Origin of the sequence: Pseudomonas sp. PDM30 (assembly GCF_019218985.1) — a bacterium.
Classification (GTDB): Bacteria; Pseudomonadota; Gammaproteobacteria; order Pseudomonadales; family Pseudomonadaceae; genus Aquipseudomonas; species Aquipseudomonas jessenii.
In genome coordinates this window covers 228341-286011 of record NZ_JAHUWM010000005.1, presented here as the reverse complement: position 1 = coordinate 286011, position 57671 = coordinate 228341, and the positions used below count along the sequence as shown (strand labels likewise).

Here is a 57671-nt window from a genome sequence, read left to right as displayed (position 1 = left end):
CGCAGCGCAGACGAAGTCGAGGTGAACCTTGGATCTCTGGATGCCCCTGACCAGCTGACGCCAACCTACGAGAGCTGGACTGTGCGGCGCGAGGCCTGGTTGCCGGCGTTTGCACTCACCCGACACTACGAGCGCGATCGAGACGGCACGGGGCGATTTGAGGATTAGCGGGCACGTATTCATATGCCATAACAAGCGGCTATGACAATGAGCGCGAGAAAACACACCAACTGAACGCTAAAGAAAGCAAACCGAACTGCCACGAACGCATTGGTTTGCTCATGGGAGACGTGAACCAATGACTGGCACACGCGAGCGATCAGGACGAGTGTGGACAAGTAGTTCACTGCGGCGCCGTTGACATCAAGGGCTGTAATCACGAACACGATGACGCCAAACACAGGCAGGTTTTCCACACAGTTGGCGTGGGCCCTTGTCCCGCGGCGATACCAATCTTCGCCTTCGAGCCGATCGCTTCGGAAAGAGGCGATCGGAACACTCGAGAACAGGATTGCGACCCAGCGATAAACCCCGACGGTTGCCATCAATAGCAGCAAGGTCCAGGTCGCAAACCCAAGCAGCATCCACATCGGTATCGTCATGGCCGCCATCCTCGATGGTTCATTGTCAGCACGTCGTCCCGCAGCGCGACCGACGAGCAGTCAGTCGCGCGCTGTCGGTCAATTGCTCATGAGGGGGGCCAGAGCGGTCTGAATCCTGGACATCTGTGCCGGCGTTGTCATCTGCGTCAGCAGTCGACCGAAGTGTGGATGCCGTACGCCCGAGATAATGTATTGCCAGCGGTAGGCGCTCAGTACGCAGGCCTTGATTTGCGCGGTCTCATCGACACTGAACGATCGTGAAGCATGACTGATGAAGTAGTCGGCATCGGCTGCCGATTGTGCCTGCAGGATCGCGTCGACGGCCGCTACCAGCGCAATCAGGTCATTCACTGCCTGGTCGTGCTCGGCCGACGAGAGTTTCGCGTGCTCGTCCTGCCATTCCAGCTCATCGAGTACGACGTGCCGGCTTTCATCCTTCCAGTGGAATTTGAAGACATCCTTGAACAACGGGCACAGTTCCTCGCGCGGGGCGATGCTTTGCACGTAGTGCGCCTGAACAAACAGCTCGATGTGACAGGTCAGCGCCAGCACCGACCAGGTACTGGCCGCCAGTACCGCGCGCGCCACCTCGTTTGGATCGGCAACCTGACGATATCCCGCTGGCAATTTCGAACTCATCATCGTCTCCATGCGCCGAAACAACTCCTGGTGCTTGATCTCGTCGTTGGAAAAACGCACCAGCGCTTCAAGGGCCAGTTGATTGTCAAATACATGGGCCCGACCCTGATCGAGCATCTTGGCACTGATAAAACGCTCGACCAGGCCAAAGATGTACGCATAGGTCCGGCCCTGGATCTGACTGAGCAGGCGCGCCTGGGTCGCATCGAGAAAGGTCAGGCGGTCGACCTGCGACAGTCCGTCGGGGAGGAATTTGCGCGAGAAGTCGAAACTGCGGTCCTGGAGCAGATCGCGATCGATCTGCCATTCGGACTTTTTCGATGACCTGACCATTTGCGCATAACGGGCGGTGTTGCCTGACGCTGAGCCGGGTAGGGTAACGACGCTGTTCATATGGATCTCCTGCTGCCCTGGTGGCGTTGGAATGGGGCAATTTCGGTTGACGTCGGAGCCAATGACCCTGGGTGAAGCCTCTGGGGACAGTTTCGATCGCTGATTCCGCGTTGGTGCTAATCTAGGCGTCGCAGTTCAGGCGGTGAATGACCGGTGCGCCTGAAAACCTGCCCCGGACTCCGGAAAGGAGGGCGGTCAAGTGTTGGATGCGCTTTCTGATGTGTTGCGTGTGATTCGGCTGTCTGGAGGGGTCTTCCTCGAGGCGGAGCTCACTGCGCCCTGGTGCATCAACGGCAGAATCTCGGCGGATGATTGCAAGCCGTTCCTGGTGGCACCTCGACACATCATTGCGTCGCACTTTGTCGCCGCGGGGCAAATGCAAATTCAAATCGACGGTGGTGCCGCCATCGAGGTAGGGGCAGGCGAGCTCGTTTTGCTTCCTCGCAACGACGCACATTCTTTTGGCAGCGACCTGAGCATTGCGCCCATGCCGGCCAGAGAAGTCATCCAGCCGCCAGAAGTCGGCGGCATATCACGGATCAAGTACGGCGGGGGCGGTGAGTCCACGCAGTTGCTGTGCGGGTTCCTCGGTTCAGAAACACCCTTCAGTCCGTTGCTTTCGTCGTTGCCTTCCTTATTGAAACTGGATTTGCGCGCGACGGCTTCGGGCACCTGGATCGAAAGCTCCTTTCGTTTTGCGGTCAGTGAAATCGCGGCGGGCCGCGTCGGTTCGACAACGGTCATCGCCAAGCTATCGGAGCTGCTATTCGTCGAAGCCGTCGGCCAGTATGTCGCCAGCCTTCCCGCTGAGCGGCGCGGGTGGCTGGCGGGGTTGCGGGATCCGCATATCGGGCGCGCACTGGCGCTATTGCATGCGCGTCCAACCGAAGGCTGGACGGCAGAAGCCCTGGCGCTTGAGGTGGGCATGTCGCGCTCGGTGTTCGCCGAGCGCTTCACGGCATTGGTCGGACAGCCACCGATGCAATACCTGACGCTGTGGCGCATGCACGTGGCGGCTCAACAGTTGCGCGAAGGTCGCGGCAATGTGGCGCAAATCGGCTTTGCCGTTGGCTACGACTCCGAAGCGGCGTTCAGTCGCGCATTCAAACGCCAATTCGGCACATCCCCCGGCACCTGGCGCAGACAATCCGCATGAGAAGGGGCGGTGCCACCTCTTCATGGTTACCTGACCAGGCTTGATCCTTGCTCAAGGATATCGAGGCGATTCTGCCCGAGCCTGGCTGGTTCGTAGCGCTCTGGCGACCTGGGCTTGAATCTCGTAGGCAGGCGCCTCGACGGCTTCGTAATCACGGGTATAACGAGTGGCGAACTCGCGATCGCCCCATTGCTGGTACTGCTGCACGTGCTTCAACTCATGCGCCCACAGCGCGACATCGTTAAGTGCATCTTCGGGATTTCGAAAGACGATAATGTCGATAAGGGTGACCGCACGTACATCAGGATTCTGCAGCATGGTGTGTGCGGCGTTCAGCTCCACATCATCGCCTACCTTGTAGCGAACCGAATCGAGCACTTGAATGTCATAGTAGGGTTCGAGCTGGGCCCGGATATTCAGCGGGATTGGCCGGATATCGCCGGTTGCCGCGGTGTTGCGCGATTGCACAATCCAGTTCTGCAATCCAGAGGCCGCCATCTGGTTCATGTCGTCGAAGATCGTTCCAGCTTCCTCTTCGGAACCTGGAGCACAAAAACAAGCGACCATGCAGACCTGATACTGCCCGGCCGGGCAGGCGAAAACCGAGGACGAGGTGCCAGCACAAAAGAGCACGATCGCTAACCGGAAAACTTGACGCAAAAAAATAGCTGGCAATGGGTCCTCCCATGGGCAAAGGCGGTCGGCAGGCAATACGTTGGGCGTCTCGCGCCCATTGTGCTGCCGCGTGTTGGACCGCTGCGACACCGTTCGATTCCCTGGGTTCCTCAGTTTCTTTTGGCCACGCCGAGCAGGTCAGCTTTGGCGTGGGATTCGCTTTCAATCTGCTCTAACCCCAAAGACTGACGCAACTGCGCCGGACTCACTCCAAGGCGTTGCTTGAAGGTGGTCGCCATGTGCGCCTGGGAATTGAAACCGCAGGCGTAGGCGATTTCCGTCAGGGTGGCAGTCGAATCGCGCATCAGGGCACGGGCCTTGGCGAGGCGTCGGTCGATCAGGTAGCTGTGCGGGCTTTTGCCGGTGGCGTTTTTGAAGGCCCGCATGAAATACCCTTCGGACAATCCAAGCAGGCCCGCCATCGCCGGTACGCTCAACGGGTCTTCGAGGCCTGCATCAATGAACTCATCGAGCAAGCGCATCCGGCTGCCGGTTATCGAGCCATGGGGTGTTGTCGACACCGCTTCGCTACCCGTCGCCCGTTCGGACAATGCCAGTGCCCAGGCCTCCCAATCGTCCTCCACAGAGGACAGCAACAGCGCGGCACGCATACGCCACGCGAGAGCGGTGGCCTGCCGGTCGATGCGATTGTTGAAGGCACGATCCCCCATCAACGCCATGCCATCGGTGCGAATCACCCGCAAGTATTCACCGCCCTGGGGGGATTCGGACAACACGTCACACCCGGCGGGGACGAACGCCAGGCCGTTGGGCACGGCATCGAAGGGGCGTATTCGGTCGCTGCCGATGGCGTGCAGGCCTCGCTGGCTGTCGAAGGCGAAGCCGATTCCCGCCTGGGTCGCGACATAGCGGGTCGCGTAGGCGCAGCCGGGGAGCAATTCTATCGCCCAAGGGCCGGCCTCGATACGACGGACCGGTTCGGACAAGCGTGGTGGCGGCGGGCGATTTCGATGACTCATGGACACCATAGTAGTGAAGAGGAGGGACAAAAGTCAGGTCGGTTTTTTGAAAGCCGCAATACGGCACCCGTGTTCAGACTGGGCAAAACCTCAGGGGGACCTCTCATGCACACACTGACTCGCGACGATATCGAACAAGCCGCTCGCCACGTTTACCAGGTCATGCCCGCCACAGCCCAGTACCCTTGGCCCTTGCTGGCTCAGCGGTTGGGTTGCACGGTGTGGGTCAAGCACGAAAATCACACGCCTACCGGTGCCTTCAAAGTGCGCGGCGGTATCACGTTCATGCACTGGCTCAAGCGCGAGCACCCGGGCGCGAAGGGCATTGTCAGCGCTACCCGCGGCAACCATGGCCAGAGCCTGGCACTGGCGGCTCGCACACTGGGTTTGCAGGCGTTGATCGTCGTGCCGGAAGGTAACTCGGTAGAAAAGAACAACGCCATGCGCGGCTTTGGCGCTGAAGTGGTCGAGTATGGCCGCGATTTCGATGATGCCCGTGAAGAGGCGGCCCGTCTGGCGCACGCGCATGACCTGTTCCTGGTTCCGCCGTTTCACACCGAGCTGGTCAAAGGCGTCGCCACTTATGCGCTGGAGCTGTTCAACGCAGCGCCGGACCTGGATACCGTTTATGTACCGATTGGCTGTGGATCGGGGATTTGCGGAGTGATCGCCGCCCGCGATGCGCTGGGTCTGGAAACAGAAGTGGTTGGCGTGGTTTCCACGGAGGCGGCGGCTGCACAGTTATCGTTTGACGCTGGCGCAATTCGCGAAACCGCCTCGGCCAACACCTTTGCCGACGGCCTTGCCGTGCGCAAGCCGATTCCTGAAGCCTTTGCCGTCTACGCGGCAGGTGCTGCGCGGATCGTATCGGTCAGCGATGACCAGATCGCCGAAGCCATGCGCGTGTATTACACCGATACCCATAACCTTGCCGAAGGGGCCGGTGCGTCGGCGTTGGCAGCGCTCATCTCGGAGCGTGAAGTCATGTCGGGAAGAAGGGTGGGGGTGATTCTATCCGGTGGCAACGTCGACAGATCGGTGTATGCGCAAGTGATTGCGTGAAAAGGGCCATGACCCTGGTCACATAAATTTGAAATGCACGGCATTGCTCGACAGAATCACGCCCCGATCCGGCCCAAGTCGCCGGACGTTAGTGGTGAAAAGGGGCCGCAGTTGAACGAACAGACATTGTCCATGCGCCTGGAGCGCGTTGCCGCCTATGTGCCAGCCGGTGCGCGCCTGGCCGATATCGGCTCGGATCACGGCTACCTGCCGGTGGCCTTGATGCGCCGTGGCGCCATCGCGGCGGCAGTGGCCGGCGAGGTGGCCTTGACGCCGTTCCACGCGGCCAACCGCACCGTGCGCGAGAACGGCCTGGACTCGCAAGTCACCGTGCGCCTGGCCAACGGCCTGGCGGCGATCGAGCCGGGAGACGGAATTACAGCGGTCAGCATCTGCGGCATGGGCGGCGAAACCATCCGTGACATCCTCGACAGTGGCAAGGCGTACCTGAGCGGTCAGGAGCGCCTGATCCTGCAGCCCAATGGCGGCGAGCAGCCACTGCGCCAATGGCTGATGGACAATGGCTATCGCATCCTCTGCGAGGAAGTGCTGCGGGAAAATCGTTTCGACTACGAAATCATCGTCGCCGAACGCGCAGGGCCGGTGATCTACACCGCCCAGGAGCTGTACTTCGGCCCGTTGCAGATGCAGACCCGCAGCCCGGCGTTCCTGGTCAAGTGGCAGCGCAAGTTGCGCCAGAAACAGAAGACCCTGAGCCACTTTGCCCAGGCGCAGCAGGCCGTGCCCGAGGAGACGGTGCAGGACATCGCTCGGCAGGCCCGGTGGATCACCCAATTGCTGGCTTGAGCAAGCCTGGGGCACCGCTCAAAAAGAACCTCGATTCAGCGTGGGTGTGGCTGAGTCGAACGAGACGCGTCGACGGCCCCTTCAGGCGACTCGAATTTGCCGGTGACCAGTAGGCAATTTTCGCCATTGGTCGGGTCTGGCGACGAAAGTTCAGCGCAATAGCGGGTTTTTTTTCGGTATGCATGGTGAAGCGATTCAGCAGCGTAGCTATGCAGGTTTCAGCCAGGAAAACAGGTACCTCCAGGTGTTGGATTTAGTACCGTTTGTCGAGCGTGCTGCTCAAAAAGTGAACGATTTTGATATGCTTCGCTCTGATTTACCGGCAGGCGGATCCTTTGACAGTTCGCGCTGCACTCACTAATAAAATGGACGTATACCTCATCTGCATTGAATGGAATGCGCATGGGGATTTTTTTTACCTGAGACCTGGAGTGATAGTATGTCGTCATCACTGACTTGCTGGGCGAGTCGCTCTCTCTTGTAATACCAAATTATTTAGTCGATTCAATCAATGCGAACTTGATCGTGCAGGCGCAATTAATTAATTAATTAATTCGCATGCCTGGGGCATGGTCAATTTGCACTGCCGCAATAAGTGGAGATGTAATCTTGGATATTAGTACAATTATCGGCCTGATCGGCCAGAAAGAATCCATGGAGTTTTTGCGTTTAGGCGTTGTGTACGTTCACCTGTTGGCTTGCTGCGTAGCTATTGGCCTGGTGTTTGCCAGCGACGCGGCAATGGTAAAGGACTTATTGAAAGGTCGCGTGTCGTCGGGGCACGATAATGAACATATGGCCAGTCTCCAGAAGTCTGTTTCCAATGCGTTGATATTCTTGTGGGTCACCGGAGCTGCGGTAATAGGCATTGATTACCTTGAAAAAGGCATGACCTATTTTGCCAATCCAAAACTTCAAGCAAAAGTTATTATTGTATTGTTGCTGACGTTCAACGGCATGTTGTTGCACCGCTATGTATTGCCTGCAATGTTGAAGGCCGGTTCGCTGCTTGATCTTCAGGTCAATGTACGAATGTTTGCTCTGTTCTCTGGTGCACTGTCGGGCGTGTCCTGGTTGTATGCCGCCATGCTCGGTGTCGGTCGACCGCTGGCCTGGAAGTATTCGCTCACCGAGTTGCTGATGGCCTATCCGGTGTTGATCGTGCTCGGCTTCGCGATGATGGTGGCGCTGACTCAGTGGGCGCGTAAACGCAACGCAGCAACGCCGGTTCAGGAATCTACCTGGATGTTTGCGGGAATTCCTGCGCTGCGTTGAACTGACGAGACTCCAGGAAAAGACGGGTGAACCTGTCTGAACCTTTCAAACATCAGACCCCCTCCTTGTGAGGGGGTTTTTTGCGTGTGGGGCTCAGGAAATCAAAGAACCGGCTCGAATGGCCGGTTTTTTTTCGAGTGAAAAACGTCCATTTCACTTCAGCGCCAAAGCGTTGATCGTCATGGGTGAAAGCGATCCGATGCGCGTAACCGGGGGCTCCGGAGGGCCGGACGGTGAGAAGCCCATCATCCTTTCCGCAAGGGAGAGGGTAGCGAGGTTGATCTCGCGTCTACCGCTCATCGGCAAGGCACAAAATAAACTTTGACATCATTGGGGCTTTGGTTGAATATTCATCCATCGCATACGATCTAATCGATAGCGATTAAATGTAATGACAACCCCTGCCGTTTGGAGACTCAGCCATGAACACCGGAAGCCGCCGCACAATGTTTATCTCAACCGCTCACGCTTCCCATGGCCAAAACGGCAACAACTGGATCATTGCACACGCCAATTGATGAACGTTGTCTTTTTAAATGTCATAAGTATCGCATGCGATATAATCGCACGAAATATCAAGTCCTGAGGAAGTCCCCATGAGCAAGATCGAAAAAGTACTGGCAACCGGCAAAACCCACACCACCCACAGCGGTGTCGGCGGTCACAACGGCAACCTCGATATCGAACTGTCGTCACCGGGTTCCGCCCAGCCGGCCCACGTCTTTACCGCTACACAGCCGCACCCGAAAGCCGAGCAACTGTTTGCCGGTGCCTGGTCTGCCTGCTACACCGCGGCAGTGGGGCTGGTGGCCCAGGAGCGCAATATCGTGTTGCCGACGGATATGGCCGTCGACATCGAAGTGGACCTGGGCCAGACTGGTCTGGCCTATTTCCTTCAGGCCCGACTGACCCTGCGAGTGCCAGGGCTGGCACAGGATGTCGCGACCGAACTGGCGCACATTGCCGACTCCATCTGCCCTTACTCCAAAGCCACACGCGGCAATATCGACGTTGCCCTGAACGTGATTACGGCGTGATGCCTGGATGCATCACTAATATCGCATGCGATAAAATCGCGCACGAACATAACTCACTGTAATCCTGAGGGAATCATCATGAGCAAGATCGAAAAAGTACTGGCCAGCGGCAAAACCCACACCACTCATAACAGCGCGGGCAACACCTCGCGCGGTCATAACGGCAACCTCGATATCGTGCTGTCGTCCCCCGGCAGCGATACACCGGCACACGTGCTCACCGCCGTCCAGCCGCACCCGAAAGCCGAGCAACTGTTCGCCGGAGCGTGGTCGGCCTGTTACATCGCAGCGGTGGGGCTGGCCGCTCAACAGATGAAGGTGACACTGCCGACCGACACCGCCGTCGACATTGAAGTGGACCTGGGCCAGACCGGCGCGGCTTACTTCCTCCAGGCCCGACTGACCTTGCGGGTGCCGGGGCTGGACCAGGGAGTGGCAACCGAGTTGGCCCACAACGCCGATGCAATCTGCCCTTACTCCAAGGCCACACGCGGCAACATTGATGTCGACATCAACGTCCTGACGGCATAACCCACTACACGGCCAGCTCACTGGGGATTTCCCCGGTGAGCTGGCCGTCGGCGTTTATACGCACTTCCGATACCATCGCGTACGACGTATAGTTTCGGTCTCGCAAGATTGAACCAGGAGAACGCCCATGAAAAACACCGACAAGACATCCGCCCTGGATCTCAAACTCACCGACTTCCTGTGTTTTGCGGTCTATTCCACCAACCTGGCCTTCGGCAAGGCCTATAAGCCGATGCTCGAACGGCTCGGCCTGACCTATACGCAATACATCACCCTCGTTGCGCTGTGGGAGGAAGACAACCAGACCGTTGGCAGCCTCGGCGAAAAGCTGTTTCTCGAATCCAATACCCTCACGCCGATCCTGAAGAAGTTGGAGGCGATGGGTTATTTAATGCGCCAGCGCGACCCGGAAGACGAACGCCAGGTGCGGATCAGTCTGACCAAAGAGGGGCGAAAACTGCGCGAAGGTCTCACCGAAGACGGCTTCCCGCAAACCGGTCTTGATCCCGACGACTTCGTGCAGATGCAGAAGGCCATTGTGAAGTTACGGGGCAATCTCATTCGGTCGACCAAGGACAGAGAGTAAGTCGTATCGAGTAAAGTGAGTGGCCCCGGATTTGCGAGGTGCACCCCGCAAAGAAACCCTGGTCCTCCCGTCTGACACCCCCCCGATTCGGAGTGAGCCCCCCACTAATGGGGGCTATTGCTCAGCGGTATTCGCATGTTCATTAACCGGTTACTTCAATCGCTGGCCAATGTTTGCGGATCTTTCAGGTCACCGCGCCTATTTTATACAACGCTGGCAGAGTAATTGCTGAGTGAGCTTGTCCCGTTCATGCAAGGTGCAGGGCCGGGATGCTGTGGAGCTGTCAGTACTCCATTGAGTGATTGCCTGTAGCCATCGGTTTGCATCACGAAGTAGCCCTGGCTTCTCAATACCGGGCTCACTCAATAGAAGTACTGCAGTCATCCTCTGCAACCGTCCAGGGGAAATGCTTATGAGCCACTCCAGACATACGTGCGCGCAGGTAGCACTGCACCGGTTGTGCTTTCTAACCTGCCTGCTGACGGTAACGCTGGTGGCGGCTGACGAACTTCAGGGCGATGACAATCAAAACAATGAGAAGTGGCTGGAGCCGGCACGCTCCAGGCTCATGCATGTGATTGGCGCGATGCCGTTCTTTCCGCATCGGGCCAATACCACCGGCAACCTGGTCTTGAATGTGAAGGACTTCGACAATGCCCAGGTCTGTGGCGCTTGCCATACGGAGATCTACAGGCAGTGGCGCTCGTCGATGATGTCCCAGGCCTGGGATGAGCCCATCTATCGGGCCTTGCTCAAGCGTGCGAGCGCGGCCACCGAGGGCAAGGTCGATAACTTCTGCACCGGCTGCCATACCCCGATCGGTCTCACCACCGGGCAGATCACTTCGCAAGTCAACCGCTCCTCGATTGAAGACAGTGCGAAGAATCATCCGATGCCCGGGGTCGATTGCGACACCTGCCACAACATCAGTGCCCGCACGGGCCTCGATAACGGCGCCTATGTTCTGAGCCCGCGAGCGCACGGCAAACCGACCAAGTTCGGCCCGCGCAAGGATGCCGTTTCGCCTTATCACGACACCGTGTATTCCGCTCTGCACACGCGCTCGGACTTTTGCGGCACCTGCCACAACGTCACGCACCCGTTCAGCAGCGTGGCGGTGGAGCGCACTTATGACGAATGGCAGGAGAGCACCTACAGCCTTAACAATGTGACCTGCCAGAGTTGCCACATGCCGGGCTTTGCGGGCAAGGCCGCGATCATGGGGCCGGACCGCAAGGAGGTCGCCTCGCATTGGTTCAGCGGAGCCAACGCGACGATGCTCAAGCATCTCGGTCAGGAGGAGGGCGCGCAACGCGCACGCGACATGCTCGCGCGCGCGGCGCAAATAACGTTCCAGCAACCGCCGGCCGCCATCATTCCCGGACAATACGCCTCGGTAGCCGTCAAAGTGACCAACGTCGGCGCCGGGCACAAGCTGCCAACCGGTTTTCCGGAGGGGCGGGAGATGTGGATCGATTTTCGGGTGCAGGATGCCAGTGGTCGCGAGCTCTATCGCCTGGGTTCGATCAAGGACGGCAAGACCGAAGTCAACACGCGAAATTTCAAAGTGCACATAGGCGACAAGAACGGCAATCCGTTGGACGTCGAGGTCTGGAATGCCACGCAGATACTCTCGGACAACCGCATTCTGCCCAAGGGCTACAATATCGGGGAGTTCTCCTTCCTGGTGCCGGCCGACGCCGTCGGACCGCTGACCCTGACAGCCGATCTGAACTACTGGCCGTTTTCCCAGAAGCTGGCCGACTATCTGCTCGGCAAGGATAAGCTGCAGGTGGAAATCACCCGGATGGCCAATGTCACGCAGATCGTACCCCTGTCGACCGGATCCGATACGGCGAAGCGGGCGGTACCCGCGAAGTTGAAACTCGACGACGCTAGCGCTTACTACAAAGAATGAACATGTCATTACCATCGTCGAACAGGTAACGCGTCTCGGACAGTCACTGCATCCAGTAACTCGCGCTATAGCAAGTGGCTCTTGTGGGGCTGGTAACTGTGCAGCAAATCAACATGCAGACTGTGCCGGCCCAGTACCCGTCGGAGTCTGCCAACCATGTCCACACCGTCGACTTTCAAGCGGGCCTGACGCAGGCACACCTTAACCAGGATGTGCCCACGCTCGGTCAACTTCACCGCATTGCTCAGATAGTTGAGCAGAGACGCCGCTAGCCTTTGCCTCCGCTAACACCGCTGCCGCTACTACCGCCACCGCTGCCACTGCTATCTTCCTGGTTATTGTCGACCTCGACCTGTGGTCCCACACCATCTCCCGTACGGAATGTCGGTAACGCAACCGAGGCCACGAATCTCACGCCGTCCCAGCTTGGCAATGGAGTGGGCATCAATTGGAACTGGCCCGGGTGCTCAGAGTCCCAGCGCAGCAGCATCGACGTGTCCTCATGCTGTGTGTTGTGGCAGTGCTCCATGTAGGTACCGGCAAACTCACGGATGCGGATGGCCATTTCGACATTGTCGAGGCTCTCAGGATGACGGCCTATATTGTAGATATCTTTGCGCGCCCCTTTTTCCCATTCGGGTGGTGTCTTGCCACCTCGAGTGAGAATGATCCCTTCCTCGAAGTGCACATGCACCGGGTGACTCCAGCCATTGCCGCCGTTCTCGATCTTCCAGATTTCCAGCGTGCCTTCACCCTTGAACCCTGCCGGTGTCGGGCCAGTGGCCAGTTGTGGTGCGGCTGAAATCCGGCGCGGGTCCATGTTGAAGCCTTCGCCGCCATCGGTCTTGATCGTCCAGGGCTTGAAATCCGTGCCGTTGGAGCGGCCAAAGATAAAGGTGCGGTGCCGCGCCTGGGCAAGCCGGGCGATATCGGCAGGGTCATCACGGTGCAAGGGCAGGGGGATCATGAACTTGCCCTCGGGCTTGCCAGGCTTGGCGGGCTCGAAGTCGACCGGATTCATGCTGACATCCTGGCCGGTGTAAGGCTTGACGTTCAGTTGCATGAACACGCCCACACCCGGGTCACCGTTGACCCACTGTGGCCCGTGGCTGGTTTGCCTGACAACGGGCAGGTACTTCCCGGAGAGTACATCCGCCAATGGAATGTCACGTTCGGGACGCTTGCCGTTTTCATGCTCCTCGATGTTGACGAAGAAAATCCTGTCGCCCGGCTTGATGCCGTTTTTCGCGAAGTCGACGACGATGTCATAGCGTTCGGCAATGCCCTGTATCGGCAAAATGGCATTGTGGTCCTGTGTGTCGCCGTCGCCATCGAGGTCCAGGCTGCCATCGAACGGCACCGCGTGCTCCATGATATTGCCGTCGTTGGCAATCATGTGGAACGGCACCCGGTTGTATGAAACCCCGGAGCTTTTCGGGCCAGGAAACTCGCCACCATTACCATTGACCTGACGCACCAACGCCAGCTTGAAGTAGCGAGAAACCGATCCGTTGAGAATGCGCAAACGGTAGCGGCGGGCACGCACGTCCAGGAAGGGCTTGTACTCCCAGTTGGTCAGGACCTGATCACCGAGAAAACCGTCGGTATTGAAGGGGTTGAACCACAACTGGCCGGCCTTGTCCCAGGCCTTGTCGGCGATCGTCAGGTTGACGTCATAGTCGCGGTTACCCCACCCCAGCCCCGAACCGCTGGGCAGGCGCAGGTTGACCCCGTCGTCGACCGACTCGTTGCCACGATCCACGGCGCTGTAGTAGTTCATCATCGTGGCGTTGCCCTTGTAGACATTCTGCGCGGTGAAATCGAGCATGTGGTCGTGGAACCAGTGGGTGCTCATGGTTTCGCGCCAGTCGCCACGGATCTTGATGGTGCCGCGGTCGCAAGTCTTGAAGCCGGGGTTGGCGTCGTTGACGAAAAGCTTTTCACCGGGGTCGCACGGGAACGCCGCACGCGGATCCTGAGCGCTGGTATTGATGCTGTCGTAACCGGCCAACTGGATCGGCCAGCGGTAGTCGTAGTACTGGCCCGGGAAGAAGAACGCGTTGGCAAAGCCATCGCTTTCCGCGGGCGAGTGGCCGTTATGCTCGTGGGTGGAGATGGTGTGCAGGCCAAAGCCCCGGTTGGCCGATGGGTCAATGGGCAAGGCATCGTAATGACGCATCAGCATCGCCTGGCCATAGCGTACTTGCAGCAGTTTGGGCGGAAAGGTGCCGTCGAATGTCCACAGCGCATTATGGTCCTGGACAGGGAAGTTGTCGTGAAATTGCACTTGTATGCCCTTGGTTGTGCCCTCGTTGGCCGGGTTGCCGCTGGTGTTGTGATAGAGCCCGCCTGGCGCAAATTCCCCCACGGCGTAGTTATGCCGTTGCATACGATCACGCAAGCCGCTGTTGACGTGCGCGCCTGCTTGCACAGTCTTGAAGGCGTTGCGCGGAAAAAACTCATTGAAACGCTGGTGCGACCAACCTTTTCCCGGTGGCCGGCCTTCTGCGGGCGAATCGACTCGGCGATTGAGGAAATCCTCGATCTGCGCCTTCCACGGGTTGCGGTCCAGTACATTGGAGAACTCTGTCGGGAAGGGCGTCAAAGCTGGCTGCCTGAGAAAGGCATCCAGCGCAGCCGGCGACGGGCCGCTACGCGCCACCTTCAAGGGATCCTGCGCCGGTGCGGGGCCCAGCGTCGGAACCGGAAACGGAACAGGTGATGGAGGGTCGGCCGCATCCAGTTTGTTCGAGCCGAACTCCTCGAAAAGCTCGAGCTTCTGTGTGAACGGTTGAACCCCGAACACCGGGCTGGCATTACCGTTAGTGGGGATATTGAAGCTGGGTTGCAGATCGGGTGGCAGCACATTGTCGACCAAGGGGGTCTGGCGGTTACCGGCCACACCATTGGGTAAGTCGAAGGCGCCGACGTTTGCGGGAGGCTGCTTGAGCAAGTCCCTCAATGCGGCATTGGGGTCGGCGGGCGGATTGGTGAACGCCGATGGGTCGGTAGGAGGCGGGGGATCGGTGTTGTCGAGGGGGACTGCCTGGGTCTGGGACAAGCCCAGCCCCAACATGATCGCGGCAGCAGAGATACTCAGCGCCAGCCTGGTTTTGGACAAAAGACTAGGATTCAACCTTCCGGTGTCCTGTTTCATCGCAAACACCTCTGACGGGTTCCTCGGAGCGTGGCAATAGATGAGCAACGAGCCACGGCTCCTGGCCCGGCTGGCGAAACGTTTGATTTCGAGCCGGGATGGGAACGATGCAAATTTCCCGCCGAAAGTGACAGGAGGTGACTAATGGCTCTACGCCACGCCCCCCCTTGTCCGCGGGCTTCAAACTGGCGTATGGGCAGCCAGGATGAATACCCCGATGACGGGGAATATCCCCCAATAAAGGGTGCGATTGTGCGGGGTGTCTGGGCAGGAGAAGTGGCTGTTTTCTGAAGGTATCGATGACCGGCTGCTTTCATTCGTCCCGACTTCATCGGTGCCCGCTGTTGGCAGAAGTGACTGCGAGCCCAAGCCGCTCAGTCGTGCAGGCCTGCCATTTCATCCAGGTGGTCAATGTGCCTGAAACGCTCAACCAAGAAATCGATCAGGCTGCGCACGCGGGCGGATAGGTGTAACCAGAGTCGACCCCGCTGCGATCGATATTGCCTTGAACAACCTGGTGACCAATGCGGCGAATTTCTCTCCCCGGCACGGAGTGATCACCGTCAGGCTCGTAGAAAAGGAAAATAGCTACGAACTGACTGTCGAAGATGAGGGGCCGGGCATCAATGAGCAGGATCGTGAACGGCTTTTCGAGCGTTTCTACAGCAGCGGAAATCATCAGGGTGCAGGGTTGGGGCTGACTATCGTCAAGGCCATTGCCGATCGCTTTGGCGGGCAGATCAAACTGGAGAATCGCAGCCCTGGAGGGTTACGCGCTACGTTAGAAATTCGTCGCTCTTGACGTTGTTCCTGGTGTTGTCTGGCGCAACCGAAAAATCACTTCGGCAAACCCCAGGCGTTGGCTCTGGCAAGGCGTTATACCGGGCGTCCGTTCAGGCCGGCCGCACCGCCAGGATTTGCTCGATCAGCCACGCCAGCGCCGGCTCATGTTGGCGTTGCGCCAGATACACCAGTTCGAGGTGGAACGAGCCGACGTCGAATGGCAGTTCGAACACCTGTAGCGGTAGCAACTGTGCGAATTGATTGGCCAATTGAGTCGGCAGGACGACGCTCAAGTCCGAATGGGCGACCAGGTGCGCCGCCTGCAGGTAGTTGGGCGTGGTGTAGACGATTTTACGCGACAGGCCTTGCTTGCCCAGCCATTGGTCGATCATGCCGCGCGACTGGCCGCCACTCACCCAGAGATGGCGCAGCCCCAGAAAGTCATCCAGTGTGAGTGTGTCGTGTGCCAGCGGATGCTGCTTGCGCACGGCCAGCCGCAGGGTTTCGCTGTGCCAGGCCCGGCGGGTGAAACGCGCCGGCACTTCTTCGAAGCGTCCCAGAACCATGTCCAGTTCACCCCGATCCAGCAGCTCGGCAGGAAGGCTGGGGGCCAGGTGAGCAACGTCGATACGCAGGTTTGGCGCCAGCTCTCCCAGGCGTGCCAGCAAGGGCGGCATGCACAGCTGCTCGACAAAGTCGGTCAGGGCGATGCGCACCTGCTGCTGGCTCAGGCGTGGGTCGAAGGTTTCCCCGGCATTGAGTGTCTGTTCGATCTGTTGCAAGGCCGCGCGAATCGGCCCTTCAAGCGCCAGCGCCCGGGAGGTGGGTTGCATGTGACGGCCAACCCGCACCAGCAAGGGGTCGTCGAACAATGAACGCAGGCGGGCGAGGGCATTGCTGACCGTGGGCTGGCTGAGGGCCAGGCGCTCGGCCGCTCGCGACACGTTCTGTTCGCGCAGCAGCATATCGAGGACGCGGAGCAAATTCAGATCGAAGCTTTTTAAATTCAAATTACAAATACCAGGCATATGAAAATGAAATTTCAAAAATAGTAGGCGCCTGCTTAGGGTGGCGGCAATCTTTTCCACTGCGCCAACCCATGAGGCCGACATGAATTATCAAGCTCCCCTGCGCGACATGCGTTTTGTGCTGCACGAACTGTTCGATGTCAGCGGCCATTGCGCGCGGTTGAACAATGGGCTGGACCGGGAAACCATCGACGGCGTCCTCGAAGAAGCCGCCCGCTTCGCCGCCGAAGTGGTCGCGCCGCTGAACCGCAACAGTGACGAGCAGGGCTGTCAGTTGATCGACGGCCACGTCACAACGCCCCAGGGATTTCGCGACGCCTACCGGCAGTACGTTGATAACGGCTGGGCGAGCATGACCGGACCGCTGGAGTTCGCCGGCCAGGGTTTCCCGCAGCTGATTTCGGCCAGCTTTCACGAAATGCTGATGGCCGCCTCGTTGTCGTTTCGCATTTATTCCGGCCTCACCGAAGGCGCGGTGCTGGCTCTGCATCGCCATGGCAGCGAGGCGCTCAAACAGGCTTACCTGGAGAAAATGGTCAGCGGTGAATGGTCCGGTACCATGTGCCTCACCGAGCCCCAGGCCGGTACCGACCTTGCCCTGCTGCGAACCCGTGCCCAACCTCAAGCCGACGGCAGCTATCAGGTCAGCGGCAGCAAGATTTTCATCAGTGGTGGCGAGCAGGACCTGACCGCCAACATCGTTCATTTGGTCCTTGCCCGTTTGCCGGATGCACCGGCCGGGGTGAAGGGCATCAGCCTGATCCTGGTTCCCAAGTTCATTGCCGCTGCCGATGGAACTCCTGGGCCGCGCAATTCGCTGAGCTGTGGCGCACTGGAACACAAGATGGGCATCAAGGGCGCGTCCACCTGCGTGATGAACTTCGACGGCGCACAAGGCTGGTTGATCGGTGAAGCGAATCAGGGGCTGGCCTGTATGTTCACCATGATGAACGATGCACGCTTCCAGGTTGGCTTGCAGGGACTGGGCATCGCCGAGGCCGCCTTCCAGGGTGGCCTCGCTTATGCCCGTGAGCGCCTGCAATCGCGGGCCATCAGCGGCCCGGTGGCGCCGGACAAGAGCGCCGACCCGATCATCGTGCACCCCGATGTTCGGCGCATGCTGCTGACGCAAAAAACCTTGAGCGAAGGCTGCCGCTTGCTCGCGGCCTACACCGCCCTGCAACTGGATCTGGAACACGGCGACCCGCAACCCGAGGCTCGCCAGAAGGCGAGTCGTCGGGCAGCGCTGCTGATTCCGATCGTCAAGGCCTTCTTTACCGACGTCGGCCAGGAAGTCGCCAGCCTGGGTGTTCAGTTGTACGGCGGCCACGGTTACATCCGCGAGTGGGGTATGGAGCAGTTGATGCGTGACAGCCGCATCACTCAGCTATACGAAGGTACCAACGGTATCCAGGCGTTGGATCTGCTGCGGCGCAAGGTGCTGGGCGACGGCGCAACGGAACTGGGCGCCTTGATCGATGAGCTGGCCGTGCATGTCGACGCGGCCGGCTCGCAAGCAGCGCTGAGGCAAATGGCCGAGGTAATGCAGCAGCGTCTCGCCGAGTGGCGTGAACTGGGTACCGAGGTGGTCGAGGCGTGTCGGCGTGATGTGCAGGAAATCGGCGCCATGTCGGTGGACTTCCTGGCGTACAGCGCTTACGTGCTGGTGGGCGGACTGTGGTTGCAGGCGGCTGTGCGTGCCCAAGCGGCACTGGATGCTGGTACCGACGAACCCGGGTTCTATCGGGCCAAGCTGCAAGCGGCGGATTTTTACTGGCGCCGGGTGCTGCCCCGTGCCAGTGGCCACCGCGAAAGCCTGCGGGGCGGAGCCCATTGTCTGATGGCCATGGACGAGGCCGATTTCGCCTTTTGATGGCAGCGCAGCGCGGCGGTAACCGAGAGACTCCGGTTATCGCCGCGCTGCATGCACCGTCTATATTCAGGCTTGCGCAGCGCTGACTTTGCCAGTGATCGTGGCGTTTTTGCGGACCGCTTGATACAGCAGGCTGGACACCATGAACCCGACAATGGCCAATACGCTCATCAACGAGAACACGTAGTTGTAGCCCTGCTGACCCGGGAAGTGATCAAGGATGGCGCCATAGATGACGTAGGCGAACATGCCCGGCGCATAGCCGATCAGGCAACCGATTCCGAAGGCTGAACCGGTGATGTGCTGGGGAATGCCGACTTCACCCATGGGTGCCCAGAACACGCCGCGCATGGAAAAGACAATCAGCGCGAAGGAGAGGGTGGCCGCCATGCCTGCGTAGATGAAATCCGGGCTTTTCGGGATGAGCATGATGACACCCATCAGCGGCAACAACGCCAGGAATGCCCACTTCAGATAGCGGCTGGAACTCTTGAACTGTTTGTCGGCAATGAAGCCACCGGCAGGGCCGCCCAGGATCTTGAGGAAGTACTGGTTGATGATGCCGTAGGCGCCCACGAGGGCCACGGGCAGCTCGTACATTTCCTTGAGGTAGGGAATGAAATAGGTCAGGCCGCAGTACACGATGTAGACCATGAACACGTTGAGGCTGACCAGCCAGATGCCCGGCACCTTGATGGCCTCGAACAGGTTCGACAACCCGTTCTTCGGCTTGACGGTCGACTGGGTTTTGCCGCTCTTGAGCAGCAGCCAGGTCAGGGTACCGGCAAGAATGTCGATGACCGAGTAGAACAGGATCGCCGATTTCAGACCGTTTTCACCGGAGCCCATGGCGACGAAGACGCCCAGCGCAGAGAAGGCGACCAGGGTATCGATGACGCCACGCCCGCCTTCGAGCAGGCCGAACAGGCGACCCTGTTCCTTATCGTCGCCAAGGTTGCGGATGGCTTTGAGCAGCGAAGGCCAAAAGAGGCAGTCGGCACACACGGCCAGCAGGCAGAACACCACCAGCAGATTGCTGAAGGGCGGGAAGGTCGCCAGGTAAAGCCCGAGGCCGCCGGTACCGATCAAGCCAAGGGGGATCAGCTTGCGCGTGTCGTACCGGTCGGCAAGCATGCCGCCCACCACGAACAGCGCGGTGGCGATGATGGCGTTGGCGCTCAGCAGCACGCCGATTTCAGTGTGGGACAGCCCCATGAATTCTTGCATGGGGATGTAGAAGGCGTCTTTGAGATTCGCCAGCTTGTAGATGGTGCCACCACCGAGGATGAGAATCAGGAATCTGAGCCATTTGGCCTTGTCTTGGGATGTCATTATTGTTCTCCAGGCGTTATTGGGTAGGCAGTGCCGGTCGGCACGTCAGGTTCAGGCGTTAGCGCAATGGGCCAGGGTCAACTCGGCCAGGGTGCGGAACTCGGCCAGCAGACCTCGTACGTAGGCGACCTGGTTGTTTGCCCAACGGTGCTCATCGGCCAGCATTCGCTCCAGCGAGAAGCCTTCCGGCAGCGCTGTTTCACTCATTTCCCGGTACGCAATGAACGGGTCGGCGGCTTCGTCGAGCTGGCGGAACGCCGGGGCGACGTAGTGGTTTTCCTGCTCCAGGATGAAGGCGATCACTTGCGGGGATGATTCGCCGAGCATCAGCAATTCGAACAACATGCGTGCGTTGGGCAGGTCGTCTTCGTCACAGCCTTGCAGCACACCGTAATGCCCGAAGCCGTTTTGTTCAGGCACGATGCGCACACCCTTGAGGTGGGTCTGGCGTATGTGCGGCGCCAGGGTGCGCAGTGCCGCCAGGGGCTGCTCGCAGGCATTGATCATGTTGCCGAAGTCGAACAGCGCGTGCAGGCGAGGGTGGTTCAGCCGGTTCAGCAGTTGCGCGATTTCGGCGCTTTTGAGTTCTTCATGCTGTTCGAAGTCGAAGAACAGGTCGTGCTCGTCTGCCTGTTGCGCGAGGTAGTGCAGGTCTGACTCGATCACGTCCATGACCCGGGACAACGCCCCTTCGTAGCGTGAGTAGACACGGATGTTGCGGGTGCCCAGCGTCTTGGCAATGGCGATCACTTGATCGACATCTTTTTTCAGCGTGCTGCTGATTTCCAGATGCACATCCAGCCCCAGCGCATTGGCCTTGGCAGCGAACGCCAGAAGCTGCGCGGTTGTCATTTGACTGAGGCTGTTTTCCTCACCGTCGAGCAGGTGCAGGCTCAGGCCCTGCAGTTCGTGGCGATAGGCAAAATCCAGCAGGTCGCCAGGGGTGACACGGCCGTGGGTCAGGTTGGTCAGCAAGGGGTACGCATGGGCAAACAGGCGCAACTGTGCCAGTCGGTCGAGCAACCGGCGGGCCAGTGCCTCAGTCAGTACGGGGGGAGTTCCGGCCTCGACAGCCTTATGGCTGAGCAAGGCGTTGAATCGTTCCTGGATCTTATTGTTCATTCGAGTCGTTCCTGGTTCAGACACCGGGTCTACCGGCGCAGCCTTTATCGCGCCAGTCAGGAACTCTCGATAGATCCATTATCAGTTAAATCATAAGACCACTTGCCTTGGGTCAAGTGGCCGGTTGCAGGTAGCCCATTTTGTCCAAGGCCTGGGCCAGTGCTTCGACGCGCGCCTGGGCCTGGTCCTCGGGGGTGCTGGCAAAACCGATCAACAGCGCCGGTGGCAAGACATGTTCGACGCAGTAGTCACTCAGGGGATAGGTATGAATGTCATGCTGGCCGAGTTCCCTGGCCAGGGCGTCGTCATCGAGATGCGCGGGTAACCAGGCGATCAGGTGCATGCCGGCTTCCACTGGCGTGATCCTGAAGAAAGAGCCCAGTCGTTTCTGCAGTTGTTCGACCAGTGCCTGCTGGCGAGCCTGGTACAGGGCGCGCATTCGACGAATATGGCCGAGAAAGTGGCCTTCGCGCATGAAGTCCGCCGTGGCGGCCTGTAGCAGCGTGGGCGGGCTGCGATCCATGACCGCCCGCAGAGTGCAGAAGGGTTCGATCAAGGCGTTCGGCAGTATCACGTAACCCAGTCGCAGCGAGGGGAAGAGCACTTTGCTGAAGGTTCCGGCGTAGATGACCCGGGCCCATTGGTCCATGGCATAGAGTGCCGGCAGGGGGCGACCGTTGTAGCGAAATTCACTGTCGCAGTCGTCCTCGATGATCCAGCTTTGATTCTGGGCGGCCCAGTCGATGAGTTCCTGGCGTCGCCCATAACTCATGGTGACGCCCAAGGGATGCTGACGGGAAGGTGTGGTAAACACCAGGCGGGCGTCAGGACACAAAGCCAGGCCTTGCCGGACATCGATCCCCTGTTCGTCGATACGCAACGGCACGACCTGACCACCTTGGGCCTGGAGCGCAATTCGCGCCGCGATATGCCCCGGATCTTCCATCCAGAAACTGTCCTGCGGATTGAGCAACAGCATGCCCAGCAGGTTGAAGGCTTGCTGGGCGCCGGACACGATGACCACCTGATCGGCAGTGCAATCGATGCCACGGGCATCGAAGACGTACTCGGCAATCGCCTCGCGCAGGGCCAGCAATCCCTGCAGTTCGCCATAACCGAGCATGGCCTTGGTCGGCTTGTGCAGGTGGCGGTTCAACAGCCGCTTCCAGACCGATTGCGGGAATGCATCGTAGGCGCTGTGGCTGGGCAGGAACGAGGTCGGGCTCCCGGTCGCCCAGTCCGCATAGGAAACGCCGCGAAAATGATCGCTGCGCAATGACAGCATGGACTGGCTCAGGTCGGACAGGCGCGGAGGCTGGCGCTTGTGTTCATCGTCTTCAATACCGCGGCTTTCCCATTCATGGCCGACATAAGTCCCGGCCCCGGTCCTCGACGTCAGAAAACCTTCGGCAATCAGTTGATCGAACGCATTGAGAATGCTGATTCGCGACAGCTGCAGTTCCTTGCTCAGGGTCCGGGTGGAGGGCAGGCGCACGCCTCCCTGAATCCTGCCACTGAGGATCTGTTTGCGAATCTGCAAGTAGAGTTGGCGGTACAAGGGGATGGAACTGGCACGGTCCAGCTCGATACCCGACAACAGCAAACCTGCGGAGGATTTCATTTTTGGTTCGTCTGGATGAAGTGTGGTTTGACCTGAATTGCCGTCAGGCACCCGGGGGCGAAAGGGTATCGAGGGGGGCTGGATAAGTCATCCACCACAGCGTCAGCGTCTCAATAATATGGCTGCCGAGTACGGCATTGCACTAACGCTTCTGTCGACCGCCCATGAAATTGAGACGATCGTTCTGAGTTGCATATAGGAATGATATGTATTTACTTACAAAAGATAATCGTTATTATTCGCGCGATAATTCAAACAAAGGTGTCCATGGTGGCTCGATCGCGCATTTACCCAGCCTCTCTGTCGTTGCTGGGTGTTCTGGTTGTACCTGAATTACAGGCAGAAACGGAGTCTGCTCTAACCCTACCGGCAACCGCTGTGAACAGTGAGTACAGCGAGCAGAGCTACATGTCGACCGAGAGCAGGAGCGCGCTGAAGATCGACGCCCCTCTACGAGATATCCCGCAAACCGTCAATGTGATTCCCCAAAGCGTCATCAAGGATCAGGGGGCGCGGTCGATGGAGGACGTGCTGAAGAACGTCCCTGGTATCGGCCTGTCCAATGGTGACGGTCAGCGCGATCAGGTTACCATCCGTGGTTTCAGTGCCATTGGCGACATGTATGTCGACGGCATTCGCGACGATGCGCTGTACTTCCGGGATCTGTCCAACGTCGAGCGGGTGGAAGTGATCAAGGGGCCGGCTGCGGTGCTCTATGGCCGAGGCTCTTCGGGGGGGCTGATCAACAGCATCAGCAAGACACCCAACTTCGCACCCAAGCAGGAGGTCGGCGTCAGTGTCGACAGCGAGGGCGAAAAACGCACTCAGTTCGATGCCGGTTGGGCCGATCAGCAGCAAGGCAATAAAGCCTTTCGTGTGACAGGCGCGCTGGAGAACAGTGACACCTACCGGGATGACGGCTACATCGACCGCAAGGCCATCGCGCCTTCGGCCTACTTCAAGCTCTCGGATGATCTGGAACTGGACCTGGGTGCTACCTATCTGTATGACAAGCGCCTGATTGACTTCGGCATCCCGGCACGAGGCGACCGCCCGGTCGATGTGGACCGCGACAAGCGCTTCGGTGCCGCCGACCCGGATGATGACTACACCCGTAGCGAAGTGTTCTCGTTCACGGCGGGTGTCGACTACCGGATCAACGACGATTTCAGCCTGAGCAATACCAGTCGTTACTACCACTACGACCTGGATCGCAACAACACACTCGCTGACTCCAGCCCGACACGTTTCGTCACTGCTCCCAATGGTGAACTGCTGGTAAAACTCAACCGCGGCAACGTGCAGCGCAAGGAGGACGGGTGGTTCAACCAGACCGAACTCAAGCAGCGCGCCGTGCTTGCCGGGATGAACCATAACCTGCTCTATGGTGTGGAGTTGGGGCGCCAGGTGAAGGACCAGTCCGTATTCAGCCAATCCAATGTGGCCCGGGTGCCGGTGTACCGCGATGCCTTGGTCGACGTGCCGTTCCAGGCCAACCGGCAAACCGCCAAGGGTACCAACACCCAGGACACCGCCGGCTTCTACGTACAGGACCTGATCGAACTGGCGCCACAGTGGAAGGCACTGCTGGGTGTGCGTTACGACGTGTTCGACCAGGAGTACGCCGATGACCTGACGCACAGCGAGCTGTCCCGCACCGATACGACCTGGAGTCCGCGAGTCGGTCTGGTCTACCAGCCTGATCAAGTGCAGTCCTATTACGTCTCGGTGAGCCGCTCCTACCAACCCTCCGCCGAGATGTTCGCCCTGAGCACGACGAACCAGGATCTTGAACCAGAGGAAACCACCAACTTCGAGATCGGCGGCAAGTGGGACCTGCTCGACAATCGCCTGGCGTTGACCGCGGCGCTGTTCCGTCTGGAACGCACCAATATGAAAACCAGCGATCCGGCGAACCCGACCAAACTGGTGCTTGCGGGTGAGCAGCGCACCGACGGTCTTGAGCTGACCGCCAGCGGGCAGTTGAGTGACAAATGGCAGGTCTATGCCGGTTACGCCTTTCTGGATGCCGAAATCACCAAGTCCAACAGCTTTACCAACGGGGTCGCCAACGAAGGGCAGGTGCCCACCCTGACGCCGCGCCACAGCGCCAACCTGTGGTTGGTGCGTTCACTGACGCAAACCTGGCGTGTGGGCATGGGGGCCAACTATGTCGATGATCGCTATACCGCGCTGGATAACAATGTGGTCATGCCGGCTTACACAACCGTGGACGCCGCGCTGCTGTACAACGAGCCGAAATGGGACATGGCCCTGCGTCTGCGCAACGTTTTCGACAAGGACTATTACGCTTCGGCGCATGGCTCAGTGGATCTGATCACACCCGGTGCCCCACGGACGCTGGAGCTGAGCACCAACTATCGCTTCTGAGTACAGACCTGAAGAACGGGCGCCCGGCATTGTCGGGCGTTTGTTTGAGGGGATTGTCTCCTGAAGCGATAGCCGGTTCCTCAGGGCGATCCGGTTAATGCGCATGAGGGCGTTCACAGGGGGGCTTTCAAAAAGCGCTGTTCATGATCAGGGTCCGGCAACAGGCATGTGTCGTATTTCCCGAAGAGCCGATAACGATTAAGCGCAATGCGGTCGTATGCCCAATCCAGAAGCGTGCGAGGAAAAATGCGCAACAGAAGCACGGGGTGCCAGCGTGCGGGCAACTGGGCAATGACTTCGAAATATGCTTGCGAACGCTCCCAGTAGTGTCGGTCGCGGATCACCGCCATGGTGTGGAACTGATCCAGGGGCAAACCTGCCCATGCGAGCAGAGCCTGCCCCTCGGGTGACTGAACCGCCGCCAACCGCACGCGCCGCTGGCGGTCATGGCGAATCAAGAATCTCACCCAGCCATTGCATAGCTTGCAGACACCGTCGAACAAAACAACCGTCTCTCCCGGTTTGAGCAACGGCGCGGGTGAGGGGCGGGTTTGCGAGACTGGCATAGGCGTGGGTCCAAGGGATCTCGGTTAAACCGGCGCTAGCAACACCTTGGGTACTGCTAGCGAGGCTTGAGGCTGCACATTTCTGTCAGCCGGGAGGACAGGCTACATCGATCAGCTGTTGGTGTGATTGGCAGCCTTGGCTTTGCTTTCAGCGACAGCGGCTTCAGCCTTCTGTTTCTGTGCAACCTGGAAGGCCTCCATCGAGACTTTCCGGGCCGACTCCATGCGATTGAACGTCTTGTCACCACCACCTGTGGCCATCGCCAGAGAAGAAGCGGTCAGAGCGGCGATTACGAAAAGGGCTTTCATGGATTTCATTTGGGTATCCTCAAGTGACATTTTACGAACTGCTAAAAATGGGTTTTTTGGCTAAAGCTGAACTTCCTTGTCTCACCATCCAGCCAGGGCGGCGTTTCCTGGTGACCAGGTGCCTTGGTCCCTACGTGCTTCGGTGTCTCTGCTTTTTGCCCAGGTGGTGAGCAGTACCATCGCTCCGAAACCACCGACGATGAGTACCGGATAGGCTGCCAGCAACTCCACCAGCGAATACTTCCAGGCCAGCGGACGACCAACACCCAGCATGGCGGCATAGAACCACGACACGCCAGAGAGGGCGCCGGAGAACAGCGCCAGCATGCGCAAGCTGAAGGAGAGTTTGAGTAACGAACCGGCTTTTTTCAGCGCCGGCAATACCGCGCTATGCAACAGGAAACCGTTAAAGGTCAACAGCACAACTATGCCGATTTTGGCTTGCAATTTTGGATTGAGGAAATATTCCATCCCCTTGCCGGCATAATCGATCCCGACAATACCAATGCCCGTAATCCAAAGCGCTACAAGTGCAAGCACTACGGTTTTTTGAAGGCTTTCCATGTGCGCGTCATCGTGGTGGCCTGACGCATCTCCCTTCAGGAGTTGCTTGACCATTGCAATGTCGCTGGTCAATACCAGCCCGATTGCTACGCAGCAGGCGATAAGATGAAAATATACAACGCCTAAACGCACATATTCCACGGTGGACGAAGAGAACATACTAAGTTCCATGGTGACCTCTTGGTTTCAATAGTGAATCAACTTGGCTCTATGCACGGCTTGATTGGAATTTACCGTTGCTGACTGCCATTTAGATCCAGCAATTGTTATCAATTAATCTTGCGACATTAAGCCACCAAGATAAAAGTGAGTTTCTCGAATGAACGTTTAGTCATTCGATCATGTCCATTTTCAGGTAACAAAAAACCTCAATCGCACTGAGTGCCTGGGAGGTTTAACTTCCGCTTCTGGGGGGGCGGTGAGGCCCGGAATCCGATCGACGAGCGGATCAGGCAATGCTGGTGGGGTTGGCAGGGCTTGCACCCCATTCGAGGAAACGGATCTTGTGAAGCTCACCCTGGCTGTCCAGGTAGACCACAGTCACTGGTACTACGCCGGTCTTGTCGGATGTATCGGTGCGCTGCAGTACCTGTTTCACATCGATGTCCATACCGTAGTGATAATCGACGGCTGAAACATGCGCGCCGGGTTCTTGCAGGTTGTTCTGGTCAAAGACACTGGGTGCGAGACTGGAAATCACGGCACTGACAATTGTGGCCATGCTCATAAGGCTATACCTCCACTGAAGTTCGCTTGACGGGGACCTAATGTGACACGTTGAGTAAGTGAAGTTCACCTTGCCGCGACGAACGCGCCTGCCTGAAAAGCCTGTAGTGGCTGCAAACTCCCGGCAATTCCCCACGCTTGACGCCTTTCGACCATTCGTCCTTTTAACCCCGTATTTGTTGACCAAAGTCCGTTTTTGAATGATGTCATAACATGTCATGATGGATTTTCATGCAGGGTGAATCAGTGATTTGTTGCCTGATGCCAAAGGCAAAAAAGCCCGCTCAATGGCGGGCTTCGTAATCGGTTTTTCCTATAGTGCGTCGCCAAAACCCTTACGGAATTCGTCTTCAAGCTTCTGACAAGTTTCTACGATTATGCTTTTCCCGACTGCAGGGCCGGAGTAGCTGTTTACTTCCTGGCGGCATAGTTCGACGGCATCTCGGGCCTGCATCATTTCCTTGTCTTGCGACCTGTTACTGACAGCAGAGCCGAAAGCCAGGTACAAGGTGATGGCGATAATGGCTCCGATGAGGACCTTGCTGACAGGGCCCATTCTCTTTACTGACGGTAGTGGCCGCCCAGGCGGGATTTGTATTTTCTGCCTGAGGTCGGATTGGCAGTGCTTGCATAGAATGGCTTCAGCCATGATGACTTCCGCGCAATATGGGCAACTCATTTTTCCAGCCTCCACAGATGAAACTCCTTTTTCAAAACAGGATTCTATCATTGGGACTGGGGGCGTTGAGGGACGCGTCGCTGTTTTCCACTGAGGCTGCCTGTTGTCCGGATGCGAGATGGTCAACAGGCACTAAAGGCTATCGGCTGAAACGTTCGGCCAGGCTGTGCAGATAATCGGCCATGACTTCCAGATCCTGGCTGATCGCGGCGCCTTGCTTGGCCTGCCCGGCACTGTGGTCGCACAGTTGGGCAATACGGGTGATCTGCTGATTGATATCTTCAGCCACGTGACTTTGTTCTTCAGACGCCGAGGCCATCTGCTGGCTCATGCCGGTTATCCGGGTGACGGCCTGGCTGATGCCGACCAACGCCGACTGCACCGCCTCGACACTTTGCATGCTTTCGCGGGAAATCTGCTCGCCACGATTGGCCGTTGATACGGCGCGATCGGCACCGGCATACAGTGAAGCGATGATGCCGTGGATCTGTTCGGTGGAGGTGCGGGTGCGTTGTGCAAGGGAGCGCACCTCGTCGGCAACCACGGCAAAACCGCGACCTTGCTCACCTGCCCGGGCCGCCTCGATGGCCGCATTGAGCGCCAGCAGGTTGGTCTGTTCGGCAATGGAGGTGATGACATCCACGACACTGCCGATCGATTGCGTTTCGCTCGCCAATGCATCGACCGCCTGGCCAATCTCGTTGACCGCCTCATGCATGGTTTTCATGGCGCTCAGGCTTTGCCGGGCCAACTCACTACCGTCACGGGTCAACTGGTCAGCCTCCGACGCGGCATGTGCGGTGCTGATGACGTTCTGCGTGACTTCCTGAATGGTGGCGGCCATCTGTGAAATGGCCGCTGCAGACTGATCGGTTTCACTGCGCTGACGATCAAGCGACTGCGCCTGGGAACCTGAGAGCTCGGATGATTGCGCCGCCTTGGCCTTGACATTGACCCCGGCATCGACGAGCCGGCTCAGGGCTGTCTGCAGGCGCGCTTCCTCACTGACCATAGCCATGTCCAGTTGCCCCTGGGGGCCGTGGTTATCGCTGTAGGTGAGGGCGACCAACGGATCGGAAAAGGCTTTCGGATGCTCGGCCAGGGTACGCTCGATGGCCTTGCGATTTCGGGACTCGATCAGGTACCAGGCAACGCCAAGGCTCGTGATCAGGACCCCTTGTGCCGCGGTTGTCGATAGCCAATGACTACCCAGCAGTGAAACCCCGCCAGCCATCAATAATGGCCACCCCTGTCGCAGTGGCCGGAAAATCCGCGCGCTGCGCGCAACGATCGGCTTGCCGGCCCGCATCCTGGAATAGAGCGCTGATGCCCGGCGGACCTGGTCGCGGCTGGGTACCGAGCGGACCGACTCGTAGCCACTCATGCGTCCGTTTTCATAGATGGGCGTGACGTAGGCACTGACCCAATAGAAATCACCATTCTTCGAGCGGTTTTTCACAATACCCATCCAGGGTTTGCCTTGCTTGATGGTGTGCCACATATGCACGAATACCCCGGGTGGCATATCGGGGTGTCGAACCAGGTTATGGGTCTGACCCACCAGTTCGTCGTAGGTGAAACCGCTGATGGCAACAAAGGCGTCGTTGCAGTAAGTGATTCGGCTATCCAGATCGGTCGTGGAGATCAATCGCTGTTCGGTGGGGAAAACTCTTTCATGCTCGGTTACGGGTAAATTCACACGCATACAATGCGACCCCTCGGATTATTATTATGTTGAGCATATAAATCAGAAATGCGCCCAGGCATTGCGCCAGCCGGGCAAGGCGTCAGATCGGGGGATTCAACGCGCGGGCCCGAAGAGAAATTTATGGACGGGGGAGGCTATCGACCATTCATTCGACGACAATTTCTTGTCATTTCATGACAAATCGGCGATATCAATGTGAAATCATGCGCCCTCTATACAGGGCAGGTGCCTGGCATTGCGGGCAAGCCATGGAGAAAGGCGGCAATCTGCTGGCTATTGCACAAATGCACCACAGGAATCCGCGGGCCTGTGGTCAGGCGCACCGCCTCGATACCGGGGCGATAACCCTGATCGAAATTCCACACAAAGTTCAGAAAGGTCAGGAACGCCCGGTCGAGCTTCTCTGGGCAACCGGCTGCAAGGTCAGGGCGAGGGCGCTTGCTGACGCTGCGCATGATCACTCGGGCGAAGCAGGTCAGTCGCGGCGTATCGAGCCAGATGATCAGGTCGGCCCGGGGCAGGCGAAGGTCAAAGGTGCGCCGGGCATAGTTGCCTTCACAAATCCAGGTATCCGCTGCGATCGCGGCGCTGACCCGCGCGCGGAATTGCTCCGCGTCGGGTTCTATCCAGCCGGGCTCCCAGAACAAGGTATCGAGGTGCACCACGGGCAGGCCCAGACGCTTGCCAAGGGCGCGGGCGAGGGTGGATTTGCCGCTACCGGCATTGCCTAGAATTACAATCCGTTGCATGAGTGACGTCCTGTCGCGAAAAAAGCCGGCAATTGTGCAGGGTTTTGACGGCCAGTCAACGGCCGCTTAGGGAAACCTCGCTCACGTGACGCCTGGCCGGCTCGTTTCGTGTTTTCAGGCGGATGCGCCCACGCCCTCGGCTTTCTCCTGCGCCGCAACATCATGCAGGGAAATCCTTGAAGTCTCCGGTAATGCCAGCCCGCCCGCCAATGCGAGCAATGCAATCGCAATCAGATAGAACGCTGGCGACAGGTTGCTGCCGGTGGTGCTGATCAGCCACGTTGCGACCAGCGGCGCGGTGCCGCCGAAAAGGGTGTACGCCATGTTGTAGGTGATCGCCGAGGCGGTGTACCGAGTGCGGGTAGGGAAGGTTTCCGAGAGCAAGGCTGCGGTTACCACGCCACACAACACCGCGCCAATCGCCAGGAGCATGACGCCGACGATGGACGCGGCGAACGAGCCGGAGCTGGCCATCAGGAACGATGGATACACGACCAGGATCAACAGCGCGCATGCGGTCATCACCGTGACTCGACGCCCGACCCGGTCCGAATACAGCCCGGCCAGCGGGCAGATCGCCGCAGCGAACAGCAATGCAATCAGTGACACCAGCAACGCTGTTGCGCGACTCAGGCCTCCGGCGACTTGCAGGTAGGTCGCGAAGTAGGTGGTGAACATATAAAACGAAAGTGCCGTGAGTGACACAAAAGCGCCCAGGCAACAGATCGCCGCACCATGGTTGCGCAAGGTTTCCTTGAGTGGAGAATGTGCGACAGCATGTTCCTGAGTCACCGCCTGGAATGCCGGTGTCTCATCGAGCTTCCAGCGCAGGTAAAGACCCACCAGGCCCAAGGGCGCGGCAATCAGGAACGGCAGGCGCCAACCCCAGCTCCCCATTGCTTCGGCCGACAATGACGCCTCGAGCGCGTAGGCCACCACGGCGGCTGCGGCGAAGGCGGAAAATGTCGACACCGGAATGAAGCTGCCGTACCAGGCGCGCTTATCACTCGGCGCATGTTCCATCAGGTAGGCACAGGCACCTGCGTATTCTCCGCCGGCGGAAAAGCCTTGGGCGCAACGGATCAGGGACAGAAGAATCGGCGCCATGACCCCGATTGCCGCATAAGTGGGCAGCAGGCCGATCAAGGTCGTGGCACCGGCCATCAGCAGGATGGTCATCGCAAGGGTGCGCTTGCGGCCGATCCTGTCGCCCAGCATGCCGAAGAAAATCCCTCCAAGGGGCCGAAACGCAAAGGCCACGGCGAATACCGCAAAGGTCTTGAGCAGCGCGGCACTGGCATCGCCGCTGGGGAAGAATTGCTGGGCGATGGTCGTGGCCAAAAAGCCATACACCGCAAAGTCGAACCACTCGACGAAATTGCCGATGCCGGCAGCCACAATCACTCTTCTCAGTGTTTGTGGGCTGACTTGTTCCGTAGTTGCGTTCGTCATGCTTGACCTCGACAGTTCGTCAGTAAGCTATCGATTATCGTGGCAGGCACTGAGGTGGTTCACTTCAAAAGTGTCACCCACATAGTCAGTACCGACTTCAGGCCATTGCATCAGGCATGATTCGCGCCAGATTGGCCGAGGGAGAGAAAAGGGCGACTTTTTTGCAAATTTGAACAGCGTTGAGGGTATTGTCGGTCGCCGGGATTAGATCAATCAGAAGGGATGAAGATGACATTGACTGTCGAAAGCCTGGTCAGGATCGCAATGACCAATCCGGTAAACGCAGAGATTTCCGCTCGTTTGCCGGAGCTCGGTTTGAACCAGTGCATGCTAACGGCCGGCTGCCTGTTCCAGGCCGTCTGGAATCAACAGGCACAGCGACCGCCAGAGTGGGGCGTGAAGGATTACGACGTCTTTTACTTCGATGATGACCTGTCATGGGAAGCTGAGAATGAGGTCATCGAATCAGGTCAGCGTCTGTTCCAGGACCTCGACGTGAACATTGAGATCAAGAATCAGGCCCGTGTCCACCTGTGGTACCGCCAGCGCTTTGGCGGGGATTATCCAAGGCTTCAGTCGGCTAAAGACGGGATAGATCGCTACCTGATTGCCGGCACCTGCATTGGTCTGGATATCGAAACGGGTGAGGTCTATGCGCCCAACGGCCTGGCCGACACCGAGCACGGGCTACTTCGAATCAACCCGAAGAATCTCAAGCCAGAGCTGTTCGATCAGAAGGCGAGAAGTTATCAGGCTCGCTGGCCCTGGCTCAGGATCGTGGAACAGCAACGTTGAATCGAGGGGAGCCGATTGCTGCCGGTCGCATCGGGCTGCAAACGCCCCCTTAACGGACATTCGATACCGAGTGCGTCATCTAGCACACGCCGCTGCTGCTTTTTCGCAGCGAGAAATGACTCGGTGCTACCCCATACCAGCGCTTGAATGCCTGGGAAAAACTCGACAGGTCACTGAACCCCAGTCGCTCGGCAATCTCGGTGAGACTCAGGCGTTCGTCGTTGAGCATTTCGATGGCACTGCGGCTTCGGGCCTCGGCCAGCAAGGCACGGAAGGTGGTGCCTTCGTCGTGCAGGCGGCGCTTGAGGGTGCGAGTGCTGACGTGGATCAGGCGGGCCATGGCGCAAAGGTCCGGTGGCGTCGCGTCGGTATTGGTCAGGTAGTGCTGGACCAGCGCCGTCATGCCGGAACGGGCGATTCGCCGTTGCATCAACTGTGTGCACATCTGCTCGCACATGCTCACTGTGACGGCGTTGGCTTGCGGCAAGGGGCGCACAAGGAATGAACGATCAAAGGCCAGGCTGTTGCTGCTGGCTGCGTAGACAGGCGCCAGCCCCAATAAACGGTCGTTATCGCACTCGTGAGCAGGATCGGCACGCAACGTGAAGCGCGACAGCGAAAAGTCATCGCCCCCCAGTTCCTTGAGCAACAGCGCCCCCGCTGCCATGTCCCGGGTCAATAGAAAATCCCGCAGGTCGGGTGCCAGCCCGGGCGTGGCGAAAGTCAGCACACCTTCACTGCCTTGCTCTTCATAGGTCACCACGGTGAATGCGTAGGTCAGCGGCAAAAAGCTCAGTGCCAGGGCTAGTGCATCCCCGGTGGTCGCGCTGCTGATCAGGCCGTAACCAAACAGGCCATAGGTCGAGAAGTGATAGCGCGCACCGATTTCGAAGCCAAGCCCCGGAGGATGACCGAGCAACTGCAACAGATTGCCGGTCACCCGCAGTTCCTGATCGGCAGTCAGCTCCAGATTCGGGTCGGCCAGTTGCGCTGCCGTCAGCCCCGAGCCGGCCAGTATCGCGCCGGCAGCCAAGCCTTTTTCGACGCCGAACTCCACCAGCAGCAAGGCGCTGGCCGGGCCACGCAGAAAATCCCGAAAGCTCATGCCCATGTCCCTGTGGCGAAAAGGTTGGCCCGAATAATAAAGCAATTGTCCCATTCCAGCATTCGGTTCTTTATCAATGGCGGTCACCATCCTTTGCGCACGGTTCGTCGTTTAACCATCAATAAAAGGCCGTTGCGGCACCTGGCGAAAACCAGGAGGCGCAGTTGTGTGTTTTCGGGTAACCCCGCAAATCTCGCACTGCCTTGCACAAGGGAGAACAACAATGAAAAAGACCTTCGATTACATCGTAGTGGGCGGCGGTTCCGGTGGTTGTGTGGTTGCCGGTCGGCTGAGCGAAGATCCGGACGTCAGTGTTTGTTTGCTGGAGGCCGGTGGTGGCGGGCAGTCCAGCCTGGTCAATATCCCCGCAGCGATGGTGGCAATGGTACCGACTTCGGTGAATAACTGGGCCTTCGACACCGTCCCGCAAATGGGGCTGGAAGGGCGCAAGGGCTACCAGCCACGGGGTAAGGCACTGGGTGGTTCCTCTGCGATCAACGCCATGATCTACGTGCGGGGTCATCAATGGGACTACGACCATTGGGCCGCCCTGGGCAATACCGGTTGGGGGTTCAAGGATGTCTTGCCGTACTTCCGACGCAGCGAGCACAACGAGCGCATCGGCAACGACTTGCACGGGCGGGGTGGGCCGTTGTGGGTCAGCGATTTGCGTTCGGACAATCCATTCCAGCAACGTTTTCTGGAGGCGGCCCGCGAGACCAGTTTACCGCTCAACGACGACTTCAACGGTGAGGAACAGGAAGGCGTTGGCATCTATCAAGTCACGCAAAAGCACGGTGAACGCTGCAGCGCGGCGCGGGCGTATCTGTTGCCGTATGTGGACGTGCGCAACAACCTGACCGTCGAAACCCGGGCCCAGGTGCAACGCATTTTATTTGAAGGCACTCGCGCCGTGGCTGTCGAGGTGCTGCAAAACGGTCAGGTTCTCACCCTGCGTGCCAAGCGGGAAGTCATCCTCGCCGCCGGGGCCTTCCAGACCCCGCAACTGTTGATGTTGTCGGGCGTGGGGCCCAAAGAGGAACTGCAACGCCGTGGCATCCCGCTCTTGCAGGACCTGCCTGGTGTTGGGCAGAACCTGCAAGACCATCCGGATTTCGTTTTCGTCTACAAGACCTCAAGCCTGGATGCCATGGGCGTTTCAGTTGCGGGCAGCACCAGAATGCTCAAGGAAGCCGGCCGTTTTCGCCGGGAACGTCGAGGCATGCTGACCTCGAATTTTGCCGAGGGCGGAGCGTTTCTCAAAACGCGCGAAGGGTTGGATAAACCGGATATTCAATTGCATTTTGTCGTGGCTCCGGTGGAGGACCATGCGCGCAAGTTGCGTCTGGGTCATGGGTTGTCGTGCCACGTTTGCCTGTTGCGTCCGCGCAGCCGCGGAACCGTATCTCTGGCCAGCAAAGACCCGCAAGCGGCACCGCTGATTGATCCGGCGTTTCTTCAGGACCCGCAGGACCTTGAAGATATGGTCGCGGCATTCAAACTGACACGCCGTTTGATGCAGGCACCGGCGCTGGCCAACTGGATCACCCGCGACCTGTACACCGACGGGGTCGAGACCGACGAGCAGATCCGCACCGTACTGCGCCGTCGTACCGACAGTGTTTATCACCCGGTGGGCACTTGCCGCATGGGCGATGACCCACTGGCCGTGGTCGACGCGCAACTTCGTGTACACGGTCTGCAAGGGCTGCGAATCGTTGACGCATCGGTGATGCCTACCCTGATCGGCGGCAACACCAACGCACCGACCATCATGATCGCCGAGAAAGCCGTTGACCTTATCCGCGGTATTGGGCGGGTGTGTTCGTCCGCCCGGACTGAAACGACAGCCACCACTGAAAACAACAATGAGGCATCTTATGTCGTTGCATGAAGTTGGAACCGGCAGTCAGTCGGCAACAGCCTTGAGCGCCATCATCATCGGCAGCGGTTTTGCCGGTATCGGCATGGCCGTTGCCTTGCAAAAGGCCGGTGTGAAGGACTTTGTGATCCTGGAGAAGAAACAGGACGTCGGCGGTGTCTGGCGGGACAACAGTTACCCCGGCGCCGCGTGCGACGTACCTTCGCACCTGTATTCATTTTCGTTCGAGCCGAACCCGGACTGGAGCAGGGTGTTCGCGCCCCAGGCCGAGATTCATGCCTATCTGCGGCATTGCGCTGACAAGTACGGTCTGGACAAGCACATTCGTTTCGGCGCCGAAGTGGTGTCCGCCGAGTTTGATGAACGCACGTCGCTGTGGCACGTGACCCAGCAGGATGGCAGCGTCCTGAGTGCATCGCTGTTGATCAGTGGCACCGGTCAGTTGAGTCGCCCGGCGTTCCCGAAGCTGGCCGGTATGGAAACCTTCAAGGGGCACGTGTTCCACTCGGCGACCTGGGACCACAGCTATTCGCTGGCAGGCAAACGCGTGGCGGTGGTCGGCACCGGTGCTTCGGCCATTCAGTTCGTACCGGCGATTGCCGGGACTGTCGGGCACATGAAGGTGTTCCAGCGCTCGCCGGCGTACCTGATGCCTCGACCGGATCGGGCTTATTCCAAGCGGGTAAAATCATTGCTGCGCAACGTGCCCTGGATGATGACCGCTTACCGTGCCTCGATATACATGCGCTACGAGTCCCGGGCGCTGGCGTTCACCCGATTCAAGGGCTTGATGAAGTGGGCAGTGGGAATTCCGTTCCGTCGACTGTTGTCCGAGCAAGTGCCGGACCCGGTACTGCGCAACAAACTGACCCCGGATTATCCATACGGCTGCAAGCGTATCCTGCTGTCGAGCGAATACCTCCAGACCATGAGCCGGTCCAACGTGGAGTTGGTGACCGACGGCATTGAGCGAGTCACTGAAAGCGGCATTGAAACCGTTGACGGCCAGCGGCATGAAGTCGATGCGATCATCTACGGCACCGGGTTCGCGGCTACCGAGTTTCTGTCGCCGATGCGTATCGTCGGGCGAAATGGCGTGGACCTTAACCATGCCTGGCGCGATGGCACCCGCGCGTATCTGGGGCTGACGGTTGCGCAATTCCCCAATTTCTTCATGTTGTATGGGCCGAACACCAACCTGGGCCACAACTCGATTGTCTACATGCTGGAAAGTCAGATCGCCCACGTCATGCGCTGTTGGCGCACGATGAAGGGTAACGGCGCCAACACTGTGGAAGTCGACCCCAGCGTGTATGACCGCTTTCATGGGCAGGTCCAGCAACGCCTGGTCAACACGGTGTGGAACGGCTGCAAGAGCTGGTATGTGGATGACGCTGGCAACAACAGCACCAACTGGCCGGGGTTCACCTTGAGCTATCGCTGGCTGACGCGGTTTTCCGGGTTGCATGCATACCGCTTCACACGCGAGTTTGAAGGCGGCGCGACCGTAGGCGAATCCCGCGACTGGCCAGAAACATTGAGCGCCGGATTCCTGAGGGTTTTTCTTCGCACCACGTTCCGCTCGCTGATCGGGCCGGGGTTGGCTGCGCCAGCGCAGAGAAAGGTCGTGAGCCTATTGTCCAGGTTGATGCCAGGCACTGGCGGCGTGATTCGTTATCGTCAGCAGGCCAACGGCGTTCCCGTGCAAGTGGTCGCACCGCAGCAGGGTGAAAACGGCGGGGTCATTCTGTACCTGCATGGCGGGGCGTTCTGCCTAGGCTCGCCGGATACACATTGGAGCATCACCGGCCGCTTGGCCAAGGCTTCGGGGATGTCGGTGTGGGTAGCTGATTATCGCCTGGCGCCAGAGCATCCTTGCCCGGCGGCATTGGACGATGCGCTGGCCTGCTATCAGGCGCTACGGGCTCAGGGGTATGCCGCTGACCGAATCTTCCTGGCCGGCGATTCGGCGGGCGCCGCGCTGGTATTGGCTCTGGCGCTCAAGCTGCGTGATCTTCACCCGCATTTTGCCGCCGGCATGCTTCTGATGTCGCCAGTGACTGACGACAGCCTGAGCGGTGCTTCCATGACCTCGCGGGTAGAACAGGATCCGATGATCCGTCGCGGCTGGCTGGAGCAAGGGCTGGGCTGGTATGCCGGTACGCAGGTGATGGGCTATCCGCTTGAGGTGGACCTGCAAGGGCTGCCGCCGATGTTGATCCAGGTCGGTGACCATGAGCTGTTATTGTCTGACGCCACCCGATTGGCCGAGCATGCGCTTGACTGCGGGGTGAATTGCCGCCTGGAGGTGTATGCCGCACGCTGGCACGTGTTCCAGTTGCAAGCCTTCTACCTGCGTTCGGCGGCCAAGGCGTTGAAGACCCTCGGCGCATTTGCCCGGGAGCAACTGGCACGCACGAAGCCTGAAATGACGTAAAACCAAAAACACAAAAGCCCGCCATCCTCTTGAGGGTGGCGGGCTTTTCGGCGTTTTAATGGGCGTTCTTACTCGCCGGTCTGTAACGGCACAATTGGGCCAATGCCTTAAGCTGATATCATTCAAGACCTGACATACCGAGTAGAAAAAATGAACCGTCAAAAGAAACTAAAGCAGCTGTTCAAGGCTAAGGCCAAAAAGGCCAGTGCCAAACTGGCACCGAAGAGCAAGCCTAAATACATTTGTAAAGCGGACCGATTGAAGCTGGCGGCAGAAACCGTTGGCGAGTCAACGATCGCCTCTGAGAGCTGATTCAGGTCGGACCGCGTAGACGTGGTCGACCCCTTCCTTCAAGTCGAAGCCGCTTCGCGGCTTTGAATGACCAGATCCCCCTCGCTACATTTCTCGAACATTGCCCTGCTTGTCATGTCGGCAGCATGTCGTTTGCGGTCTTGAAAATGGCGCCGTCGGACATCCGACCCAGCCAGGTGCCCGATCCCGAGGCCGAAGGGCCGTTCAATTTGCGACAGGTTACATTTCTGTTAACGACCCTATGATTTCGGTTTGAAATTTTATCTATTTGATTTATAAGGAAATAATCTATTTTCTATGTGTGTTCTTACAGTATTTTCTGTGTATACATAAAAAATACAAATCATTGACGACACCCGAAACCCGTGCGAATCTGAATTCAACAACAAGCCGTAACCGCTGATTTGACTGCCTCGGGAGGTCATTGTGAAAAACGGCAAGAGCACTCTTTATGACGACCTCAAGCGTCAGATCCTCACGATGGAGCTCGATCCTGACGAGGCGCTGGATGAGGTTGCCATCAGCGAACGGTACGGGCTTTCGAGAACCCCGGTGCGAGAAGTATTTCGACGTCTTGCCGGTGAGGGGTACATCGATATCAGGGAGAACCGCGGTGCCCGGGTGATTCCCATGAACCACTCGACACTGCGAAATTTTTTCCTGGTGGCTCCCATGGTGTACGCCGCGATAGGTCGTCTGGCCGTTCAAAATTTCAAGGCTCAGCAGCTGGTTGACCTGAAGGAAACGCAACGCCGTTTCCGTGCTGCGACGGTGTCCCGTGATGCCCTGATGATGGTCGTGGAAAACAATCGATTCCACGCGATCATGGGTGAAATGTCGGGCAATCAGTACCTTGAGCCCAGCCTCGAAAGACTGCTGATTGATCACGCACGAATTGGTCATACATTTTTCCGCCCTCGCGATGAGGACATGGAACAACGGCTACAGCTTTCCGCAGAGCACCACGATTCTTTTATTGAAGCCATTGAGCGTCGTGACGAGAGCGCTGTAGTTGACCTGGTCTTTGAGCATTGGGAGCTCTCCCGCGAGAACATGGAAATGTTTATCGCCCCCAATGGAATGAAGGCAGACCTGCCAACTCCATTTAAATAATACCGGTCCTCGCTTAATTGGCATGAGGATCGATACGAGTTGATGTCGCAGAAACGGCGGCATTGAATATCAATCCGGATACGGATTGATAGGCAACAACAACTGAAACAGATGGTGAGCTTATAGCTGTGCACCACGGGCCTCTATTGTTTAGAGACTAATATAAAAAGTATTAACGTAGATCGAGGAACGCCATGAAGAAGATTTGGAAGGCAGTCTGCGCGGTCGCGATGATGGGCATGGTAATGCTGCCTGTTCACGCGGAAGAAAAAACAATCACCATGGGCACGTTGACCTGGGAAGACTTGACACCCATTACCGGTATTACCAAAAAGGTGCTTGAGGATTCCGGTTATAGCGTAAAAGTCATCGAGTTTTCCGAGTGGGGTATCGCTTATGCCGCTCTGACCAAAGGAGATATCCAGGTACTTGCCTCACAAACCGACTACGCGGCGAATGACTACTGGAACAAAAACAAGAACCGCCTGGAAAAACTATCCCCGGTTTCCTATGGCCTTTACCAGGCGATCGCCGTACCTAAATACGTCGACATCGATTCAATCGAACAACTCAATGACAACGCCGAGAAATTCGGCAACAAGATCATCGGTATCGAACCAGGTTCGGGCTTGATGAATGACGCGAGCAAGGCGGTCAAGGACTACGGCATCAAGTTGCAACTGCTCGAAGGCAGTACCGCTGCCATGACAGCCGCATTGAAATCGGCAGTCGATCGTAAAGAGTGGGTTGCCGTCACTGTGTGGGAGCCTTCATGGATGGCGCAGAAGTTCGACCTGAAGTTCCTCAAGGATCCAAAGGGTGTGTTCCCACCGCCACAAGGTTACTACTGGATTGGCCACAAGGATTTCTCAAAGGAAAACCCACGTGCACGTGAAGTAATGGCCAGCGTATACGTGCCGATTTCAGATATCACGGCAATAAACGGTGAAGTAAAGGACGGCAAGACCATGGAACAAGCCATTCAAGGCTGGACTGATGGGCACGCTGACCTGTTGAAGCGCTGGGAAAACATAAAGAAATAACGAGCATCTTTTTAAACGCCACTGCCGCCCTTTGATTCATTAGAAAAACCAGAAAAACTGGTTCGACGGGTACGAAAAATGACAACGCCCAACATTGATACCAACGAAGTGCTGATAGATTGCCAGTCAGTCTGGAAAATCTTCGGGAAAGCCGCACCTGCTGCGATGAATGCCGTCGTTCAGCAGGGGCTCACCAAGACTCAGATCCTGCAAAACTACGGCTGCGTGGTCGGGGTCTCGGATGTCAGTCTCCAGGTTCGCCGGGGAGAGATCTTCTGCATCATGGGATTGTCAGGCAGTGGCAAATCTACGCTGATAAGGCTGTTGAACAAACTCATCACACCCAGCGCCGGCAAGATCGTAGTCAAGGGCAAAGAACTCTCGTCGTTGAATGCCGCACAACTGCGTGAGGTGAGGGCACGTCATATCGGGATGGTTTTTCAGAGCGTTGCGTTGCTGCCTAACCGTACGGTTCTGGAGAACACGGCGTTTGGACTGGAAGTACAAGGCGTGGGCAAGGCCGAGCGCTACAAGGTTGCCGAGCAGGCCTTGGCCAAAGTCGGGTTGAGCGACTGGATGTCGCGCTACCCCAGCGAATTGTCCGGGGGCATGCAACAGCGGGTAGGGCTTGCCAGGGCAATCACCGCAGACCCGGAAGTGATCCTGATGGATGAGCCTTTCAGTGCGCTCGACCCGTTGATTCGCCGGCAGTTGCAGGATGAGTTCCGCCAACTGACCAAGGAACTGGGCAAGTCTGCTGTATTCATCACTCACGATCTGGACGAAGCGATTCGTATCGGCGACCGGATCGCGATCATGAAGGACGGCGCGATCATTCAGGTGGGGACTGCCGAGGAGATCGTCCTCAACCCCGCAGACGATTACGTCGCGGAATTTGTCGCCGGTATCTCCAGGTTGCATCTGGTCAGGGCAAATTCCGTCATGACGCCCGTGGAGTCATTCAAGGTAGCAAACCCCGGCGGCGACATCGCCCGGCTCATCAAAACCTCAGTCGATGCGGATATCAACGAGCTTATCGGCTTGACGATGAAGTCCGAGCGCGACGCACTCGCTGTGGTTGATAACGGAGTGGTAGTGGGGATCATTACGCCGCGTGATTTGCTGCGTGGCGTCCAAGGTATTCCAAACGAGTTCGCGGTATCGAAGGCCGCCACTGCACTGGAGGCCTCAACATGAGCACGCCTGACTTTTCCAACCAATTCGATTCGGTCGTCGACTCGAGCCTTGAATGGCTAATGGACAATGGAGAGTCCGTGTTCGACACGACCAATGCGTTTTTGAAGGGCGTTTACGAAGGCGTGCAGTGGTGTATCGCCTATCCGCCTTATTACGTCATTGCGATAGGCATTGCCCTGATCGGCTGGCGGGCTGTCGGTTTGCGTTTCGCGATCCTTGCCGGGCTGGCCTTGTTGTTTTGTGATGTCATTGGTTTATGGCCAGAAACAGTCAGCACGCTTGCCCTGGTGCTGACATCTACCGTGCTTGCCTTGGTGGTGGCGATTCCACTGGGCGTGCTGGCGGGGCTCGCGCCTTCATTTGATCGGGTCGTGGACCCGTTCCTGGATCTGATCCAGACCATGCCACCCTACATCTACTTGCTGCCGGCCATTGCGCTGCTGGGCTATGGCACTGCCACGGCACTGTTGGCGACTTTTATCGTGGCTGTGCCACCCGCCATGCGCCTGACCTCCCTGGGGATTCGCATGACGCCAAAAGAGTTTATCGAGCTAGGGGACGCCAGCGGCGTCACCGGATGGCAGATGTTCTTCAAGATCCGCCTGCCGTTTGCCATGCCAAGCATCATGGCCGGGGTCAATCAAAGTCTGATGATGGGCTTCGGCATGGTGGTCATTGCCGGCATCGTCGGTTCCGGCGGACTGGGTGAATCGATCTATGGCGCTGTTCGCACGCTGGACATCGCCAAGTCGATCAACGCCGCCATTGCCATCGTGATTTTGACCATGATTCTGGATCGATTGGCGCAGAGCGCCGCACGTTCCCGGATGGGAGAATCGAAATGAGTTCAGCAGAAATCCATTTTTCACCAGGCGCATTTCTCGCACCCGCCGTCGATTGGCTCAACGCCAATTTGCATGGGCTGTTCAAAGTCATCAGCCAGGTGATCGAGGCGGTACTGGGTGGCGTTGAGGGTGCATTGCTTGCCCCGCATCCCTATGCCCTGATCGGTGGGGTAGTGGTGTTGGCATTGTTTTTTGCCAACAAGAAAGTGGCCCTGTTTGCCGGGTTGATGTTGGCATTCTGCCTGTTCTCCGGGCTGTGGGTCGCGTCCATGCAGACCATTGCCCTGGTCTCGGTTGCGGTGCTGATTTCGGTATCCATCGCCTTTCCGCTCGGCGTTCTGGCAGCACGGGTGAAGCGGGTCGACGAGGCGTTCTTGCCGATCCTCAACATCATGCAAACCGTACCGCCTTGGGTTTACCTGATCCCGGCCGTGATGCTGTTTAGCCTGGGACGGGTGCCCGCGATCATTGCGACCATCGTCTACGGCATTCCACCGATGCTCAGATTGACGACCCTTGCCTTCAAGCAACTGCCCAAGGAGTTCCTTGAACTGGGCCAGGCCATCGGTGCTTCGCCAAGGGCGATACTGTTCAAGATCGAATTGCCGACTGCCGCGCCGACGCTGTTGGTGGGGCTGAACCAATGCATCCTCCTGTCGCTGGCAATGGTGGTGTTGGCAGGCCTGGTGGGGGCGGGTGGACTGGGTGCTGAAGTCACCCGAGGCCTCACAAGGATGGAAATGGGGTTGGGCCTGCGTGCCGGCCTGGCGATCGTCGCTGTCGCACTCCTTCTGGATCGGCTGTCTCGCGGCGCGTTGCAGCGTCACTCCCCGCGCAAACTCGTGTAAGAGATTTTCAGAATGAGACGTAGCTTTTTTTGTGTTGATTCCCATGCGTGCGGGAACCCGGTTCGCGTCGTCACGGGTGGCGGGCCATTGCTGCCATCCGTCTCGATGGCGGAGCGACGCGAAATATTCGTTCGCGATCATGACTGGGTGCGCACGGCGTTGATGTTTGAGCCGCGAGGGCACGACATCATGTCCGGCGTGATCATCTATCCATCCTCCCGTGAGGATTGCGACTTCGGCGCCTTGTTTATCGAGGTTAGCGGGTGCCTGCCCATGTGCGGGGCGGGCACCATCGGATTATCTACCGTCGTCATCGAAGAAGGCCTGGTCACGCCTCGCGAACCTGGTCGGCTGGCCATCGAGACACCGGCAGGTCGCGTGGATGTCGACTACACCATGAACGGTGAATATGTTGACTCCATCCGCCTGTTCAACGTCGCCAGTTATCTGCACAGCGCCGATGTGGTGGTGGATGTGCCTGGTGTTGGCGAGCTTGTCGTAGACATTGCCTACGGCGGCAATTTTTATGCGGTGGTCGAGCCGCAGGAAAACTGGCCGGGTTTGAACGGATTGACCACGGCAGACATCGTCAGCCTGAGTCAGAAGCTGCGCGCCGCCTTGGCTGAAGTCAGTGACCCCGTGCATCCAGAGAACAGCAGAATCAGTGGCGTTCACCATGTCATCTGGTGTGACGAGGAACACTCGACGGCAGCAGACGGGCGCGGTGCAGTATTCTACGGTGACAAGGCGATTGATCGCTCGCCCGGTGGCACAGGTACTTCGGCACGAATGGCGCAACTGTTTGGCAAAGGACGGTTGAAGGTCGGAGACACGTACCGCAACGAAAGCCTGATCGGTACGATCTTCGAAGGAAAAGTCGAAGCGTCGGTGAAAGTGGGAACCTTTGACGCAATCACGCCGAGTATCGGTGGCTGGGCGCAAATCACCGGACACAACACCATTTTTGTCGATGACAAAGATCCCCTTCGTCATGGCTTTCAGCTTGCTTGACGCGGCAGGAGTGGCGTCAGGATGATGGGCTTCTCAGCGCTACAAATGACGCATTCTCGAACGTAATAGAGTGGATTGAAGATTGATCGAAAGACGCCAGTTTAGCGGAGGCATGAAGGGGAAGAATCTTCGCTATGTGAATGACAACCCCAACCAGCCGACGCAAATGGTTCGAGCCGGATTCCTGTTGCTCGAACATTTCTCTTTACCTGCGTTCACCCAGGCGCTGGATACGATTGTCACCGCGAATCTACTGCGTCCAAAGCTGTTCTCGTCCCAGACGTTCGGCTTGAACGACGGGGAGGTCATCAGTGACCTGGGCCTGGTCATCCGGCCAGATGCCCGTATCAATTGTTCGGTACTTCAAGACCTGGACATGCTGGTCATTTGTGGCGGTTACCGGACAGAGCTCAGGGCTAGCGATGAGTTCATACAGTTACTCAAGACAGCCGCGGGCCTGGGCATCACGCTCGCCGGATTGTGGAATGGCGCATGGTTCCTGGGGCGCGCCGGATTGCTCGCCGGCTACCGGTGCGCCATTCACCCCGAGCACCGCCCCGCACTGGCCGAGTTCTGCAAGGCGACACAGGTCAGCAGTGAGCCCTATGTGATAGACCGAGACCGGCTTACAGCCTCCAGTCCTTCCGGGGCATTCCACATGGCGCTGGACTGGATCAAGGGGCTGCACGACAAAGCGCTGGTCGAAGGCATCGAGGACATTCTTGCTTTTGAAGAGTCTCGCTACCGGCGCATCAAGCCGACAGAAAACATCTGTTTGAGTGCGCCGCTACGGGAGGTGGTCAAGCTGATGGATGCCAACCTCGAAGAGCCCCTGGAACTGGAGCAACTGGCGGCCTACGCCGGCCGCTCACGCCGGCAACTCGAACGCCTGTTCAGGGAGCAGTTGGGCACTACACCGCAACGCTATTACCTGGAGTTGCGCATCACCGAAGCGCGTCGGCTCCTGCAGCACACGGAACTCTCCCAGGTCGATGTGCTGGTTGCCTGTGGCTTTGTTTCACCCAGCCATTTCAGCAAGTGTTACAGCTCCTACTTTGGCTATCGCCCGTCGAAGGAAGTTCGTCTGGTCAAGTAAAGAAGCCCCATTGATTTGATGCTCACGGCGCTCTCCATCCGCCATTTATGAGTCGAGTGCGCTCAGGGTATGCCTGGGCGTGCCAATGCCTGTTTTTGCCAAAATCCGGCGCCCTGACGCCACCCTATATCCGCCTCCCAAAAACCACCCGTCGATTCAGGATGAGGGCTGTTTTGAATGTGTATTTTAATTGTAGACACAAAGAATAACGTTGTTTTATAGTGAGAATACAGGTAGTAGACAGCGTTCACTCACCCGTACAAAGGTTTCTAATAAATGGCTACCAAAGAACTCGATCTGCAAGCCACCGCGGATCTGCCCGTTGACCGTAAAGCTGTGCTGGGAGAGGCGTTGCGTCGCCGGATCCTGAGCATGGAGCTGGCACCTGGCGCAGTCGTTGACGAACTGGCCTTGTGCGACGAGTTCGGCCTATCCCGACCACCTGTGCGCGAGCTCATGCGGCAGATGGCGGCCGAGGGATACATCGATCTTGAAGCGAACCGTGCCGCCCGCGTGTCGTCGATGAGCTACCAGTCGCTCAGAAGCTTTTTCCTGGCAGCCCCGTTGATTTACATCGCCACCACCCAATTGGCGGCCGCCCATGCAACCCCATTCGAGATTGCAGAGCTCAAGCGCATCCAGGCGTTCTTCCGCACGGCCATCGAAGAGAAAGATGTAGAGAAGCGAGTGCTCTACAACGACGAGTTCCATCTGCAGATCGGCAAGATGGCTCACAACGCTTACTTGATGCCAAGCCTGCAACGCTTGCTGATCGACCATGCGCGGCTGGGGAAGATCTTCTATCGCCATCCCACGACAGTGGACATGCAAGAAGACCTGGAAGTGGCGGCGCAACAACATGACGAAATGATCAGTGCCATTGAAAACCATGATCAGGTTCTGGCGGGAGATATCGTGCGCGCGCATCTGGAATTGTCGCGACGTCGTATGTCCGAGTACGCCGCGCCGGAAGGGTTGGATGTGGCACTTACCTACTAAAAAGCAGTACCGATGCCACTTGCATGAACCGTGTGACGAGAACGTGCAGAAGGGACGCTTTTAGTAACTACAAATATAAAAGAGCCCAGGTCGCGAAAAATGGCAAAAATCAGATACACACCTGCAGATGACTCTACATGCGGCTGGTTCCACCTTAGCCAGCCGAGAGTGGCCCGTGCGCCCCACTCGGGCATCCGCTCGGCCCGTTGGGTCGTGCTGGGTGCCGGGTTTACCGGGCTTGCGGCAGCTCGGCAACTGGCGCTGAATTTTCCGGATGACGAGATTGTCCTGATCGAGGCCCAGGAGGTCGGTTACGGGGCCTCCGGCAGAAATGCCGGCTTCGCCATCGACCTGCCACACGATATCGGTGCCGATGACTATATCGGCGATATCGAGACGGCAAAAATCAGTATGGCGTTGAACCTGACAGGGCAACACATTCTGAAGAGCCTCGTGGAAAAACACCGGATCGACTGTCAGTTGCGCATGTGCGGGAAGTATCAGGCGGCTATTGAAGACCGGGGTATCTCTGTTCTGGATGCTTATCGCCGTGGGCTGGACAAACTCGGTCAAGAATACGAAATGATCGAAGAGAAGGACTTGCCGGATCACATCGGCACGCCTTTCTATCGCAAGGCACTGTTCACTCCGGGCACAGCACTCATCCAGCCGGCCGCCTTGGTAAAGGGCTTGGCCGACAGCCTGCCGGCCAACGTGACGCTTTATGAAAATACGCCGATTACCGACGTGGAGTACGGCGACAAAACCATCCTCACCCATAAGAACGGTCGTATTGTTGCGGACAAGTTGCTGCTGACCAATAACGCGTTCGCCATGAGCTTCGGTTTTTTGAAAGGGCGCATGCTGCCGATCTTTACGTACGCAAGCCTGACCCGGCAGCTGACGGAAGATGAGCAGGCACGCTTGGGAGGTCGGCCTTATTGGGGGGTTATTCCTGCCGATCCTTTCGGCACTACATTGCGCCGGACAACGGATAACCGCCTGTTGGTGCGTAACAGCTTCAGCTTCAATGCCGACGGACGCAGCCATCAAAAATATCTGGAGCGGTTTATCCAGCGACACAAGGATTCGTTTGATCGCAGATTCCCCATGCTCCCCGATGTCAATTTCGAATACACCTGGGGCGGGTCGCTAGCGTTGTCGCGCAACCACATGGCGCACTTCGGGCAACTGGCCAACAACGTCTATGGTGCACTGTGCTGCAATGGACTGGGCGTGACCCGTGGCACGGTGACAGGCACCTTGCTGGCAGACTGGCTGGCAGGCAAGAAGGACCCACTGATCGATTTTCTGTTGTCGTCCCCAGGACCTAACAGAAATCCACCGGAACCCTTACTTTCAGCAGGCGTGAATATGAACTTGCTATGGGGACAGTGCCGGGCAGGGAAAGAAAGCTGATTTCGCAACACTCTGACAGGCAAGTTAAACGTTAAGTAATTGGTTAGAAGTTTTTAGCTTATTGGTTAGTCCATTAAGGCTGATGGTTTCTTATCGAGGCGGCTTTGATTCGCCCGGATTTTGGGTTTGCGCTTCAGCCCTTTGAATGACCGAAGCGGAATAGGAGACAATAATGACAAGTCCTAATACCTCTATTGAGGATGTTCCTCTCAATAATTTCCATCGTTTACTGACCGCCCGCTCCGGGGGCGGGTCATTTGTAGACGGTTATGTACTGAGCATTATCGGTATAGCGATGATGCAAATAACATCCGCCCTGAACTTGTCGGAGTTCTGGCAAGGAATGATTGCCGCATCGGCACTCATGGGGGTGTTTTTTGGCGGTTTCATCGGTGGCTGGTTGACCGACAGGCTGGGTCGCAAAAAGGTTTATTTCGTTGGGCCTACGCTGTTCATCGTTTGCTCGTTGGCACAGTTCTGGGTTGAGTCAGCACCGGTATTGTTCGCCCTCAGATTTATCATCGGTCTGGCGGTGGGCATTGAATATCCAGTGGCCACGTCGTTGTTGGTCGAGTTCTTGCCGAAGAAACAACGCGGTCCCAGGCTCGCGGCGCTGACCATCCTGTGGTTTGCCGGTGCGGCATTTGCCTACGTTGTCGGTACTTCAATCCTCAATGTGGGCGGAGATGACGCCTGGCGTTATGCGCTGGCGAGTGCCTCCGTCATCGGGCTGTTGCTGCTATTGCTGCGTGTCGGCACCCCGGAGTCCGCGCGCTGGCTCTTGAGCAAGGGGCGCGAGGCTGATGCAGAGCGCGTGATCAAGCATGTGTACGGTCAGCACTATTCGCTTCGCGATCTCCCTGAGGAGCCAGACCAGAAGAAAACGTCATTCCTGGATTTGCTTCATTCCGGATATGGGAAACGGTTGTTCTTTGTTTCCGTCTTTTGGTCATGCTCGATCATTCCTGTTTTTGCAGTCTATGCGTTCGCCCCCAAGGTTCTCCTGGCGTTGAATTTGAAAGGGGAGTGGGCCTCATACGGTTCCATGATCATCACGATGCTGTTTGTGGTCGGTTGTGTGCTCGCGACAAGGCTGATCAACACGATTGGCCGACGCTGCATGCTTATTCACAGCTTTCTATGGTCGGGCCTGGCGCTGTTGGGCTTGGCGACTTTTTCACACAGCAATGAAGTACTGGTGCTCTTCCTGTTCGGTGCCTACGCGGTATTTATCGGTGGAGCACAAGTTCTGCAGCTTGTTTATCCGAACGAGTTGTTCCCTACAGAGGTTCGCGCATTTGCCGTAGGCATCGGAACTTCCCTTTCCCGAGTGGGAGCAGCGGTTGGCACTTACCTGGTACCTGTTTCGCTACAGACCCTGGGTATCGGCAACACGATGTATGTGGCCGCCGTGGTCACCTTTATCGGGCTGATGGCAGCTTGGGCCATGGCACCTGAAACACGTTCGTTGAACTTGCGCGACGCAGCGGCGCTGAGCAGTTGAGAAGCTGCAACTGAGCCGTAAGCGATGAGTTGTCCCTGATAAATGGCGGTGGACGCCAGGTTGAATAACATTCCCTTAGTAATGGAGAGGCAATCATGAAATTCGAAGGCATTTATACCCCGGCAATTACCCCTTTGACCGCGAGCGGTGAAATCGACAAGGCCGCTTTCGCCGACGTGCTGGAGTATCTGATCGAGTCGAAAGTGCACGGCATTATCATTGGCGGTTCGACCGGCGAGTACTACGCCCACACCTCTCAAGAGCGTATCGAACTGGCGACCCAGGCTAAAGATGTGATCGGCGCACGACTGCCACTGGTGATTGGTACCGGTGCAATCCGCACTGAAGACTCCGTCGAATATGCCAAGGCCGCTCGCGAGATCAAGGCCGATGCGATTCTGGTGGGCTCTCCGCCTTATGCATTGCCTACCGAGAAAGAAAACGCCATCCATGCGCTGACCGTGGATCGTGCCGCCGGCTTGCCGATCATGCTCTACAACTACCCGGCACGCATGGGTGTCAGCATGGGCCCGGAGTATTTCGCGGCCGTTGCCGAAAGCAAAAACATCGTGGCCATCAAGGAAAGCTCCGGCGACATGGCGCAAGTCCATCGCCTGGCACGGGAATACCCGAACATCAGCCTGTCCTGCGGCTGGGATGACCAGGCGCTGGAGTTCTTCGCCTGGGGCGCACGCAGCTGGGTTTGCGCCGGATCGAACTTCATTCCCCGTGAGCACGTTGCGCTCTACGAAGCCTGTGTCGTGGAAAAAGACTTCGATAAAGGCCGCAAGATCATGAGCGCCTTCATGCCGCTGATGGACTTCCTGGAAAGCGGAAAATTCGTGCAGTCGATCAAGGTTGGCTGCGAGTTGAACGGCCTTCGCACTGGCGGTGTACGTTCGCCTCTGCAACCTCTGTACGAACACGAGAAACAGGCCTTGCAGGACATCATCACCACTCTGAAACGTGACGTCGCCCAGGTGACCGGGAGCGCAAAATGACTGGCCTTCTCAGCGCGGCAGAATATGCCGCCATCGCTCGGGACCTGAAGTTCCCGACTCAGTCGTTCGTCAACGGTGAGTCCTACACATCGGTGTCGGGCAACACCTTTACGACAACCAACCCGGCGACCAATGACGTGCTGGCCGAGATCACGGCCTGCAACGCTCAAGACGTTGACTTCGCGGTGGCCAAGGCCAAGGAAGCCTTCGAAGATGGTCGCTGGCATAAACTGAGCCCTGGCGAGCGCAAGAAGGTGTTGCTGCGCTTTGCCGATCTGCTGGAGCAGAACTCCCACGAGCTTTCTGTCCTGGAAAGTCTGGATAGCGGGAAACCCGTTCGCGAGTGCCAACTCACGGATGTTCCGGAAACCATTCACATGATCCGCTGGCATGCGGAGTTGATCGACAAGATCTACGACAGCACCGCACCGGTCGGTTCCGGCGCGTTGAGCCTGGTGGTGCGTGAAGCCATCGGGGTCGTCGGTCTGGTGCTGCCCTGGAACTTCCCGCTGCTGATGCTGGCGTGGAAAATCGGCCCATCGCTGGCCGCGGGCTGCTCCATCATCGTCAAGCCGGCCAAGGAAACCACCTTGACGGCTCTGCGTGTCGCCGAACTGGCTCATGAAGCAGGCGTGCCCGCCGGTGTGTTCAACGTGCTGTCCGGCGGGGGCGGTGAAGTAGGCGAGCCGCTTGGCCGCCACATGGACGTGTCCATGGTCAGCTTCACTGGCTCGACAGCCACCGGGCGCCGGTTCCTTAACTACGCGGCGGATTCGAACCTCAAGCGCATTGTGCTGGAGTGTGGCGGCAAGAATCCTGCAGTGGTGATGAATGACGTTGAAGACCTGGATCTGGTCGCCAGCCACGTCGTCAATGGCGCATTCTGGAACATGGGCGAAAACTGCTCGGCTTCCTCGCGCTTGATCGTGCATGCGGACATCAAGGACGAGTTGTTGAAGCGCATCGGCGTGCAGATGCGCGAATGGAAAATGGGCAATCCACTGGATCCGGACAATCGCCTTGGCGCTATGGTCAGCAAAGCGCATTTCGAGAAGGTTCGTTCCTACCTCGAGCAAGCGGCTGTTGAAAAACTCGACGTCGTTTATGGCGGCAACACCGAGAGTGACATCTTTGTCGAGCCTACCGTTGTCGATGGCGTAGGTGCCGACAGCCGACTGTTCCAGGAAGAGATCTTCGGCCCTGTATTGGCGGTCACTACGTTCAACACCGTCGACGAAGCCATCGCTCTGGCCAATGACTCGGTGTATGGCCTGGCGGCATCGGTGTACACCGACAACCTGCGCAACGCCATCAAGCTCTCGCGCGAAATTCGCGCGGGGATTGTGACGGTCAACTGCTTCGGTGAGGGTGATGCTTCCACGCCGTTTGGTGGATACAAGGAGTCCGGGTTTGGCGGGCGCGACAAGTCAATCTGGGCCCACGATCAGTACACCGAAATCAAGACCATCTGGATCGACGTCTCTGAGCGGTAATCTACCGAACGGATGACAGCGGTATGCACACTCATCCCGAATACCACGAATGTCGGGATGAGTGCTGCATCAAGCAATGGCAAAAAAACTGATAATGGCGACACTTGGATTTGCCAGCTTTCCAGCATTCATTGCCTTATTGGATGTTGCAATATTTCGCGATCGCATCCGTTTTTCAGAATCGTTTTTGCTGATTCTCGTCACATTGGGTTTAATCCTTGTAACGCATTCATTCGGTCTCGGCAATCAGGGCACCCTAGCGCTTCTATGGGGATTAGGGGCCGGTCTTGTCTTTGCTTTGCTAGCCCTGTTTGGTGGAGAAGATCGCCGGCATCTGGAGATGCTTGTAGATGGCGAGAAACCTCAAGCCGAAGGTAAAAATCAACGCAATCCAGCCGGCGATCCAGATCGAGGGGAATACGTTGCGCAGCAGAACATAGAGCGTGCATCCCAGCAAAATTGGCGTGGCATAAATGTCACGTGACATCAGCAGTGAGACTCTTCCGGCCAGGACATCCCGTGCGATGCCGCCTCCAATACTGGTCAGCACTCCCATCATCACTGCCAATGGCGCTGCGAGATGTAATGCCAGGACTTTCTCGGTAGCGGCCAATCCGAACAGCGCTGCAGCTAACCCATCGAGATAAAGCAACAGACGGTAACGCTGTTGTAGTCTTTTGGTCAGAAAAAACGCCAGGAGTGCTGCAAGCAAAGCGGCCCAAATGTAATTGAAGTCGGCAATCCAGAAGATCGGAAGATCCAGTAACAGATCGCGCAGGGTACCGCCGCCAATAGCCGTGATGATTCCGAGCACCACAGCACCAAACAAATCGACATCGGCTTTCTTGATGGCCAGCACACCTGTGATGGAAAACACCGCAATACCCAGCATTTCCTGAAGATAAAGCATCTTGTATTCCCTTCTCAGGTGACCCGGCGGTAGAACCGCGTTGATGAGTAAGACAATGCGAATTTCGACTTCGTTACATATAACAATAACTGAACTTTTAAAGGGCGTCTTTCTAAACTAGTGCCTTAGTGCAGGAAGTTTTTTATTGATGCGCTGGCGAGGCGTTGTGTCGCAAACAGATAAGCGAATGACGTACCCAGTCGATTCGGCGACTCAGGGCAAGCCGTAGCATCGTGGCCGTCATAAGGATTTGCATTGTGATGATTCTTAAAATTACAAGAGGTGCATTATGCATGACTATAAAACCCCAGATTTTTAAATCTCGTTCTTTCCAGCCTGACCCTCACGTTCCACAGCATTAGAAATACGCTGTTCTCAAAGTTCAGAGTTGATACTTGCAAACATATTTGCAAGTCACTGAATTGCGGCAGCTCGCCTCCAAAAAAATAACAAGGGCTCACTAATGTCAACTAACAGCAAACTAACAACGGATGACAATCTGGCCGCTGGCTTCAAACAGCGGCATGTCACCATGCTTTCCATTGCCGGCATCATCGGCGCGGGGCTTTTTATCGGCTCGGGCCACGCCATCGCGGCAGCCGGGCCATCAGCGATCGTCGCCTACGCCTTGGCGGGGCTGCTGGTGGTACTGGTGATGCGAATGCTCGGCGAGATGGCGGTCGCCAGTCCCGATACGGGCTCGTTTTCCACCTATGCCGACCGCGCCATCGGTCCCTGGGCCGGCTTTACCATTGGTTGGTTGTATTGGTGGTTCTGGGTGTTGGTGATTCCGCTTGAAGCCATTGCCGCTGGCGTTGTGCTCAACAGCTGGTTCCCTCAGGTCGAAACATGGGTGTTCGCGGTAGGCGTAACCGCTTTGCTCACCCTGACGAACCTCTTCAGCGTCGCCAAATACGGCGAATTCGAGTTCTGGTTCGCCATGGTCAAGGTGATAGCCATCGTCTCCTTCATTGCGCTTGGAGCCTGTGCCATTGCTGGGGTTTTACCCGGTCGGGAAGTCAGCGGTGTCAGTCGTCTAGTGACTGAGTTCGGCGGTTTCATGCCCAACGGCTGGGAAGCCATCATCGGCGCGTTGCTGACCACCATGTTCAGTTTCGTCGGCACGGAAGCGGTCACTATCGCTGCAGCGGAATCGAAGGATCCGGCTAAAAATATCGCCCGGGCGACCAAGTCGGTCATCTGGCGAATCTGCATTTTCTACCTGCTCTCGATTTTTGTGATCATTTCCGTGGTGCCATGGAATGACCCGTTGCTGCCAGTGCAAGGGTCGTATCAGCGAGCGTTGGAGATCATGAATGTACCCTTCGCGAAAACCATCGTTGATATTGTGGTGTTGTTTGCCGTTGCCAGTTGCTTGAACTCCGCGATCTACATCTCCTCCCGAATGGTCTACTCGCTGAGCAAGCGTAATGAAGCGCCTGGCTTTCTACAGCGCACGTCATCGGCCGGCGTACCGCGGGGTGCCGTGATCGCCAGTACGGTAATCGGTATCGCCACAACAGCATTGAATTTCTTTGCACCGTCGCAGGTGTTCGCGTTCCTGCTCGCCAGTTCCGGTGCTATTGCCCTGCTGGTGTATCTGGTGATTGCGTTCTCACAATTGCGCATGCGAGCGAAGCTGGAAAAATCCAGTTCCCGGATCGAATTCAAGATGTGGTTGTTCCCTTGGCTGACGTGGCTGGTCATCGGTTTTATCGTTTTCGCCTTGGGCGTCATGGTCGCGATGCCCGCGCACCGTAGCGAGGTGCTTTCTACCGGGGCCTTGACGATCGTGATCATCGCATTGGGGCTGATGAATACTCGTCGTCACGCCCAAAAGACGGTCTGGTCGTCCGCTTCAGCAAAGTCGTAATTCATTAGAGATTGAACCCCCTGATTGAGCAGCGACGGCAAGCCAGTCGTCGCTGCTCGATGTCTTTCAGTACTAAAAAACAAGTAAAAACAATAGGTTGAAGTCTTGTATATCGGTCGATATATGGACGTGTCCTGTCGCTGGCACTTAGCTTGAAATCGCAAACTTCACTTCGATTTCAATAAGGAAAACCAAAAATGGGTCGACTGGTAGGCAAAGTAGCGTTGATCAGTGGTGGGGCAGGGGGTTGTGGCCTGGCCGTTTCGGAATTGTTTGCCAGGGAGGGCGCGAAGGTCGCGATCCTGGATCTGCCAACCAGCCAGGGCGAAGCGGTCGCCGCGCGGATTAACGCGGCTGGCGGCGTAGCCTGTTTCCTGCCTGCGGATGTGTCGGTGGCCGATCAGGTCAATCGCGCTGTCAGGCAAGCCGAGGAGCGCTTTGGCGCCATTACGGTGTTGATGAACCATGCCGGGACGATTTCCGCCGGGCCGTTCCTGGAAACCAGCGAGGCCGACTGGGATCGCCTGATGAGCATCAACGTCAAGAGCATGTTCCTCGTCACCAAGGCTGTCCTGCCGGGGATGATCGAGTCGGGCGGTGGCAGCATCATCTGCACCTCTTCTATCTCCGGTGTGGTCGGTACGCCCATGGAAGTCTTGTACTGCACCACCAAAGGGGCCTGCCATATGTTCTCGCGGGCCATCTCGGTCGAGTACCGCGATCGAAACATTCGCAGCAATGCCATTTGCCCTGGGTTTATCAGTACCGCCCATGGCCAGCGCGAGCTTGATCTGCTTCGCCGGTTTGGCGTGGACGCTAGCGACGAGGCAATCGGGGCGATGCAGGGGCGTCTGTGTGAGCCCGGCGAGGTGGCATCTGCGGCTCTGTTCCTGGCCAGCGATGATTCAAGCTTCGTCAACGGCACGCATCTTTTCGTCGATAACGGATACACCGCGCTCTGAGCCGGAACACTGACCACCAAAAATAAAATCGTTTGCACCTGAATTCTGCCAAACAAAAACTCTTAAATAGCAGAGGCAGCAATGGAACATATAGGTACGTATGTCATTTATATCATCATGGTGTGCGCCGTTATTGGCGGCATAGCCTCCATCGTCAATGCAGAGTCCGAACTCGGAAAGGAATTCAACGCAGGTATCCACAGCATTGGACCGATCTTCCTGCCTGTGGCAGGGATCATGGCCGCCATCCCCTTCATCTCCAGTTTCATAAGCCAGGTCCTGGCTCCGATGTTTCTCGCCATGGGCGCGGATGCGGGTATCGCCGGGCCGATATTCATCGCCTCTGATCTGGGTGGGTATCAATTGGCTCATGCCCTGTCACAAAGCCCCGAAGGCTGGATCCTGGGGCTGATAACCGGGTTCCAGTCCGGCTCGACCGTGATCTTCGTCATCCCCGTTGGCCTTGCGATGCTCAACAAGGCCGATCACAAGTACATGGCGCTAGGCATCATGGCGGGCCTGCTGAGCATTCCGATCAGCATCATCATTATTGCAATGGGCATGCAGTTTCTTGGACTGGGTGTAAGGCCGGACATTGCCACGGCGGGCGAGGCCACTCAGGCATTGCATTTCAATCTTGGCATGCTGGTTCAGAACCTGATGCCGTTGATTCTGTTCTGCGGTGCACTGGCCGCCGCATTGCGCTACTTCCCGAACCTGATGGTGCTGTTGTTCTTGAGGCTTGGTCAGGTCGTATACGGTGTCGTGACCCTGGTATTGGTGGCCTCGATCGTCGAGTACTTCACCTCGTTCTTCAGTTCGGTATTCGGCACTTGGGGTTTCGCCCCCATCATTGCCGACAAGGAAGATCAATTCCGGGCGCTCGAAATCGCAGGTTATGTCGGCATCATGTTGTGCGGTGCCTTCCCGATGGTCTACCTGATCAAGCGTTTCCTTTCAAAGCCCATAGAGAAAGTGGCCGCTGTATTGGGGCTTTCTCCTATGGGCGCGGCAGGTCTGCTCGCGGCTTCGGCTAACATACTGGCGATGTTCCGCTTGGTGGCCGATATGCCGCCCAAGGACAAAGTACTGGTGATTGCCTTTTCCGTTTGTGCAGCGTTCACCTTTGGCGACCATCTGGCTTACTCCGCCAACTTCCAGCCTTCGCTCATTCTTCCCCTGATCATCGGCAAACTCAGCGGCGGCCTGATCGGCATGATGCTTGCCTATTGGCTTGCGGTGCCCAAGGCGCTGGAACTGGGCGAGAAGGACATCAAGGAGAGTGGACTTGGCGCTGCCCCTGAGTTGACCTGAGACCTGCGGTTCCCGGGTTGAGTTCGAAGTCACGCACGATGGCCTGGCATGCTGTCGTGCGTTTACATTTGCGCCATTGGGAAGTTCCATTTTTGCAGAACAAGTGTGGTCAATATGAAAGCCAGTGACGCGAAAATGCTCTCAACCCTGATCAGTGCCGTGGGCTCGGAGCGGATGGGCGCGTCCATTGATTCAGCGCTGAGAAGTATCCTGGGCTTCGATATGAGCTGCGGCTATCTGTTCCGCTTCAATCACCCGCCCATCCTGATACACAACGGGTACAACAAGTCGGTGCCGGAGAAAACGCTGAATGCCTACATTCGAGGCGGCTACCTGCTAGACCCGTTCTATGTCGCTTGCATCAATAATCATCCAGCCGGCCTCTGGCGGATGAGGGATTTGGCACCCGACAGTTTCTTTTCTTCGGGGTTTTCAATCTCCAAGGATCTGCATCCCTGCGTGTCGTCCGAGCATGGCACGCTGATAGAAGAAATTGGCTTCATCATTCCCGTCCAGGCACGAGTCGCCATCGTTTATTCGATGATGAGGAACCTCAGGAATGGAGCCTTCCTGACCGGGGAAATGAATGCGCTGGAAACACTGGCACCGGTTATCAATTCGTTGCTGGAACTGCATTGCCGGCTCAAGCACAGCGATTTTTACATGGGCTCGGAAAGTACCGAGGCGAGATCCGAAGATGCGTTCGTTCACATCCTCCAGGGACAGCTTACGGAGACCCAGCGCTATATCGCGAAACTGATCCTGCAAGGCCATAGCAATACGTCGATTGC

The 57671-nt window shown here is 57.5% G+C and carries 50 protein-coding genes and 4 pseudogenes (2 of these 54 running past the window's edge); 33 read left to right on the top strand and 21 right to left on the bottom strand.

Annotation, left to right across the window (positions count from 1 at the left end):
* Positions 1-168, top strand: the end of a protein-coding gene (locus KW840_RS14760; protein ID WP_218495922.1) for a GFA family protein. 225 nt of this gene lie to the left of the window's left edge; the window shows 168 of its 393 coding nt (coding positions 226-393); the start codon falls outside the window, past its left edge; its stop codon occupies positions 166-168.
* 11 nt (positions 169-179) lie between these two features.
* Here the strand turns inward: KW840_RS14760 and KW840_RS14755 are convergent, their stop codons facing one another.
* Positions 180-602, bottom strand: coding sequence for an MAPEG family protein (locus KW840_RS14755; RefSeq protein ID WP_057716609.1), 423 nt, complete (start codon positions 600-602; stop codon positions 180-182).
* 78 nt (positions 603-680) lie between these two features.
* Positions 681-1634 carry a diiron oxygenase gene (locus tag KW840_RS14750; RefSeq protein WP_218495921.1) on the bottom strand — a complete coding sequence of 318 codons (954 nt, stop codon included), beginning with the start codon at positions 1632-1634 and terminating at the stop codon, positions 681-683.
* A 199-nt stretch (positions 1635-1833) separates the two neighbouring features.
* Here KW840_RS14750 and KW840_RS14745 point away from each other — a divergent pair, with 199 nt between their 5' ends.
* Positions 1834-2790, top strand: a complete 957-nt coding sequence (locus KW840_RS14745) for an AraC family transcriptional regulator (protein ID WP_218495918.1) — start codon at positions 1834-1836, stop codon at positions 2788-2790.
* A 51-nt stretch (positions 2791-2841) separates the two neighbouring features.
* Here the strand turns inward: KW840_RS14745 and KW840_RS14740 are convergent, their stop codons facing one another.
* Both KW840_RS14740 and KW840_RS14735 read right to left on the bottom strand, forming a co-directional pair.
* On the bottom strand, positions 2842-3456 hold the full coding sequence (locus tag KW840_RS14740) for a DUF4157 domain-containing protein (protein WP_371318469.1): 615 nt from the start codon (positions 3454-3456) through the stop codon (positions 2842-2844).
* Positions 3457-3575: 119 nt separating this feature from the next.
* Positions 3576-4454, bottom strand: a complete 879-nt coding sequence (locus KW840_RS14735) for an AraC family transcriptional regulator (protein WP_223508009.1) — start codon at positions 4452-4454, stop codon at positions 3576-3578.
* 96 nt (positions 4455-4550) lie between these two features.
* On the opposite strand from KW840_RS14735, the gene KW840_RS14730 reads away from it, so the two are divergent.
* The 8 genes from KW840_RS14730 to KW840_RS14695 all read left to right on the top strand — a co-directional run bounded on the left by KW840_RS14730 (position 4551) and on the right by KW840_RS14695 (position 11661).
* The gene (locus tag KW840_RS14730; RefSeq protein WP_218495906.1) at positions 4551-5507 is read left to right on the top strand and encodes a threonine dehydratase; all 957 of its coding nucleotides are present in this window, start codon (positions 4551-4553) and stop codon (positions 5505-5507) included.
* A 111-nt stretch (positions 5508-5618) separates the two neighbouring features.
* Entirely contained in the window at positions 5619-6314 is a 696-nt protein-coding gene (locus KW840_RS14725; RefSeq protein WP_305729777.1) for a tRNA (adenine(22)-N(1))-methyltransferase TrmK, read from the top strand.
* 654 nt (positions 6315-6968) lie between these two features.
* Positions 6969-7589 (top strand): hypothetical protein, encoded by a 621-nt coding sequence (locus KW840_RS14720; protein ID WP_218496084.1) that lies wholly within the window; start codon positions 6969-6971, stop codon positions 7587-7589.
* A gap of 118 nt (positions 7590-7707) precedes the next feature.
* Positions 7708-7914 carry a hypothetical protein gene (locus KW840_RS14715; protein WP_057714895.1) on the top strand — a complete coding sequence of 69 codons (207 nt, stop codon included), beginning with the start codon at positions 7708-7710 and terminating at the stop codon, positions 7912-7914.
* 271 nt (positions 7915-8185) lie between these two features.
* The gene (locus tag KW840_RS14710; RefSeq protein WP_218495904.1) at positions 8186-8626 is read left to right on the top strand and encodes an Ohr family peroxiredoxin; all 441 of its coding nucleotides are present in this window, start codon (positions 8186-8188) and stop codon (positions 8624-8626) included.
* Between the two features lie 78 nt (positions 8627-8704).
* Entirely contained in the window at positions 8705-9157 is a 453-nt protein-coding gene (locus KW840_RS14705; RefSeq protein WP_057714894.1) for an Ohr family peroxiredoxin, read from the top strand.
* 127 nt (positions 9158-9284) lie between these two features.
* Positions 9285-9743, top strand: coding sequence for a MarR family winged helix-turn-helix transcriptional regulator (locus KW840_RS14700; protein ID WP_057714893.1), 459 nt, complete (start codon positions 9285-9287; stop codon positions 9741-9743).
* Between the two features lie 412 nt (positions 9744-10155).
* Entirely contained in the window at positions 10156-11661 is a 1506-nt protein-coding gene (locus KW840_RS14695) for a multiheme c-type cytochrome (RefSeq protein ID WP_218495903.1), read from the top strand.
* 268 nt (positions 11662-11929) lie between these two features.
* Here KW840_RS14695 and KW840_RS14690 read toward each other — a convergent pair whose 3' ends face one another.
* Together KW840_RS14690 and KW840_RS28505 are read right to left on the bottom strand one after the other, a co-directional pair.
* Entirely contained in the window at positions 11930-14818 is a 2889-nt protein-coding gene (locus tag KW840_RS14690) for a multicopper oxidase domain-containing protein (protein WP_218495902.1), read from the bottom strand.
* Between the two features lie 374 nt (positions 14819-15192).
* Positions 15193-15291 (bottom strand): annotated as a pseudogene (locus tag KW840_RS28505) (LysR family transcriptional regulator); the annotation flags it as partial.
* On the opposite strand from KW840_RS28505, the pseudogene KW840_RS14685 reads away from it, so the two are divergent.
* Positions 15282-15620: pseudogene (locus tag KW840_RS14685) on the top strand (sensor histidine kinase); the annotation flags it as partial. The pseudogenes KW840_RS28505 and KW840_RS14685 sit on opposite strands and share 10 nt — an antisense overlap.
* Positions 15621-15711: 91 nt before the next feature.
* Here KW840_RS14685 and KW840_RS14680 read toward each other — a convergent pair.
* Positions 15712-16629, bottom strand: a complete 918-nt coding sequence (locus tag KW840_RS14680) for a LysR family transcriptional regulator (RefSeq protein ID WP_218495899.1) — start codon at positions 16627-16629, stop codon at positions 15712-15714.
* 82 nt (positions 16630-16711) lie between these two features.
* Between KW840_RS14680 and KW840_RS14675 the strand changes: the two genes are divergently transcribed.
* Complete coding sequence (locus KW840_RS14675; RefSeq protein ID WP_218495898.1) at positions 16712-18502, top strand: acyl-CoA dehydrogenase C-terminal domain-containing protein; 1791 nt, start codon at positions 16712-16714, stop codon at positions 18500-18502.
* Between the two features lie 66 nt (positions 18503-18568).
* Here KW840_RS14675 and KW840_RS14670 read toward each other — a convergent pair whose 3' ends face one another.
* The 3 genes from KW840_RS14670 to KW840_RS14660 form a co-directional block, all read right to left on the bottom strand.
* Entirely contained in the window at positions 18569-19834 is a 1266-nt protein-coding gene (locus tag KW840_RS14670; protein ID WP_057714881.1) for a nitrate/nitrite transporter, read from the bottom strand.
* A gap of 51 nt (positions 19835-19885) precedes the next feature.
* A complete protein-coding gene (locus tag KW840_RS14665; protein WP_218495897.1) occupies positions 19886-20956 on the bottom strand; it encodes a sugar phosphate isomerase/epimerase in 1071 nt (356 codons plus the stop codon).
* 112 nt (positions 20957-21068) lie between these two features.
* On the bottom strand, positions 21069-22577 hold the full coding sequence (locus KW840_RS14660; RefSeq protein ID WP_057714879.1) for a PLP-dependent aminotransferase family protein: 1509 nt from the start codon (positions 22575-22577) through the stop codon (positions 21069-21071).
* A gap of 267 nt (positions 22578-22844) precedes the next feature.
* Here KW840_RS14660 and KW840_RS14655 point away from each other — a divergent pair, with 267 nt between their 5' ends.
* A complete protein-coding gene (locus KW840_RS14655; protein WP_057714878.1) occupies positions 22845-24968 on the top strand; it encodes a TonB-dependent siderophore receptor in 2124 nt (707 codons plus the stop codon).
* 113 nt (positions 24969-25081) lie between these two features.
* Here KW840_RS14655 and KW840_RS14650 read toward each other — a convergent pair whose 3' ends face one another.
* From KW840_RS14650 to KW840_RS14615, 9 genes and pseudogenes are all read right to left on the bottom strand, one after another.
* The gene (locus KW840_RS14650) at positions 25082-25534 is read right to left on the bottom strand and encodes a thiol-disulfide oxidoreductase DCC family protein (RefSeq protein ID WP_057714877.1); all 453 of its coding nucleotides are present in this window, start codon (positions 25532-25534) and stop codon (positions 25082-25084) included.
* 111 nt (positions 25535-25645) lie between these two features.
* On the bottom strand, positions 25646-25852 hold the full coding sequence (locus KW840_RS14645; protein ID WP_057714876.1) for a co-regulatory protein PtrA N-terminal domain-containing protein: 207 nt from the start codon (positions 25850-25852) through the stop codon (positions 25646-25648).
* A gap of 72 nt (positions 25853-25924) precedes the next feature.
* On the bottom strand, positions 25925-26578 hold the full coding sequence (locus KW840_RS14640; protein ID WP_057714875.1) for a hypothetical protein: 654 nt from the start codon (positions 26576-26578) through the stop codon (positions 25925-25927).
* Positions 26579-26855: 277 nt separating this feature from the next.
* Positions 26856-27134 (bottom strand): DUF2790 domain-containing protein, encoded by a 279-nt coding sequence (locus KW840_RS14635; protein ID WP_057714874.1) that lies wholly within the window; start codon positions 27132-27134, stop codon positions 26856-26858.
* Positions 27135-27446: 312 nt separating this feature from the next.
* Positions 27447-27782, bottom strand: a complete 336-nt coding sequence (locus KW840_RS14630) for a hypothetical protein (protein ID WP_218495896.1) — start codon at positions 27780-27782, stop codon at positions 27447-27449.
* A gap of 169 nt (positions 27783-27951) precedes the next feature.
* A pseudogene (locus KW840_RS29020) lies at positions 27952-28926 on the bottom strand (methyl-accepting chemotaxis protein); the annotation flags it as partial.
* 282 nt (positions 28927-29208) lie between these two features.
* Positions 29209-29517: pseudogene (locus tag KW840_RS29015) on the bottom strand (PAS domain-containing protein); the annotation flags it as partial.
* Between the two features lie 215 nt (positions 29518-29732).
* Entirely contained in the window at positions 29733-30269 is a 537-nt protein-coding gene (locus KW840_RS14620; protein WP_090455142.1) for an AAA family ATPase, read from the bottom strand.
* Between the two features lie 114 nt (positions 30270-30383).
* Positions 30384-31721, bottom strand: a complete 1338-nt coding sequence (locus KW840_RS14615) for an MFS transporter (protein ID WP_218495894.1) — start codon at positions 31719-31721, stop codon at positions 30384-30386.
* A gap of 228 nt (positions 31722-31949) precedes the next feature.
* Here KW840_RS14615 and KW840_RS14610 point away from each other — a divergent pair, with 228 nt between their 5' ends.
* Positions 31950-32516: a nucleotidyltransferase family protein gene (locus KW840_RS14610; RefSeq protein ID WP_057716607.1), complete on the top strand. Its 567-nt coding sequence runs from the start codon at positions 31950-31952 to the stop codon at positions 32514-32516.
* 79 nt (positions 32517-32595) lie between these two features.
* Here the strand turns inward: KW840_RS14610 and KW840_RS14605 are convergent, their stop codons facing one another.
* Complete coding sequence (locus tag KW840_RS14605) at positions 32596-33621, bottom strand: AraC family transcriptional regulator (protein WP_218495893.1); 1026 nt, start codon at positions 33619-33621, stop codon at positions 32596-32598.
* A gap of 223 nt (positions 33622-33844) precedes the next feature.
* On the opposite strand from KW840_RS14605, the gene KW840_RS14600 reads away from it, so the two are divergent.
* From KW840_RS14600 to KW840_RS14530, 15 genes are all read left to right on the top strand, one after another.
* Positions 33845-35515: a GMC family oxidoreductase gene (locus KW840_RS14600; protein ID WP_218495885.1), complete on the top strand. Its 1671-nt coding sequence runs from the start codon at positions 33845-33847 to the stop codon at positions 35513-35515.
* Positions 35502-37940 carry an alpha/beta hydrolase fold domain-containing protein gene (locus KW840_RS14595; RefSeq protein WP_218495884.1) on the top strand — a complete coding sequence of 813 codons (2439 nt, stop codon included), beginning with the start codon at positions 35502-35504 and terminating at the stop codon, positions 37938-37940. Before KW840_RS14600 ends, KW840_RS14595 begins: the two co-directional genes overlap by 14 nt.
* A gap of 150 nt (positions 37941-38090) precedes the next feature.
* Positions 38091-38252: a DUF2986 domain-containing protein gene (locus tag KW840_RS14590; protein ID WP_079246754.1), complete on the top strand. Its 162-nt coding sequence runs from the start codon at positions 38091-38093 to the stop codon at positions 38250-38252.
* Between the two features lie 426 nt (positions 38253-38678).
* Positions 38679-39365 (top strand): GntR family transcriptional regulator, encoded by a 687-nt coding sequence (locus tag KW840_RS14585; protein ID WP_057714869.1) that lies wholly within the window; start codon positions 38679-38681, stop codon positions 39363-39365.
* Positions 39366-39559: 194 nt separating this feature from the next.
* Positions 39560-40408 carry a glycine betaine ABC transporter substrate-binding protein gene (locus KW840_RS14580; RefSeq protein WP_154909029.1) on the top strand — a complete coding sequence of 283 codons (849 nt, stop codon included), beginning with the start codon at positions 39560-39562 and terminating at the stop codon, positions 40406-40408.
* A 78-nt stretch (positions 40409-40486) separates the two neighbouring features.
* Positions 40487-41605, top strand: coding sequence for a glycine betaine/L-proline ABC transporter ATP-binding protein (locus KW840_RS14575; RefSeq protein ID WP_218495881.1), 1119 nt, complete (start codon positions 40487-40489; stop codon positions 41603-41605).
* Complete coding sequence (locus tag KW840_RS14570; protein ID WP_218495879.1) at positions 41602-42450, top strand: proline/glycine betaine ABC transporter permease; 849 nt, start codon at positions 41602-41604, stop codon at positions 42448-42450. The genes KW840_RS14575 and KW840_RS14570 overlap by 4 nt, the downstream gene beginning before the upstream one ends.
* Positions 42447-43298: a proline/glycine betaine ABC transporter permease gene (locus KW840_RS14565; protein WP_057714865.1), complete on the top strand. Its 852-nt coding sequence runs from the start codon at positions 42447-42449 to the stop codon at positions 43296-43298. Before KW840_RS14570 ends, KW840_RS14565 begins: the two co-directional genes overlap by 4 nt.
* Positions 43299-43310: 12 nt before the next feature.
* The gene (locus tag KW840_RS14560; RefSeq protein WP_090455151.1) at positions 43311-44309 is read left to right on the top strand and encodes a 4-hydroxyproline epimerase; all 999 of its coding nucleotides are present in this window, start codon (positions 43311-43313) and stop codon (positions 44307-44309) included.
* A 112-nt stretch (positions 44310-44421) separates the two neighbouring features.
* Positions 44422-45405 carry a GlxA family transcriptional regulator gene (locus KW840_RS14555; protein ID WP_218496080.1) on the top strand — a complete coding sequence of 328 codons (984 nt, stop codon included), beginning with the start codon at positions 44422-44424 and terminating at the stop codon, positions 45403-45405.
* A 276-nt stretch (positions 45406-45681) separates the two neighbouring features.
* Positions 45682-46404, top strand: a complete 723-nt coding sequence (locus KW840_RS14550) for a GntR family transcriptional regulator (protein ID WP_218495878.1) — start codon at positions 45682-45684, stop codon at positions 46402-46404.
* Between the two features lie 99 nt (positions 46405-46503).
* On the top strand, positions 46504-47823 hold the full coding sequence (locus tag KW840_RS14545) for an FAD-binding oxidoreductase (RefSeq protein ID WP_090455157.1): 1320 nt from the start codon (positions 46504-46506) through the stop codon (positions 47821-47823).
* Between the two features lie 172 nt (positions 47824-47995).
* Entirely contained in the window at positions 47996-49327 is a 1332-nt protein-coding gene (locus KW840_RS14540) for an MFS transporter (RefSeq protein ID WP_218495877.1), read from the top strand.
* A gap of 95 nt (positions 49328-49422) precedes the next feature.
* On the top strand, positions 49423-50328 hold the full coding sequence (locus tag KW840_RS14535; RefSeq protein ID WP_154909035.1) for a dihydrodipicolinate synthase family protein: 906 nt from the start codon (positions 49423-49425) through the stop codon (positions 50326-50328).
* The gene (locus tag KW840_RS14530) at positions 50325-51821 is read left to right on the top strand and encodes an aldehyde dehydrogenase (protein ID WP_218495876.1); all 1497 of its coding nucleotides are present in this window, start codon (positions 50325-50327) and stop codon (positions 51819-51821) included. The genes KW840_RS14535 and KW840_RS14530 overlap by 4 nt, the downstream gene beginning before the upstream one ends.
* A 301-nt stretch (positions 51822-52122) precedes the next feature.
* On the opposite strand, the gene KW840_RS14525 is transcribed toward KW840_RS14530, so the two are convergent.
* Entirely contained in the window at positions 52123-52731 is a 609-nt protein-coding gene (locus KW840_RS14525; RefSeq protein ID WP_218495875.1) for a trimeric intracellular cation channel family protein, read from the bottom strand.
* Between the two features lie 463 nt (positions 52732-53194).
* On the opposite strand from KW840_RS14525, the gene gabP reads away from it, so the two are divergent.
* The 4 genes from gabP to KW840_RS14505 form a co-directional block, all read left to right on the top strand.
* Positions 53195-54604 carry a GABA permease gene (gene gabP / locus KW840_RS14520; protein WP_218495874.1) on the top strand — a complete coding sequence of 470 codons (1410 nt, stop codon included), beginning with the start codon at positions 53195-53197 and terminating at the stop codon, positions 54602-54604.
* 197 nt (positions 54605-54801) lie between these two features.
* Positions 54802-55566, top strand: coding sequence for an SDR family NAD(P)-dependent oxidoreductase (locus KW840_RS14515; RefSeq protein ID WP_090455167.1), 765 nt, complete (start codon positions 54802-54804; stop codon positions 55564-55566).
* Between the two features lie 81 nt (positions 55567-55647).
* Positions 55648-56880: an ethanolamine utilization protein EutH gene (gene eutH / locus KW840_RS14510; protein WP_218495873.1), complete on the top strand. Its 1233-nt coding sequence runs from the start codon at positions 55648-55650 to the stop codon at positions 56878-56880.
* Positions 56881-56994: 114 nt separating this feature from the next.
* Positions 56995-57671 carry the 5' portion of a LuxR C-terminal-related transcriptional regulator gene (locus tag KW840_RS14505; protein ID WP_154946424.1) on the top strand. 127 nt of this gene lie beyond the right edge of the window, so only the first 677 of its 804 coding nucleotides appear in the window; its start codon is at positions 56995-56997; its stop codon lies beyond the right edge, outside the window.

Bases quoted from the DNA above. Each gene is read 5' to 3' on its own strand.
- KW840_RS14755 (WP_057716609.1), bottom strand. From the start codon at position 602: ATGACGATACCGATGTGGATGCTGCTTGGGTTTGCGACCTGGACCTTG.
- KW840_RS14750 (WP_218495921.1), bottom strand. From the start codon at position 1,634: ATGAACAGCGTCGTTACCCTACCCGGCTCAGCGTCAGGCAACACCGCC.
- KW840_RS14735 (WP_223508009.1), bottom strand. From the start codon at position 4,454: ATGGTGTCCATGAGTCATCGAAATCGCCCGCCGCCACCACGCTTGTCC.
- KW840_RS14730 (WP_218495906.1), top strand. From the start codon at position 4,551: ATGCACACACTGACTCGCGACGATATCGAACAAGCCGCTCGCCACGTT.
- KW840_RS14720 (WP_218496084.1), top strand. From the start codon at position 6,969: ATGGAGTTTTTGCGTTTAGGCGTTGTGTACGTTCACCTGTTGGCTTGC.
- KW840_RS14715 (WP_057714895.1), top strand. From the start codon at position 7,708: ATGGCCGGTTTTTTTTCGAGTGAAAAACGTCCATTTCACTTCAGCGCC.
- KW840_RS14710 (WP_218495904.1), top strand. From the start codon at position 8,186: ATGAGCAAGATCGAAAAAGTACTGGCAACCGGCAAAACCCACACCACC.
- KW840_RS14705 (WP_057714894.1), top strand. From the start codon at position 8,705: ATGAGCAAGATCGAAAAAGTACTGGCCAGCGGCAAAACCCACACCACT.
- KW840_RS14700 (WP_057714893.1), top strand. From the start codon at position 9,285: ATGAAAAACACCGACAAGACATCCGCCCTGGATCTCAAACTCACCGAC.
- KW840_RS14695 (WP_218495903.1), top strand. From the start codon at position 10,156: ATGAGCCACTCCAGACATACGTGCGCGCAGGTAGCACTGCACCGGTTG.
- KW840_RS14690 (WP_218495902.1), bottom strand. From the start codon at position 14,818: ATGAAACAGGACACCGGAAGGTTGAATCCTAGTCTTTTGTCCAAAACC.
- KW840_RS14680 (WP_218495899.1), bottom strand. From the start codon at position 16,629: ATGCCTGGTATTTGTAATTTGAATTTAAAAAGCTTCGATCTGAATTTG.
- KW840_RS14675 (WP_218495898.1), top strand. From the start codon at position 16,712: ATGAATTATCAAGCTCCCCTGCGCGACATGCGTTTTGTGCTGCACGAA.
- KW840_RS14670 (WP_057714881.1), bottom strand. From the start codon at position 19,834: ATGACATCCCAAGACAAGGCCAAATGGCTCAGATTCCTGATTCTCATC.
- KW840_RS14665 (WP_218495897.1), bottom strand. From the start codon at position 20,956: ATGAACAATAAGATCCAGGAACGATTCAACGCCTTGCTCAGCCATAAG.
- KW840_RS14660 (WP_057714879.1), bottom strand. From the start codon at position 22,577: ATGAAATCCTCCGCAGGTTTGCTGTTGTCGGGTATCGAGCTGGACCGT.
- KW840_RS14655 (WP_057714878.1), top strand. From the start codon at position 22,845: ATGGTGGCTCGATCGCGCATTTACCCAGCCTCTCTGTCGTTGCTGGGT.
- KW840_RS14650 (WP_057714877.1), bottom strand. From the start codon at position 25,534: ATGCCAGTCTCGCAAACCCGCCCCTCACCCGCGCCGTTGCTCAAACCG.
- KW840_RS14645 (WP_057714876.1), bottom strand. From the start codon at position 25,852: ATGAAATCCATGAAAGCCCTTTTCGTAATCGCCGCTCTGACCGCTTCT.
- KW840_RS14640 (WP_057714875.1), bottom strand. From the start codon at position 26,578: ATGGAACTTAGTATGTTCTCTTCGTCCACCGTGGAATATGTGCGTTTA.
- KW840_RS14635 (WP_057714874.1), bottom strand. From the start codon at position 27,134: ATGAGCATGGCCACAATTGTCAGTGCCGTGATTTCCAGTCTCGCACCC.
- KW840_RS14630 (WP_218495896.1), bottom strand. From the start codon at position 27,782: ATGGCTGAAGCCATTCTATGCAAGCACTGCCAATCCGACCTCAGGCAG.
- KW840_RS14620 (WP_090455142.1), bottom strand. From the start codon at position 30,269: ATGCAACGGATTGTAATTCTAGGCAATGCCGGTAGCGGCAAATCCACC.
- KW840_RS14615 (WP_218495894.1), bottom strand. From the start codon at position 31,721: ATGACGAACGCAACTACGGAACAAGTCAGCCCACAAACACTGAGAAGA.
- KW840_RS14610 (WP_057716607.1), top strand. From the start codon at position 31,950: ATGACATTGACTGTCGAAAGCCTGGTCAGGATCGCAATGACCAATCCG.
- KW840_RS14605 (WP_218495893.1), bottom strand. From the start codon at position 33,621: ATGAGCTTTCGGGATTTTCTGCGTGGCCCGGCCAGCGCCTTGCTGCTG.
- KW840_RS14600 (WP_218495885.1), top strand. From the start codon at position 33,845: ATGAAAAAGACCTTCGATTACATCGTAGTGGGCGGCGGTTCCGGTGGT.
- KW840_RS14595 (WP_218495884.1), top strand. From the start codon at position 35,502: ATGTCGTTGCATGAAGTTGGAACCGGCAGTCAGTCGGCAACAGCCTTG.
- KW840_RS14590 (WP_079246754.1), top strand. From the start codon at position 38,091: ATGAACCGTCAAAAGAAACTAAAGCAGCTGTTCAAGGCTAAGGCCAAA.
- KW840_RS14580 (WP_154909029.1), top strand. From the start codon at position 39,560: ATGAAGAAGATTTGGAAGGCAGTCTGCGCGGTCGCGATGATGGGCATG.
- KW840_RS14575 (WP_218495881.1), top strand. From the start codon at position 40,487: ATGACAACGCCCAACATTGATACCAACGAAGTGCTGATAGATTGCCAG.
- KW840_RS14570 (WP_218495879.1), top strand. From the start codon at position 41,602: ATGAGCACGCCTGACTTTTCCAACCAATTCGATTCGGTCGTCGACTCG.
- KW840_RS14565 (WP_057714865.1), top strand. From the start codon at position 42,447: ATGAGTTCAGCAGAAATCCATTTTTCACCAGGCGCATTTCTCGCACCC.
- KW840_RS14560 (WP_090455151.1), top strand. From the start codon at position 43,311: ATGAGACGTAGCTTTTTTTGTGTTGATTCCCATGCGTGCGGGAACCCG.
- KW840_RS14555 (WP_218496080.1), top strand. From the start codon at position 44,422: ATGAAGGGGAAGAATCTTCGCTATGTGAATGACAACCCCAACCAGCCG.
- KW840_RS14550 (WP_218495878.1), top strand. From the start codon at position 45,682: ATGGCTACCAAAGAACTCGATCTGCAAGCCACCGCGGATCTGCCCGTT.
- KW840_RS14545 (WP_090455157.1), top strand. From the start codon at position 46,504: ATGGCAAAAATCAGATACACACCTGCAGATGACTCTACATGCGGCTGG.
- KW840_RS14540 (WP_218495877.1), top strand. From the start codon at position 47,996: ATGACAAGTCCTAATACCTCTATTGAGGATGTTCCTCTCAATAATTTC.
- KW840_RS14535 (WP_154909035.1), top strand. From the start codon at position 49,423: ATGAAATTCGAAGGCATTTATACCCCGGCAATTACCCCTTTGACCGCG.
- KW840_RS14530 (WP_218495876.1), top strand. From the start codon at position 50,325: ATGACTGGCCTTCTCAGCGCGGCAGAATATGCCGCCATCGCTCGGGAC.
- KW840_RS14525 (WP_218495875.1), bottom strand. From the start codon at position 52,731: ATGCTTTATCTTCAGGAAATGCTGGGTATTGCGGTGTTTTCCATCACA.
- gabP (WP_218495874.1), top strand. From the start codon at position 53,195: ATGTCAACTAACAGCAAACTAACAACGGATGACAATCTGGCCGCTGGC.
- KW840_RS14515 (WP_090455167.1), top strand. From the start codon at position 54,802: ATGGGTCGACTGGTAGGCAAAGTAGCGTTGATCAGTGGTGGGGCAGGG.
- eutH (WP_218495873.1), top strand. From the start codon at position 55,648: ATGGAACATATAGGTACGTATGTCATTTATATCATCATGGTGTGCGCC.